The organism is Capnocytophaga sp. oral taxon 863 str. F0517, assembly GCF_000466425.1.
GTDB lineage: Bacteria > Bacteroidota > Bacteroidia > Flavobacteriales > Flavobacteriaceae > Capnocytophaga.
In genome coordinates this window covers 57,358-111,715 of sequence record NZ_KE992155.1, presented here as the reverse complement: position 1 = coordinate 111,715, position 54,358 = coordinate 57,358, and the positions used below count along the sequence as shown (strand labels likewise).

At 38.5% G+C, this 54,358-nt stretch carries 69 protein-coding genes (1 of these 69 cut by a window edge); 53 read left to right on the top strand and 16 right to left on the bottom strand.

Annotated features, from left to right (window positions below):
- The 12 genes from HMPREF1551_RS07530 to lptE all read right to left on the bottom strand — a co-directional run.
- The coding region (locus HMPREF1551_RS07530; protein ID WP_021628495.1) for a tetratricopeptide repeat protein at nt 1-616 on the bottom strand (616 nt) is incomplete at its 3' end.
- A 184-nt stretch (nt 617-800) separates the two neighbouring features.
- Nucleotides 801-2,849 carry a S9 family peptidase gene (locus HMPREF1551_RS07525; protein ID WP_021628493.1) on the bottom strand — a complete coding sequence of 683 codons (2,049 nt, stop codon included), beginning with the start codon at nt 2,847-2,849 and terminating at the stop codon, nt 801-803.
- Between the two features lie 29 nt (nt 2,850-2,878).
- Nucleotides 2,879-5,002 (bottom strand): Tex family protein, encoded by a 2,124-nt coding sequence (locus tag HMPREF1551_RS07520; RefSeq protein WP_021628492.1) that lies wholly within the window; start codon nt 5,000-5,002, stop codon nt 2,879-2,881.
- A 116-nt stretch (nt 5,003-5,118) separates the two neighbouring features.
- Nucleotides 5,119-5,925, bottom strand: coding sequence for a M48 family metallopeptidase (locus tag HMPREF1551_RS07515; protein ID WP_021628491.1), 807 nt, complete (start codon nt 5,923-5,925; stop codon nt 5,119-5,121).
- Between the two features lie 207 nt (nt 5,926-6,132).
- Entirely contained in the window at nt 6,133-8,613 is a 2,481-nt protein-coding gene (locus HMPREF1551_RS07510) for a M1 family metallopeptidase (RefSeq protein WP_021628490.1), read from the bottom strand.
- A gap of 30 nt (nt 8,614-8,643) precedes the next feature.
- Complete coding sequence (gene xerD / locus HMPREF1551_RS07505) at nt 8,644-9,537, bottom strand: site-specific tyrosine recombinase XerD (protein ID WP_021628489.1); 894 nt, start codon at nt 9,535-9,537, stop codon at nt 8,644-8,646.
- A 100-nt stretch (nt 9,538-9,637) separates the two neighbouring features.
- Nucleotides 9,638-11,293: a ribonucleoside-diphosphate reductase subunit alpha gene (locus HMPREF1551_RS07500; RefSeq protein WP_021628488.1), complete on the bottom strand. Its 1,656-nt coding sequence runs from the start codon at nt 11,291-11,293 to the stop codon at nt 9,638-9,640.
- Between the two features lie 245 nt (nt 11,294-11,538).
- Nucleotides 11,539-12,321: a nucleoside triphosphate pyrophosphohydrolase gene (gene mazG, locus HMPREF1551_RS07495; RefSeq protein ID WP_021628487.1), complete on the bottom strand. Its 783-nt coding sequence runs from the start codon at nt 12,319-12,321 to the stop codon at nt 11,539-11,541.
- A gap of 75 nt (nt 12,322-12,396) precedes the next feature.
- Nucleotides 12,397-13,263 (bottom strand): hypothetical protein, encoded by an 867-nt coding sequence (locus tag HMPREF1551_RS07490; protein WP_021628486.1) that lies wholly within the window; start codon nt 13,261-13,263, stop codon nt 12,397-12,399.
- 191 nt (nt 13,264-13,454) lie between these two features.
- Entirely contained in the window at nt 13,455-13,802 is a 348-nt protein-coding gene (secG, locus tag HMPREF1551_RS07485; protein ID WP_021628485.1) for a preprotein translocase subunit SecG, read from the bottom strand.
- 8 nt (nt 13,803-13,810) lie between these two features.
- Entirely contained in the window at nt 13,811-14,665 is an 855-nt protein-coding gene (locus HMPREF1551_RS07480) for a hypothetical protein (protein WP_021628484.1), read from the bottom strand.
- The gene (gene lptE / locus HMPREF1551_RS07475) at nt 14,665-15,159 is read right to left on the bottom strand and encodes an LPS assembly lipoprotein LptE (RefSeq protein WP_034544508.1); all 495 of its coding nucleotides are present in this window, start codon (nt 15,157-15,159) and stop codon (nt 14,665-14,667) included. The genes HMPREF1551_RS07480 and lptE overlap by 1 nt, the downstream gene beginning before the upstream one ends.
- A gap of 82 nt (nt 15,160-15,241) precedes the next feature.
- On the opposite strand from lptE, the gene HMPREF1551_RS07470 reads away from it, so the two are divergent.
- The 5 genes from HMPREF1551_RS07470 to HMPREF1551_RS07450 all read left to right on the top strand — a co-directional run bounded on the left by HMPREF1551_RS07470 (nt 15,242) and on the right by HMPREF1551_RS07450 (nt 20,331).
- Nucleotides 15,242-15,952, top strand: coding sequence for a hypothetical protein (locus HMPREF1551_RS07470; RefSeq protein WP_021628482.1), 711 nt, complete (start codon nt 15,242-15,244; stop codon nt 15,950-15,952).
- A gap of 11 nt (nt 15,953-15,963) precedes the next feature.
- The gene (locus HMPREF1551_RS07465) at nt 15,964-17,211 is read left to right on the top strand and encodes an aromatic amino acid transporter (protein ID WP_034544476.1); all 1,248 of its coding nucleotides are present in this window, start codon (nt 15,964-15,966) and stop codon (nt 17,209-17,211) included.
- 22 nt (nt 17,212-17,233) lie between these two features.
- Nucleotides 17,234-18,481: an aromatic amino acid transporter gene (locus tag HMPREF1551_RS07460; RefSeq protein WP_034544506.1), complete on the top strand. Its 1,248-nt coding sequence runs from the start codon at nt 17,234-17,236 to the stop codon at nt 18,479-18,481.
- A 346-nt stretch (nt 18,482-18,827) separates the two neighbouring features.
- On the top strand, nt 18,828-19,244 hold the full coding sequence (locus HMPREF1551_RS07455; protein ID WP_021628479.1) for a hypothetical protein: 417 nt from the start codon (nt 18,828-18,830) through the stop codon (nt 19,242-19,244).
- Nucleotides 19,245-20,109: 865 nt separating this feature from the next.
- On the top strand, nt 20,110-20,331 hold the full coding sequence (locus HMPREF1551_RS07450) for a hypothetical protein (protein WP_034544475.1): 222 nt from the start codon (nt 20,110-20,112) through the stop codon (nt 20,329-20,331).
- Here HMPREF1551_RS07450 and HMPREF1551_RS07445 read toward each other — a convergent pair.
- The 3 genes from HMPREF1551_RS07445 to HMPREF1551_RS07435 all read right to left on the bottom strand — a co-directional run bounded on the left by HMPREF1551_RS07445 (nt 20,318) and on the right by HMPREF1551_RS07435 (nt 23,327).
- A complete protein-coding gene (locus HMPREF1551_RS07445) occupies nt 20,318-20,752 on the bottom strand; it encodes a hypothetical protein (protein ID WP_021628475.1) in 435 nt (144 codons plus the stop codon). The genes HMPREF1551_RS07450 and HMPREF1551_RS07445 overlap by 14 nt on opposite strands.
- Before the next feature lie 60 nt (nt 20,753-20,812).
- The gene (locus HMPREF1551_RS07440) at nt 20,813-21,547 is read right to left on the bottom strand and encodes a helix-turn-helix transcriptional regulator (RefSeq protein ID WP_231374966.1); all 735 of its coding nucleotides are present in this window, start codon (nt 21,545-21,547) and stop codon (nt 20,813-20,815) included.
- A 295-nt stretch (nt 21,548-21,842) separates the two neighbouring features.
- Entirely contained in the window at nt 21,843-23,327 is a 1,485-nt protein-coding gene (locus HMPREF1551_RS07435; RefSeq protein ID WP_021628473.1) for a hypothetical protein, read from the bottom strand.
- A 174-nt stretch (nt 23,328-23,501) separates the two neighbouring features.
- Between HMPREF1551_RS07435 and HMPREF1551_RS07430 the strand changes: the two genes are divergently transcribed.
- The 29 genes from HMPREF1551_RS07430 to HMPREF1551_RS07290 all read left to right on the top strand — a co-directional run bounded on the left by HMPREF1551_RS07430 (nt 23,502) and on the right by HMPREF1551_RS07290 (nt 39,573).
- Nucleotides 23,502-23,732 carry a hypothetical protein gene (locus tag HMPREF1551_RS07430; protein WP_021628472.1) on the top strand — a complete coding sequence of 77 codons (231 nt, stop codon included), beginning with the start codon at nt 23,502-23,504 and terminating at the stop codon, nt 23,730-23,732.
- 6 nt (nt 23,733-23,738) lie between these two features.
- Nucleotides 23,739-23,975, top strand: a complete 237-nt coding sequence (locus HMPREF1551_RS07425; protein WP_021628471.1) for a hypothetical protein — start codon at nt 23,739-23,741, stop codon at nt 23,973-23,975.
- A 54-nt stretch (nt 23,976-24,029) separates the two neighbouring features.
- On the top strand, nt 24,030-24,245 hold the full coding sequence (locus HMPREF1551_RS07420) for a hypothetical protein (protein WP_034544474.1): 216 nt from the start codon (nt 24,030-24,032) through the stop codon (nt 24,243-24,245).
- Complete coding sequence (locus HMPREF1551_RS07415; RefSeq protein ID WP_021628469.1) at nt 24,242-24,625, top strand: hypothetical protein; 384 nt, start codon at nt 24,242-24,244, stop codon at nt 24,623-24,625. The genes HMPREF1551_RS07420 and HMPREF1551_RS07415 overlap by 4 nt, the downstream gene beginning before the upstream one ends.
- A gap of 2 nt (nt 24,626-24,627) precedes the next feature.
- The gene (locus HMPREF1551_RS07410) at nt 24,628-24,879 is read left to right on the top strand and encodes a hypothetical protein (protein ID WP_034544472.1); all 252 of its coding nucleotides are present in this window, start codon (nt 24,628-24,630) and stop codon (nt 24,877-24,879) included.
- Nucleotides 24,880-24,902: 23 nt separating this feature from the next.
- Nucleotides 24,903-25,793: a DUF1351 domain-containing protein gene (locus tag HMPREF1551_RS07405; RefSeq protein WP_021628467.1), complete on the top strand. Its 891-nt coding sequence runs from the start codon at nt 24,903-24,905 to the stop codon at nt 25,791-25,793.
- Complete coding sequence (locus tag HMPREF1551_RS07400) at nt 25,793-26,653, top strand: recombinase RecT (protein ID WP_021628466.1); 861 nt, start codon at nt 25,793-25,795, stop codon at nt 26,651-26,653. The genes HMPREF1551_RS07405 and HMPREF1551_RS07400 overlap by 1 nt, the downstream gene beginning before the upstream one ends.
- A gap of 2 nt (nt 26,654-26,655) precedes the next feature.
- Nucleotides 26,656-26,874, top strand: coding sequence for a hypothetical protein (locus tag HMPREF1551_RS07395; protein ID WP_021628465.1), 219 nt, complete (start codon nt 26,656-26,658; stop codon nt 26,872-26,874).
- Nucleotides 26,865-27,509 carry an MBL fold metallo-hydrolase gene (locus HMPREF1551_RS07390; RefSeq protein ID WP_021628464.1) on the top strand — a complete coding sequence of 215 codons (645 nt, stop codon included), beginning with the start codon at nt 26,865-26,867 and terminating at the stop codon, nt 27,507-27,509. Before HMPREF1551_RS07395 ends, HMPREF1551_RS07390 begins: the two co-directional genes overlap by 10 nt.
- Before the next feature lie 2 nt (nt 27,510-27,511).
- A complete protein-coding gene (locus HMPREF1551_RS07385) occupies nt 27,512-27,703 on the top strand; it encodes a hypothetical protein (RefSeq protein WP_021628463.1) in 192 nt (63 codons plus the stop codon).
- Nucleotides 27,704-27,708: 5 nt separating this feature from the next.
- A complete protein-coding gene (locus HMPREF1551_RS07380; RefSeq protein ID WP_021628462.1) occupies nt 27,709-28,275 on the top strand; it encodes a hypothetical protein in 567 nt (188 codons plus the stop codon).
- A 187-nt stretch (nt 28,276-28,462) separates the two neighbouring features.
- Nucleotides 28,463-29,245, top strand: coding sequence for an SPFH domain-containing protein (locus HMPREF1551_RS07375; protein WP_021628460.1), 783 nt, complete (start codon nt 28,463-28,465; stop codon nt 29,243-29,245).
- Nucleotides 29,246-29,319: 74 nt separating this feature from the next.
- Complete coding sequence (locus tag HMPREF1551_RS07370; protein ID WP_021628459.1) at nt 29,320-29,856, top strand: hypothetical protein; 537 nt, start codon at nt 29,320-29,322, stop codon at nt 29,854-29,856.
- Nucleotides 29,857-29,858: 2 nt separating this feature from the next.
- A complete protein-coding gene (locus tag HMPREF1551_RS07365; protein WP_021628458.1) occupies nt 29,859-30,287 on the top strand; it encodes a hypothetical protein in 429 nt (142 codons plus the stop codon).
- Between the two features lie 100 nt (nt 30,288-30,387).
- Nucleotides 30,388-31,158, top strand: coding sequence for a hypothetical protein (locus tag HMPREF1551_RS07360; RefSeq protein ID WP_021628457.1), 771 nt, complete (start codon nt 30,388-30,390; stop codon nt 31,156-31,158).
- Between the two features lie 113 nt (nt 31,159-31,271).
- Nucleotides 31,272-31,697 (top strand): YopX family protein, encoded by a 426-nt coding sequence (locus tag HMPREF1551_RS13180; RefSeq protein WP_021628456.1) that lies wholly within the window; start codon nt 31,272-31,274, stop codon nt 31,695-31,697.
- A 69-nt stretch (nt 31,698-31,766) separates the two neighbouring features.
- Complete coding sequence (locus HMPREF1551_RS07350) at nt 31,767-33,065, top strand: hypothetical protein (RefSeq protein ID WP_021628455.1); 1,299 nt, start codon at nt 31,767-31,769, stop codon at nt 33,063-33,065.
- Nucleotides 33,023-33,898, top strand: coding sequence for a DNA-methyltransferase (locus tag HMPREF1551_RS07345; protein WP_021628454.1), 876 nt, complete (start codon nt 33,023-33,025; stop codon nt 33,896-33,898). Before HMPREF1551_RS07350 ends, HMPREF1551_RS07345 begins: the two co-directional genes overlap by 43 nt.
- Nucleotides 33,899-34,006: 108 nt before the next feature.
- On the top strand, nt 34,007-34,849 hold the full coding sequence (locus tag HMPREF1551_RS07340; RefSeq protein ID WP_021628453.1) for a DUF6291 domain-containing protein: 843 nt from the start codon (nt 34,007-34,009) through the stop codon (nt 34,847-34,849).
- On the top strand, nt 34,824-35,573 hold the full coding sequence (locus tag HMPREF1551_RS07335; protein ID WP_021628452.1) for a hypothetical protein: 750 nt from the start codon (nt 34,824-34,826) through the stop codon (nt 35,571-35,573). Before HMPREF1551_RS07340 ends, HMPREF1551_RS07335 begins: the two co-directional genes overlap by 26 nt.
- Nucleotides 35,570-35,908, top strand: a complete 339-nt coding sequence (locus HMPREF1551_RS07330) for a hypothetical protein (protein ID WP_021628451.1) — start codon at nt 35,570-35,572, stop codon at nt 35,906-35,908. The genes HMPREF1551_RS07335 and HMPREF1551_RS07330 overlap by 4 nt, the downstream gene beginning before the upstream one ends.
- 60 nt (nt 35,909-35,968) lie before the next feature.
- Nucleotides 35,969-36,277, top strand: coding sequence for a hypothetical protein (locus HMPREF1551_RS07325; RefSeq protein ID WP_021628450.1), 309 nt, complete (start codon nt 35,969-35,971; stop codon nt 36,275-36,277).
- Nucleotides 36,278-36,289: 12 nt separating this feature from the next.
- Complete coding sequence (locus HMPREF1551_RS07320) at nt 36,290-36,598, top strand: ASCH domain-containing protein (RefSeq protein ID WP_021628449.1); 309 nt, start codon at nt 36,290-36,292, stop codon at nt 36,596-36,598.
- 91 nt (nt 36,599-36,689) lie between these two features.
- The gene (locus HMPREF1551_RS07315; protein ID WP_034544501.1) at nt 36,690-37,106 is read left to right on the top strand and encodes a hypothetical protein; all 417 of its coding nucleotides are present in this window, start codon (nt 36,690-36,692) and stop codon (nt 37,104-37,106) included.
- On the top strand, nt 37,103-37,666 hold the full coding sequence (locus tag HMPREF1551_RS07310; protein ID WP_021628447.1) for a hypothetical protein: 564 nt from the start codon (nt 37,103-37,105) through the stop codon (nt 37,664-37,666). The genes HMPREF1551_RS07315 and HMPREF1551_RS07310 overlap by 4 nt, the downstream gene beginning before the upstream one ends.
- Nucleotides 37,663-37,950: a DUF4406 domain-containing protein gene (locus HMPREF1551_RS07305; RefSeq protein WP_021628446.1), complete on the top strand. Its 288-nt coding sequence runs from the start codon at nt 37,663-37,665 to the stop codon at nt 37,948-37,950. The genes HMPREF1551_RS07310 and HMPREF1551_RS07305 overlap by 4 nt, the downstream gene beginning before the upstream one ends.
- Nucleotides 37,951-38,187: 237 nt before the next feature.
- Complete coding sequence (locus HMPREF1551_RS07300) at nt 38,188-38,940, top strand: phage antirepressor (RefSeq protein ID WP_021628445.1); 753 nt, start codon at nt 38,188-38,190, stop codon at nt 38,938-38,940.
- Nucleotides 38,941-38,969: 29 nt separating this feature from the next.
- Nucleotides 38,970-39,314 (top strand): VRR-NUC domain-containing protein, encoded by a 345-nt coding sequence (locus HMPREF1551_RS07295; RefSeq protein WP_021628444.1) that lies wholly within the window; start codon nt 38,970-38,972, stop codon nt 39,312-39,314.
- A 13-nt stretch (nt 39,315-39,327) separates the two neighbouring features.
- On the top strand, nt 39,328-39,573 hold the full coding sequence (locus HMPREF1551_RS07290) for a hypothetical protein (protein WP_021628443.1): 246 nt from the start codon (nt 39,328-39,330) through the stop codon (nt 39,571-39,573).
- 66 nt (nt 39,574-39,639) lie between these two features.
- On the opposite strand, the gene HMPREF1551_RS07285 is transcribed toward HMPREF1551_RS07290, so the two are convergent.
- Complete coding sequence (locus HMPREF1551_RS07285; RefSeq protein WP_021628442.1) at nt 39,640-39,960, bottom strand: helix-turn-helix domain-containing protein; 321 nt, start codon at nt 39,958-39,960, stop codon at nt 39,640-39,642.
- A gap of 228 nt (nt 39,961-40,188) precedes the next feature.
- Here HMPREF1551_RS07285 and HMPREF1551_RS07280 point away from each other — a divergent pair, with 228 nt between their 5' ends.
- The 19 genes from HMPREF1551_RS07280 to HMPREF1551_RS13170 form a co-directional block, all read left to right on the top strand.
- Nucleotides 40,189-40,473: a hypothetical protein gene (locus HMPREF1551_RS07280; RefSeq protein WP_021628441.1), complete on the top strand. Its 285-nt coding sequence runs from the start codon at nt 40,189-40,191 to the stop codon at nt 40,471-40,473.
- An 11-nt stretch (nt 40,474-40,484) separates the two neighbouring features.
- Nucleotides 40,485-40,937 carry a hypothetical protein gene (locus HMPREF1551_RS07275; protein WP_021628440.1) on the top strand — a complete coding sequence of 151 codons (453 nt, stop codon included), beginning with the start codon at nt 40,485-40,487 and terminating at the stop codon, nt 40,935-40,937.
- A gap of 76 nt (nt 40,938-41,013) precedes the next feature.
- Complete coding sequence (locus HMPREF1551_RS07270; RefSeq protein WP_021628439.1) at nt 41,014-41,313, top strand: LPD29 domain-containing protein; 300 nt, start codon at nt 41,014-41,016, stop codon at nt 41,311-41,313.
- A gap of 69 nt (nt 41,314-41,382) precedes the next feature.
- Nucleotides 41,383-41,787: a hypothetical protein gene (locus tag HMPREF1551_RS14215; RefSeq protein ID WP_021628438.1), complete on the top strand. Its 405-nt coding sequence runs from the start codon at nt 41,383-41,385 to the stop codon at nt 41,785-41,787.
- A gap of 65 nt (nt 41,788-41,852) precedes the next feature.
- A complete protein-coding gene (locus tag HMPREF1551_RS07260) occupies nt 41,853-42,143 on the top strand; it encodes a hypothetical protein (protein WP_021628437.1) in 291 nt (96 codons plus the stop codon).
- A gap of 22 nt (nt 42,144-42,165) precedes the next feature.
- Nucleotides 42,166-42,318 (top strand): hypothetical protein, encoded by a 153-nt coding sequence (locus HMPREF1551_RS13685; protein ID WP_021628436.1) that lies wholly within the window; start codon nt 42,166-42,168, stop codon nt 42,316-42,318.
- A complete protein-coding gene (locus HMPREF1551_RS07255; protein WP_021628435.1) occupies nt 42,315-42,653 on the top strand; it encodes an SH3 beta-barrel fold-containing protein in 339 nt (112 codons plus the stop codon). The genes HMPREF1551_RS13685 and HMPREF1551_RS07255 overlap by 4 nt, the downstream gene beginning before the upstream one ends.
- Before the next feature lie 202 nt (nt 42,654-42,855).
- Nucleotides 42,856-43,269: a hypothetical protein gene (locus tag HMPREF1551_RS07250; RefSeq protein ID WP_021628433.1), complete on the top strand. Its 414-nt coding sequence runs from the start codon at nt 42,856-42,858 to the stop codon at nt 43,267-43,269.
- A 91-nt stretch (nt 43,270-43,360) separates the two neighbouring features.
- Complete coding sequence (locus HMPREF1551_RS14355; protein ID WP_021628432.1) at nt 43,361-43,486, top strand: hypothetical protein; 126 nt, start codon at nt 43,361-43,363, stop codon at nt 43,484-43,486.
- 4 nt (nt 43,487-43,490) lie between these two features.
- Nucleotides 43,491-44,186 (top strand): phosphoadenosine phosphosulfate reductase family protein, encoded by a 696-nt coding sequence (locus HMPREF1551_RS07245; protein ID WP_021628431.1) that lies wholly within the window; start codon nt 43,491-43,493, stop codon nt 44,184-44,186.
- Complete coding sequence (locus HMPREF1551_RS07240; RefSeq protein ID WP_021628430.1) at nt 44,173-44,976, top strand: hypothetical protein; 804 nt, start codon at nt 44,173-44,175, stop codon at nt 44,974-44,976. The genes HMPREF1551_RS07245 and HMPREF1551_RS07240 overlap by 14 nt, the downstream gene beginning before the upstream one ends.
- A 27-nt stretch (nt 44,977-45,003) precedes the next feature.
- The gene (locus HMPREF1551_RS07235) at nt 45,004-45,468 is read left to right on the top strand and encodes a Fis family transcriptional regulator (RefSeq protein ID WP_021628429.1); all 465 of its coding nucleotides are present in this window, start codon (nt 45,004-45,006) and stop codon (nt 45,466-45,468) included.
- The gene (locus HMPREF1551_RS07230) at nt 45,449-46,621 is read left to right on the top strand and encodes a PBSX family phage terminase large subunit (RefSeq protein WP_021628428.1); all 1,173 of its coding nucleotides are present in this window, start codon (nt 45,449-45,451) and stop codon (nt 46,619-46,621) included. Before HMPREF1551_RS07235 ends, HMPREF1551_RS07230 begins: the two co-directional genes overlap by 20 nt.
- Nucleotides 46,622-47,422: a hypothetical protein gene (locus HMPREF1551_RS07225; RefSeq protein WP_021628427.1), complete on the top strand. Its 801-nt coding sequence runs from the start codon at nt 46,622-46,624 to the stop codon at nt 47,420-47,422.
- A gap of 77 nt (nt 47,423-47,499) precedes the next feature.
- Complete coding sequence (locus HMPREF1551_RS13175; protein ID WP_021628426.1) at nt 47,500-51,333, top strand: interleukin-like EMT inducer domain-containing protein; 3,834 nt, start codon at nt 47,500-47,502, stop codon at nt 51,331-51,333.
- A 19-nt stretch (nt 51,334-51,352) separates the two neighbouring features.
- Nucleotides 51,353-51,664 carry a hypothetical protein gene (locus tag HMPREF1551_RS07215; RefSeq protein ID WP_021628425.1) on the top strand — a complete coding sequence of 104 codons (312 nt, stop codon included), beginning with the start codon at nt 51,353-51,355 and terminating at the stop codon, nt 51,662-51,664.
- Nucleotides 51,648-51,968 carry a hypothetical protein gene (locus HMPREF1551_RS07210; protein ID WP_021628424.1) on the top strand — a complete coding sequence of 107 codons (321 nt, stop codon included), beginning with the start codon at nt 51,648-51,650 and terminating at the stop codon, nt 51,966-51,968. The genes HMPREF1551_RS07215 and HMPREF1551_RS07210 overlap by 17 nt, the downstream gene beginning before the upstream one ends.
- A gap of 38 nt (nt 51,969-52,006) precedes the next feature.
- On the top strand, nt 52,007-53,392 hold the full coding sequence (locus tag HMPREF1551_RS07205; RefSeq protein WP_021628423.1) for a phage portal protein: 1,386 nt from the start codon (nt 52,007-52,009) through the stop codon (nt 53,390-53,392).
- A gap of 72 nt (nt 53,393-53,464) precedes the next feature.
- Nucleotides 53,465-54,358 carry the 5' portion of a hypothetical protein gene (locus HMPREF1551_RS13170; RefSeq protein WP_021628422.1) on the top strand. 681 nt of this gene lie beyond the right edge of the window, so 894 of the gene's 1,575 nt are visible here — the first part of the coding sequence; the start codon lies at nt 53,465-53,467; its stop codon lies off the right edge, out of view.

The window sequence follows — 54,358 nt, the reverse complement described above, 5'->3', positions numbered from 1 at the left end:
TATTATCTTTGTTATCCTTATTATCTTTGTTATCTTTATTGTCTTTGTTGTCCTTATTGTCTTTGTTGTCCTTATTGTCTTTATTGTCCTTATTGTCTTTATTGTTTTTGTTATCTTTATTATCGTTTTTCTTCTGTTGATCCAGTTTTTCTTTAGCAACGGCTAAGTTATAACGGGTTTCATCATCAGAGGGCTGATTGCGTAAGGCCTCTTTGTAGTATTGTACTGCTTCTTCATATTTTTTATTTTCCATAGCCAAGTTTCCTAAGTTATGGAAAGCCTTGTGTTTTTCTTCTTTGCTTGCTTTTTTACTCATGGTGACTTCCCTGAAATGATTTGCCGCCTCCTCATAAGCCTTTTGGGAATAGAGTACATCGCCCATATTATACCGAGCGATAGTATTCTCACTATTTTTAGAGATTGCTTTTCGGTAATCCATTTCAGATTCAGAAAGCTTATGTGCCTTATGCGCCTGATACCCCTCATAGGCAAAGAGGCGCGATTGTCTCTCTAATTTCTCTATCTTTGCTTGTTCTTTCTTAGAGAGTTCTTTTTCTTCTTGAGCCAATAGGGATATAGGGAGGAAGAGCCATATCAGTAGGTAGTATCCTTTCATGATAGTAAAATTATTGGTTTTTCTCCTGCAAAAATACGATATTATTCGCATTAAAATTCTTTTTTGTCTTTATTTTAATACTTTTAATAGATATAATCTATACAAATTGCTAAATTATTTTTTCTTTTCTACCAATAGGTACAAAATAAAAAAATCCCCTATAAAAAGAGGATTTTTTAAATACTTATTGCTGTATATGTTCCAAATCAAATAAGAAGGCATATTCGCGTACTATTTCCTTGAGAGACTCATAACGTCCAGAGGCTCCACTATGTCCCGAACTCATATCTGTATAGAATAGCAAGGAGTTATTATCTGTCTTGAGTTCTCTAAGCTTAGCCACCCACTTAGCTGGCTCCCAATACTGTACTTGGGAATCGTGATAACCGGTGAGTACCAACAAGTTAGGATATTCCTGCGCACATACATTATCATAAGGAGAATAACTGAGCATATAGTGGTAATACTCCTTTTGATGAGGATTGCCCCATTCGTCATATTCGCCTGTGGTAAGGGGAATCTCCTCGTCCAACATAGTGGTTACCACATCCACAAAAGGAACATTGGCCACCACACCATGAAAAAGTTCCGGTGCCTGATTGATTACCGCTCCCATGAGTAAGCCTCCTGCAGAACCTCCCATGGCATACAAATGAGCAGCGGAGGTATATTGGTTCGCTATCAGATACTTTGCACAATCTATAAAGTCGGTGAAGGTATTCTTTTTATGGAGTAACTTTCCAGCCTCATACCAAGGACGTCCCAGGTATTCTCCTCCACGAATATGAGCTATTGCAAAGATAAAGCCCCTATCCAATAAGCTAAGGCGTGTGGTAGAGAACGAAGGCTCTATGGTAATCCCATAAGAACCATAGCCATAGAGTAATAAAGGAGAGGAGCCATCTCGCTTTATTCCCTTGCGATAGACTATAGAAATAGGAATTTGAGTACCATCGGCCGCTATTGCCCAAAGCCTTTCGGAGGTATAGTTTTCCTTGTCAAATGTGCCCCCCAATACCTGTTGCTCCTTCATAACCTGTTTCTCTGAGGTGCGCATATTATAATCAATCACCGAGTAAGGGGTCGTCATAGAATTGTAGGTATAACGAAGTATCTCGGTATCAAAATCCAAATTAAGTCCTGTGGAGGCGGTATAAGTCTCATTATCAAAAGGCAAATAATGTTCCCCCTGGCCATCCCAACGTATAATATGTATCTGAGAGAGACCATTATATCGCTGTGTAACGACCAAATACTCCTTGAATATATCTATTTCCTCCAAACGAATGGCCTCCTGATGAGGAATCACTGGTTGCCAATACGCTTTTTCAGTCTTTTCAATAGGTGTTTTGTCCAATTTAAAGTTGGTAGCGCTTTCTGCATTGTTTAGAACATAGAAAAAATCACCATAATGAGCTATATCGTATTCCAATCCTCTTTCACGTGGCTGAAAAATCTTAAATTCCCCTGTAGGAGTAGCCGATTCCAAGAAACGACTCTCTGAAGAAAGGGTACTATCCGACTGAATAATAAGAAATCTCTCTGACTTAGACTTGAATATCCCGGTGTTAAACGTTTCATCCTTTTCATGGAATACCAAGACATCTTCCTTGGTAGAGGTTCCCAACTGATGTCGATAGATTTTATAAGAGCGAAGCGTTTGGGGATCTATCTTAGTATAGAAAATGGTTTGATTATCATTTGCCCAACAGCTTCCTCCATCTGTATTTTTTATCTCCACAGGAAGGATTTCTCCTGTTCGTAAGTTCTTGATAAAGAGCGAATACATACGTCGCCCCCTTGTATCTACTGAAAAGGAAGCCCATTGGTTGTCCCCACTTACCGAAAATTCAGCAAACTGGTAGAACTTATGTCCCTCGGCCATCTCATTTACATCAAAGAGTACCTCCTCTACAGCATTGGGGACATCCTCCCGCCTAAGATAGATGGGATATTCCTTCCCTTGCTGAAAACGAGAATAATACCAATAGCCGTTATATCTGTAAGGTACAGATTCGTCATCTTCCTTAATTCGGCTTCTCATCTCCTCTAAGAGTGTTTTTTGGAAAGCTTCTGTATGCTTCATCTGCTCGGTGAAATAGGCATTCTCTGCTTCCAAATAGGATAATACCTCTGGAGTATCTCGTTCATTAAGCCAAAAATAAGGATCTATACGTTTATCGTTATGTATTTCTAATACCTTTTCTTTTTTAGGTGCTTTGGGTGGCATCATAGTTCTCTTCTTTAGATTGTAAATTCTGATTAGAGTATCATACTCAGCGAGATACGCTTACGAGCGGTATCCACTTCTATAACCTTTACTTGTACTTGTTGGTGGAGCTTGACGACTTCATTGACATCGGATACATAACCTTCCTTGAGTTGGGAGATATGTACCAAGCCGCTTTCCTTGACTCCTATATCCACAAAGCAGCCAAAGGCAGTGATGTTATTGACAATTCCTGGAAGCACCATACCGACACGTACATCGTCAAAGGTCTTTACATTAGGATCAAACTCAAATACCTTTGCCCCTTGGCGCGGATCCAGCCCTGGTTTTTCCAATTCCTTCAGTACATCCTTAAGGTAAAGTTCGCCTACTTCAGGAGTTTGATATTTCTTGATATCAATGGCGGCTATAGCCTGCTTATTTCCTATGAGTTTTTCGACAGAGACCCCTAAGTCCTTAGCCATCTGCTTGATAATAGGATAGGCCTCGGGGTGTACCGCGGAGTTGTCCAAAGGATTATCACTGTGATGTACCCGCAAAAAAGCCACCGCCTGTTGATAAACCTTATCACCCAAGCGAGGTACCTTCTTAAGATCTTCTCGGCAAGAAAAAGCCCCATTGGCCGAGCGATAAGCCACAATATTTTCAGCCATCTTCTCTCCTATCCCTGATACATAGCTGAGCAAAGACTTACTGGCGGTATTGAGGTTCACCCCCACCTTGTTCACACAGCGAATTACAGTAGCATCGAGTTCCTGCTTGAGCAAAGACTGATTCACATCGTGTTGGTACTGCCCCACCCCGATGGATTTGGGCTCTATCTTAACCAATTCAGCTAAGGGATCAGCCAAGCGGCGTCCAATGGAGACCGCCCCACGCACTGTTACATCATAGTCAGGAAATTCATCACGTGCTATCTTGGAGGCCGAATATACCGATGCCCCCGCCTCACTCACTACAAAAATCTGTACCGGATGAGGAAAAGAAATCTGCTTGATAAAGTGCTCCGTTTCTCGTGAAGCTGTACCATTACCTATACTAATAGCTTCTATTTGGTAACGCTCCACCATGGCTCGAATTATCTTAGAGGATAAGGCCGTTTCATACTGGGGGGCATGTGGGTAAATCGTCTCATTGTGAAGCAAATCTCCCTTCTCATCCAAACAAACGACCTTGCAACCGGTACGGAACCCTGGATCTATAGCCAAAATACGTCTTTCTCCTAAGGGAGAAGCCAAAAGTAACTGAGAGAGGTTCTCTGCAAAGACTGAAATAGCCTTGGCATCGGCCTTATCCTTGGCTTCTTGTAGAGTCTCATTGGAGATTGAAGGCTCCAAAAGGCGTTTGTAGCTATCTTTGACCGTCTTTTTAAGAAAATCAGCGACCTCTCCACTGCCTTTTATCACTGTTTCTTCAATAAAAGGAAGCGTTTCTTCGGGTTCTACCTCCACTTTCATTTTGATATAGCCTTCTTTTTCCCCGCGGAGAATTGCCAATACCCGGTGAGAAGGAGCCTTGGTAAGAGGTTCGTTCCAGTCAAAATACTGCGCATATTTCTGTGCCTCTTCCTCATTTTCTTTTCCTTTGGCCACCTCTGCACAGAGCAGTGCTTTGCGGTGGAAGACCCTTCTAAGGGTTCGGCGTACATACATATTTTCATTGATCCACTCGGCTATAATATCCGAAGCCCCTTGTAGTGCCTGTTCCACAGAGGCTACCTTTTCGGACAAATAACGCCCTGCCAGCTGTTCCAAATCAGTTACTCGCTGGCTCATCAGTTGCTTAGCTAAAGGCTCCAGTCCATTTTCTTTGGCTACATCGCCCTTGGTCTTGCGTTTTTTCTTATATGGTAAGTACAAATCCTCCAACTCATTGAGTTCAAATGAATTTTCAATACGACTACGCAATTCCTCCGTTAGCTTACCTTGTTCTTCTATACTGGTAAGGATTGTCTCTTTGCGCTTTACGATATTGTCATACTCATTTTGCGTTTTGGCAATTTTCTCGATAGCCACCTCATCTAAGTTGCCTGTTCTATCCTTTCGATAACGTGCTACAAAGGGGATAGTACAGCCTTCAGAGAGTAGTGCGAGGGTGTTCTCTATCGCTTTTTCGGTCAGTTGTGTTTGATTTTTAATAAATTGGATATTTGTCATATACAGAGAAATAAGGCGCAAAGATAGGGAAAATAAAGTAGAAAGTAAAAGGTGAAGCCTGAAAGATATCCACAAAAAAGGCTATCCTTCTAGGACAGCCTCTTTGTATTCTTAGTCTATTCAAAATGAGTAATTCCGTACTTCTGTGCTTCCGCTTTTACCTTGGGAGCCAATTGTTTGAGATTGGCGATACGAGATTCATTGGAAGGATGCGTACTAAGGAGCGAATTGGAACTTCCCCCTCCTGAGGCAGCACTCATACGTTCCCACAGCTTATATCCCTCTTCGGGATCATAACCCGCCAAGGCCATAATCTGAAGTCCAATGGAATCGGCTTCGGTCTCATGACTTCTACTGAAAGGGAGCATTACCCCTACCTGAGTACCGAGACCATAGGCAGTATTGAACTCGTTGAGGTATTTGCTATTGCTCAACAATACATTACCAGCCAAAGCACCTATCTGCTGAATCGTAGAGGCACTCATACGTTGTGCCCCATGGTCGGCCAAGGCATGAGCCACCTCGTGTCCCATGATCACCGCTACGCCACGTTCATTCTTAGCAATAGGGAGGATACCAGTATAGAAGACAATCTTGCCCCCAGGCATACACCAAGCATTGAGTTCCTTACTCTCCACAAGGTTGTATTCCCAGCGATAATCATTGAGGTACCCTGCATATCCATTTCTATCCAACCATAGTTTGGAGGCCTTAGCGATACGTTCCCCTACCCGCTTAATCATCTCTGCCTCAGGAGTTCCTTTGATTACCTTATTGGTAGTCAAAAACTCATTGTACTGAGAGAAAGAAGTAGGAAATAGAGAACTATTAGACATAAAGTTCAAGGTACTTTTTCCTGTAAAAGGATTGGTCTTACAAGCGGCAAGCACCATTAGTAAGCCTATACATAATATCTTTTTCATCTTTCTATAAAAATAATGGGGCAAAGATACAGCTTTTTTTTAAAAATAACTATTTTGTATTTATAAAATTATAAATATTTGAAAATCAATTATATAAACTCTTTATTTTTGAAAAAGGTCTATAAATCATTAAAAAAGTTATATGTTACTTTCTTTCAAAAAATAGCCCACCCCGAGAGGTAGGCTAAATTTCATGGAAACACAGTATTATTCTTTATCGGCTTGCCAATTGATTTGTTTGAGCAGCTCTATCTGTTCTTTTACAGAGGCAGCATTAGGATTTTTCTTCAGCAAATCCTCTTTGATTATCAAGGCTTCTTCAGCTGCTTTTTTCAATAATTCTTTTTGATCTTCAGTGAACCAACCAAATTTATTTCCATACACTTGGGTTACTTTCTTAGTCAGTTCTGTATTATCTACACTCATCAACCAATCAAATCCTTCCTTGATAGGTGCCTGATAGCTTTCAGGATAAAGTGGGTAATAGATCACCTTATCAAGCAAGGAAGGAAGGTATTTTTCATCTTTACTTTGAAGCATATAAGGGTAAAATACCATAAATTGCTCTGGAGAGAGTACATTAAGGTCAATAGTATCAATATATTGAGCTGCTAAGGATGGATCCAATGCTACTAAGGCAGCAGCAGCAGCTACTTTGATAGATCGAGAAGGGATCTTCACTGCTTTTTCGAATAAAGGCTTGTATTTGTTATCTCTTAGACGAGAGAGCTGGGTAATAGCCGCTGCTTTTACCAAGTTTTCAGGGTCATTTTCAGCCAAATACTCTACTATAGGAATCCAATAGTTCATACCATCTCTTCCAAAGCCTTGAATGGCCTTGATACGCAAACGGAAGAAAGGATCCTCAAGCGCTAAGAGGAGTATATCAGTATAGGTTTTGGCTACCGCTTCTTCTACTGCCTGATTGCGGCTCTTAAAATCTTTCGCATTTTGGTATTGGAAAAGGTATTGCTCGGCAGTCTTGTAAGATTTTTCCTCTCCTACGATAAGACCTCTAGGATCTATATTGATCAGCTGATAGTTGGGCGATACTTTAAAGCGGAATTCATTTTTAGGTTTAGCACTGACCCATACTTGTTTGCGCTCGTACTTACCTGTGTCATAGATATCTACTTCCAAGGGGAATTGGAACACCAACTCACCTGTTTGGGTTATCTCAAGAATGGCTTCTCCTTTGGCGGTATCGTAGGTTACCTTAGGGGTCATCACCACATTTCCAAAGTTAAAATACCATTGGTTAAAGAACCAATTGAGATCACGGCCACTTACCGCCTCGAAAGCCAAGCGCAACTGATGTGCCTCAGCAGTACCAAACTGATTGTCCTTGAGATACTTAGCCATTCCTTCAAAAAAAGCCTTGTCTCCCAAGTAGTTACGTAGCATATGGAGGATACCTGCTCCTTTGTTATAAGATACTGCATCGAACATATCATCGGCAGCATCATAACCAAATCGAACCAAGTGCTTCTTATACGAATCACTATTCATATAGCCCGTTTGGATCTTATTCATATGGTAGTCAGCAAAGTCTTTTCCATATTTGTGCTCAAACCAAAGGTATTCTGAATAGTTGGCAAAGGATTCATTGACGGTAAGGTTAGCCCAGCTTTCGGCTGTTACTAAGTCTCCGAACCAATGGTGGAATAGCTCATGAGCTACTACAGACTCCCATTTGTTTTCATCGTTAAGTGCTTCTGCCGTTTGTTGAGACATAGAGCTGTGAAGGGTAGCAGTGGTATTCTCCATAGCTCCGCTCACATATTCCTGAGCAGTAATCTGATCATACTTAGGCCAAGGATAGTCATATTTTAGCAATTTAGAGAAAAACTCCATCATTTCTCCTGTTTTTCCAAAAATTCTCTTGGCTACGCTGGCGTATTCATGCTCTACATAGTAGTTCAAAGGAACCTTTCCTCTCCAGGGAGTATCTTTTATATGGGCATATTCTCCTGCCCCAAGGAAGAATAAGTAAGGAGCATGCTTTTGCTTGAGTACCCAGTAGTCCGTACGTTGGCCTTTTCCATCCTTTTTTGAAGAGGTAAGCACTCCATTGGAAAGTGTGATAAACTGTTCTGGGACAGTGATATAGATTTCTTGAGAAGATTTTTGATTGGTTTCATCAATAGTAGGAAACCAAACAGAGTTGGATTTTGTCTCTCCCTGTGTCCATATTTCGATAGGTCTATTCTTATCTGCCTTTGTAGGATTGATGAAGTAGAGTCCCTTAGCATCGGTAATGGCTTGTCCGCCTTGTTCGGCTACCTTTTCAGGTTGGGAAGTATATTTGATGTAGACGGTATATTTTTCACCACGATTGTAGGTTTTCCCCAATTGAATGGTGAGCTTATTTTTAGCATATTTGTAAGAAAGCGGACGACCTATCGTGCTTTTGCTATCACTGAGATTGACACTATGAATGAGCATCGCCTGTGCATCCAAGACTAAAGAGTCTGTCGGATAGAAGTAAGGAGCCGCTGTGAGCCATTCCTCTCCGTAGAGTTCTCTTTTTTCTAAGTTAAAAGAAACTCTTAACTTCGTATGATCCAAAGCGTTGTACTTGGTAGCTTCGGGGTGATAAATTTTCTCTCGTCCCGAAGTTTCGGTCTGTGCTATGGCCACCAAAGAGGTGAAGGCCAACATAGCAAGTAATAGATATTTACGTATCATATATCAAAATAAATTAAATATATTTCTTTCTTACCTCCTAGGATGATAAGTATTTATCACCTGAGAGAGATAGCTGTGTTCTACATGAGTATATATCTCAGTAGTGGTAATACTCTCGTGCCCGAGCATAAGCTGTATAGCCCTGAGATTCGCTCCATTTTCTAACAAATGAGTAGCAAAAGAATGTCTAAAAGTATGTGGGCTAATCTGTTTGGTAAGCCCTATAGCCTCGGCTGCTCGCTTTATAATAGTGAATATCATGGCTCGGGTAAGCTGCTTCCCTCGGCGATTAAGAAATACTATATCGGCAAATTCCTTAACTTCTGGAACCTTCTTGCGCTGATGGAGTACATAATTGTTGATCTCTTTTTGGGTATGAGCCCCTATAGGAACCAATCGTTGCTTATTCCCCTTGCCCAATACCCGCACAAATCCTTCTTCAAAGAATAGATCTGATAGGCGCAAACTCACCAACTCCGAGACTCGAAGCCCACATCCATAGAGGGTCTCTATAATAGCCCGGTTGCGATGTCCTTCATCAGTAGAAAGGTCTATACCCGCAATAAGCCTATCTATCTCCTCCACTGAAAGCGTATCTGGAAGCCTCATCCCGAACTTAGGTGTATCCATATACTCCATGGGATAATCCTCCCGATAATTCTCAAGCATAAGATACTTAAAGAAACACTTCAAAGAAGATATCAACCTTGATTGCGAACGCGCTTTAAGCTGTTTACTCTCTTCATAAATAAAAGTACGAAGTGTATCAGCTGTAATAGAGACTGGGGTATCAGTAAGCTGATGGATAGATAGAAAGCGTAGGAGCTTCTCCATATCAAGTAGATAAGAAACTACAGAGTTGGGGGACATCCCTCGCTCTATCTTCAAATAGTACTCAAAATCTTTTAAAACTTGTTGCCACATACCATAAAGCAAAAATACGAATTATTAATCAAAAAGACTAATAATTCGTAATATTTTTTCGAGTGTTAGTAATTAAACTATTGAGACTAACAACTGATAACTAAGATTCGCAAGAGCTACAATTAACGAAGTTCATAATCATTTCTTTAGCTACCGACTGGCTTCTTTGATAGTAAAGACTCTTGACTCCGAGCTTCCATGCCTCTATGATCACCTTATTCACATCTCTAACGGGCATGGTAGGTGGTATATTAAGGTTTAAGCTCTGAGACTGGTCAATATATTGCTGGCGTTGTGCTGCCTGAGAGATAATTTCCATAGGCGAAATCTCTTTGAATGTCTTGAATACATTCTTCTCCTCTTGAGTGAGTTCTTGCAAATGCTGAACGGAACCATCGGAGAGGCGAATACTGCGCCAAATATCCTCGTTATTGATCCCTTTTTCGTCCAAAAGTTGGGTGAGATATTTGTTTTTACGCATAAAATTCCCTTTGGAAAGTCCCACTTTGTAGTAATTACTTGAGAAAGGCTCAATACCAGGAGATACCTGCCCTAAGATAGCCGAACTGGAGGTAGTGGGAGCGATGGCCATCGTGGTGGCATTTCTTCGTCCATATCCCTTGAGTAGTTCTGGTTCTCCATAGATGTGTGCTAATTCTTGGGTCGCTTTTTCTGCTTCAGTTTGTATATGTTGAAAAGCTCTGGCATTGAACTGAGTTGCCTCAAAGCTTTCAAAAGGAATCATATTCTTCTGCAAGTAAGAGTGATATCCCAGTACTCCTAAGCCTACCGCCCTATGACGTATCGCAAAATTACGAGCTGATTGTAGGTAATAGTTATCCTTGGTCTTTTCAATAAACTCAGAAAGCACAGCATCGAGGAAGAATATAGCCAGTTTGACCGCCTTGGTATCCTTCCATTCGTCAAAAAGCTCCAAGTTCATAGAAGAAAGACAACAAATAAAGGATTCTTCTGCACTGGAAGGCAACATAATCTCACTACAGAGGTTGCTGGAGTGGATGAACATATTATGATCCTTATACACCTGAGGTCGCTTACGGTTCACATTATCAGTAAAGAAGATATAAGGCAAGCCTTTCTGCTGACGAGACTCCAAAACCCTTGCCCAAAGTTTTCGCTTATCAGGATCTCCTTCTATCATCTCTTGCATCCAATAATCCGGCACACAGACTCCAAAAAAGAGGTTTTGAATATGATAACCCGTATCCTTAATCAAGAGGAATTCTTCTGCATCAGGATGATCTATATCCAAATAAGCAGCAAAAGCCCCACGGCGTACCCCCCCTTGTGAGACGACATCCATAGCCGAATCGAAGAGCTTCATAAAGCTCACTGCTCCACTGGATTTACCATTATCAGTAACTGCGGAGCCCCTATGGCGCAATTCTCCAAAATAACCAGAGGTACCTCCTCCTATTTTGGTCTGCATAATTACCTCGCCCAGCTTATGGGTGATTCCCTCTATACTATCGGGAATATGTACATTAAAACAAGAAATAGGAAGCCCTCTTTCGGTTCCCATATTAGCCCATATGGGTGAGGAAAAACTAATCCACCCCTTGGTAATCATTTCCTTAAAAGCAGGCTGCAACTCAGGCTTATACAATCGTTTAGCGGCAGCTCCTGTGATGCGATCTATAGCACCCTCTACACTCTCTCCCTTGAGCAAATACCCCCGATTGAGAATCTGTTCTGATTCGTCATTAAGCCACCAAATTTGATTTTCTTGGTTCATTATTTATATCCTTTCTTTTTAATTTATTTGTTATTGTAGTAAAAAAAGCTACCTAATAAATATATATTAGGTAGAGTATCACGAGGTTAAAATGAACTATACTTTTTGAGGGAGCAAAGATATAAAATAAACTTCAAAAGATAGTCATCTCCCAAGAAGATTTAACACAGTCTTTTTATCCCTAAAGGACAATCCAATGTATATCTGAATCATAGGAAAAATTACCATCTAAAATTAACTATTGTTTAAGGAAAGTATTGTTTAGAGGCTTCCCATAGGTGATTCATCTCCTGTAAAGAAAGTTCGGTAATTTCAATTCCTTGTTCCTTAGCTTTGCTTTCTAAGTATTGAAAACGTTGTATGAATTTCTCATTGGTCAGGGATAAAGCATTTTCTGGATTTATTTTTAGAAAACGAGCATAATTAACCAAGCTAAAAAAGACATCTCCCATTTCCTTTTCTGCCAAAGCATGGTTATTCTGTTGTACTTCCTTTTCTAGCTCGGCAACTTCCTCTTTGAATTTTTCCCATACCTCTTCCTTGTATTGCCAATCAAATCCTACTCCTGCTACTTTTTCTTGTATACGATAGGCCTTCACCAGCGAAGGTAGACTCTTAGGCACACCAGAGAGCACCCCTTTACTTCCTTTTTGCAATTTTATCTTTTCCCAATTCTGCTTGACTTGCTCTTCATTGTCCACGGAAATATTTCCATAGATATGAGGATGCCTTTCGATGAGTTTCTCACAGATAGCATCAATTACCTGCTCAATATCAAACAATTGTGTCTCACTTGCTATCTTAGCATAGAAAACAATATGCAAGAGTATATCTCCCAATTCTTTTTTAACTTCCTGGTAGTCCTCCTCAAGAATGGCATCCGTGAGTTCATATAGCTCTTCTATAGTGAGCGGACGAAGGGTTTGCATAGTCTGTTTCCTATCCCAAGGACACTTCTCCCGTAGGTCATCGATAATATCCAAAAGACGACCAAAAGCTTCGAGTTGTTTTTGTCTGCTTGTTTTCATAACTATTCTAAATAGAAAAAGTTATTCTTATGAGATAAGAATAACTTCTAACATATGTCAAATTAAAGTAAATTATTATGGATAATAAGTAATTTCTCTTTCTAAGAAACTTTTGGGGAATTGGTTGATAGATTCTATACGTTCTACCCAGTTTCCGTTATTATCAAATTTATAAGTATAAGATCTTTCTTCTAAGAAGATACCTTTACCATCATAATATTTGATTTCTTTTTCATTTCCCTTATCATCATAAGTAATAACACTACGTCTTGAGAGGGCATTGTTACCACTATAGATTTCTATTTCTGCTATTCTTCCATTCTTGTCATATTTGTATGATGTACAGTTATCTACCTGATTTTCAGAAATAGTATATTGACACATCCTACTTAGCTTACCGAGCTTGTCATATTCATAGGTATATTTGGAACCGAAGGACTTATCTTTCTTAATCCAAATTTCCTCAAGCATACGCCCTTTATCATCATTTTTATAGAGGTAAGAGTCATTCACTTCTCCTGTTGGGCTATAGCTATTATAGGCTGTTTTAGCTCCTTTATTATCATATACATAGAGGAATTTCATTTGCAATTTTCCATAAGAGTTATAGAGATCACGAGAAAGTCGTTTACCCTTATCATCATACTTATAGATTACTTTTTGGGAGAGCTGCCCTACTTTGTTATAAGTATTATTCTCCGCCTTATAGCCTTTTTCATCAAAGACAATAACTACATCACCACGCCAAAAATCTTGTTTTTCCCCTTTAGTGATTTTTCCAAAATAATCTACTAACTTGTAAGGAGTTATCTTAAAAGTTTTTACCTTTCCATAAAGGTTCATTTCCTTTAAGTTATTCTTACTTTCACGTGTATTGCTACCTATTTGAGCAACAGCTTGCATTCCTGTTACTAACAGTAATAGAAGAAATTTTATTCTCATTTTGCTTATAGTTTGTAGTTTTATGTGACTGCAAAAATACACATTTTTTTCTATTTTAAAAAAAACATATTAGAAAAGTTATTAACATAGTTGTTTTTTTATGTTTTCATTTCTATAAATAACTATAAATAAAATAGTTATTCTGACTTTTTAGCTAATCAAGAAATCTTAATGTGTATTTTAAATTGGTTTTATTTTTGAGTGTTCCCCTGAGGTTGTTCCCCAGTAGGAAGCGATCCTACAGGCTTCTCTACAGGTGCAGGTACCTTTACATCATCAAAAATACTGGAGCCTTGTGCTTGAGGCTTTCCACTAAGGATAAGATTACTTATCAAGGATAATACAATAAGAGCCACACCTAAAGTCCAGGTACTATTATTAAGAAAATCTCCTGTTTTCTTAACTCCTCCTACTACTTGTGCGTTCCCTCCAAAAGAAGAAGAGAGCCCACCACTTTTAGGCTGTTGTACCATAATTACTAAGATCAATAGGAAAGATACTAATAAGATGATTCCTAAAACAATGTTGAATGCTAACATAATATAATTTATTTATTTTGTTGTAATTTTCTAATAACAGCAATTTGTTCAGCAAAGTAAGCACTTTTAGCCGGATTCTTAAGCATCAGAACCTGATAGGCCTGAATAGCTTCTGCATATTTTCCTTGTTCTAAATACACTTTTGCTAAAGTTTCAGTCATAAATTGCTGACCTATATTCTTTTTCTCTACTATTTCTATACCACTTGAACCATCATCATAGTCTTTATTCACTTCAATCTTGGGATTGCTCTCCAAGAACTTGTCTATAAGGTCAAATTTCTTCACTCTCTCATCTCCTTCTTCAAAGATATTTTTATCAACAAAAGGAAGCTCAATGGTAGGTGCTTGTGGGGTTCTTCTATCAATAGGCTTATAGCGGGTCACCTCAAGCCAAGTGGCAAATGATTGCTTATCTGAAGGCTGGAAATCAATAGGTTTCCCCATGTGAAGCGCCTCTTTCTCCGTTTGTCCTTGAGTTTCTTGAGAAGGAGTAGGAGTTTGTGGATAAAATTCCTTTTTTTGGAAGGCATCTTCCGTTACATAAGTGGTAAACTCAGTTGGAATTGCCTCATCCACATAAGCCTTGGGCATCTCTTCTTTCTTAGGAGCATTTTTCTTATTTCTGAATGCAGAAGAGGTGATAAAATCAAACAATAAAGTCCTATTACCTATATGAGCTGCTGTTATCTTCAATTCCTTGTTATAGCGATAACTCTCCTCCGCATAGAGCACTCTCAGATAGATGGCCTTTACTACCTGAAAATAAGGATACTGATGTATAATATTCTCTAATTCATACACTTGTGAGAGTGTAATATGATTAGGCTGCTTCAAAATAAGAGATAAGTCTTTTGCTGTCATTACCAATTAGCCAAGGAAGCGTTAAAAATATCTTGTCCTATTCGTTCGAATATAGCCTCAAAAGCACTATTTTTTACAGCACTAAGCTGTGTATTAGCTGGAAAATCATAATAGTGAGAGAATTGTTTTTCAAAATCTTTTTCAGGATCCTTGGCATTAGTAAAGCGCACATTAATAGTTACTGTAAGCCTATTCTGGGCAGCCTGCTGCTGCGCATTGGCCGCCATAGGAGCAATCGTAAAATTGGTGATTTCCCCTTCATATACCAAGTCACCACCTGTAGTGGTTAGGGAAAGATTCGTTTGGTTATTAATCAGATCTTGCAAGTAGAATGTAAAATCTCTATCCATCCCTGGCTCTATCAAGGGTGCTCTATTTTGAAAAAAATTGACCTGAAAAGTCTTTGCACTGCCCGTACTCCCTCCTGTAAAGTTATAAATTCCACAAGAGGAAAGGCTATAGCAAAAACACAAAAATAGAATAATTCTCTTCAACAAAAAATTTTTGGCAAAAGTACGACTATATTTTAAATAAAAAAAATTTTTTTTCATATCTTTGCCGAGAAATTACACTTTTATGGAATCTACCTCACAAATAAATACAGAAACCATTTCTTCTGTAGAACTTAGCCCTGAACTTAAGCGATTGGAAAAAGCTCAAAATCCCTTGCAAATATTCAAAGAAATGAGTCTTTTAGGGATTAGCTCTGGCGTAAAATCTATCAAGAATATTATTCTTCTGATAGTGGTGAATTTTGTCTTTCTTCTAGTAGGTATTTATCTGTTTTTTAGCAGAAGCTTTGCCTATAAAAAGCTTTTTTTCTTGTTACTTGTTGTAGGAATAGGTATTCTTTTCGTTTTTATTGCTATCAAAAAAGTATTCGATCTACTAAAATTAGAATACGCTTCCTACCTTTTCAAGCAGTTTGAGGGTTATATCCATAAGATTTTTGGAGCCATTTTTGAAAAAACTGCACATACTACCGAAAAAATTGTAAGCAGGAAGCAGCTCAATCATATATTCCAAGGCTTTATCCCAAAAGTTCCTAAGGCTTTTCAAAAGCCACTGCTTTTCATTCTATCCTTTACTCCTATGGTTGGTTTTGTAGCTGATATATATGCCACTGATAATCTCAACAGCTATGAGAAACAGAGTGATGCCCTTTATGAAAAAGTACAACTCTACTTGAAGAACAGTGTGAAAGAAGAACGGAGCGGTTATTGGCTGATTTGGGCATTGCTTATCAATGGTCTTCTACAAGGTCTTTTACTCTATTGGTTAAGCTAAAACAAGGGAACATGACAAACAAAAAACATCCCTCCCTACTAGGAGGGGCTATGATTATTGCTGGAACAGCTATAGGGGCAGGGATGCTAGCCAACCCTACTTCCACTGCTGGCATATGGTTTGTAGGGTCTGTAGGGGTATTGCTCTACACTTGGTTCTGTATGACTACCTCTGGGCTAATGCTCTTAGAGGCCAACCTACACTACCCCACTGGCGCCAGTTTTGATACTATTGTTACTGATTTACTTGGCAAAAGATGGAACTTTATCAATGGAATTTCAGTGGCCTTCGTACTCTATATCCTCACCTATGCTTATATCACCTCCGGAGGAAGTATCACTGAGAATGCTATCAATAGCTTGGGAATTATACATATCTCTAAGAGCATTGGGTCTCTGCTTTTCTGCTTAACTCTTGCCCTTTTTGTATGGCTCTCTACCAAAGCCGTAGATAGATTCAGCACCATTCTTATCGGAGGGATGATTATTGCTTTTCTATTTTCCACTATGGGGTTATTGGGGTCGGTAAGTCTCCATACTTTGTTGGATACCCAAAACAAAAGTCATGAGCCATACCTTCCCTACTTGCTTACGGCGCTTCCGGTATGTTTGGTCTCTTTTGGCTTCCATGGCAATGTTCCCAGTTTGGTGAAATACTATGATCGTAATGGACAAAAGGTAATGCAAGCCATCTTTATAGGTACAAGTTTGGCGTTGCTCATCTACATTCTATGGCAATTGGCTGTACAAGGCAACCTCCCTCGCGAAGAATTTGCTCCTGTCATCACTAAAGGTGGGGATGTAGCCGCCCTTTTAGAGGCCTTAAGTAGTCATGTAGTCACTCATTATATAGGTATAGCCCTTAATTTCTTCGCTTATATGGCCATTGCCAGCTCTTTTTTAGGCGTAACCTTGGGACTCTTTGATTATATTGCCGACCTTTTCAAGTTTTCTGACACCCCTTGGGGACGTGCAAAAACTGCTTTGATTACCTTTGCACCTCCTCTGCTGCTGAGTTTACCTTTTCCCTATGGTTTTGTAACTGCTATCAGCTATGCAGGATTGGCTGCTACCCTATGGGCTGCCATAGTACCTGCCTTATTGGTACTTGCCAGTCGAAAGAAATTTCCCCAGACCACTTATAAGGTATATGGAGGAAAAGGAATGATTTATTTTATCATCCTCTTTGGTCTGCTCAACATATTTGCTCAAATAGGAATACAATTGGAATGGATCGCGAGCTTTACAAGTGGAAAATAATTCTATAAACCTTAACAAAAATATGACCCAACAGAAACTGCCTTCTCTTTTGGGAGGCGCTATGATTATTGCAGGCACGGCTATTGGAGCAGGGATGCTGGCCAACCCCACTGCAATGTCGGGGGTATGGTTCATAGGGTCAGTACTCCTATTCCTATTTATTTGGGGAATAACTACCCTATCGGCTTTGATGCTTTTGGAGGCCAACCTACACTTCGAGAAAGGAGCCAATTTTAATACTATCACTACTCAACTGCTAGGAAGAGGTTGGAATATCCTCAATGGTATCTCGGTGGCTTTCACCCTATACATACTCACCTATGCTTATATCACTTCAGGAGGGAGTATCACCGAAAGTCTGTTCCTGAAGTTTGCTCCGCATCTTCCTATTAATCACACCTTTGCCGCCCTACTTTTCTGCTTAGCTTTAGCCCTATTTGTCAGTATCTCCACCAAGGCTGTAGATCGGATGAGTACCATTCTCATAGGAGGAATGGTCGTCGCCTTTTTTCTCTCCACCACAGGGCTCCTCAGCGCTGTCAAAAGCGATATATTACTCAATCAAGTATCAAAAGATGAAACATCCTATCTCCCCTACCTTTTTTCTGCTATTCCTACCTGTTTGGTTTCTTTTGGATATCATATCTGTGTGCCTACCTTAGTCAATTACTATAATAAAAACAGCAAAAAGATTACCTATGCCGTGCTTATAGGTTCACTTTTGGCACTACTAATCTATATTTCTTGGCAAATGGCAGTACAAGGAAACCTTCCAAGGGCAGAATTTGTCCCTATTATAGAAAAAGGAGGAGATGTAGCAACCTTATTGGCTGCACTAAACCGCTATATTCCTACTCAATCTATTGGAATATTACTCGATTTCTTTGCTTATATGGCTATTGCTAGCTCCTTTTTGGGTGTAACCTTAGGACTTTTTGATTACATAGCCGATTTGTTCAAGTTAAGCAACAACCTATGGGGAAGAATAAAAACAGCCTTAATTACCTTCGTCCCTCCACTACTGATGAGCTTGCTTTATCCTTATGGGTTTGTTACCGCTATCGGCTATGCAGGACTTGCTGTAAGTATTTGGATGATTATCATTCCCGCTCTTCTGGTATGTGCCAGTAGGAAGAAATTTGCAAAAAGTAATTATAAAGTCTTTGGTGAGAAATGGTTGATTTACTTGGTTATAGCCTTTGGACTACTCAATATTTTTTGTTATGTAGCAGGACAAATGGGATGGATCCCTATCTTTGAAGGAGAATAATGAATACTTTTATCACTCAGCATCATGGAGGATTATTCTATATATACTTTTTCAGGCTTGGTATTTACCTTTTTTGAAAGTCTTTTCCTAACCCACCTATTCATCAGGAAACACCAATTCATTTGCTTTGCTGTGCTTAACTGGGGTTTGTGTGTGACATTCTCTCGTATTGCCTGGGATGATTTCTATTGGGAGGTATGTCTTGAAAATCCATGGGATTATAGTAGTCGGTTTTATTACTTTGTTGAAGGATTCTATTTTACACCTATGTTCCCTCTGCAACATATCCTATTGTTTATTGCCATAATTTTGATTATCAGGAAGTTGTTTTTAAAACTTTTAAACTATGTTAGAAAAGGCCATACAAATAGCCATTGAGGCACACCAAGGGCAAACCGACAGAGCTGGTACCTCCTACATTCTACACCTTATCCGAGTGATGAATGCAGGTCAAACCAAAAATGAAAAAATCTGTGGCATCTTACATGACTTAGTAGAAGACACACCTTGGACTTTTGAAGCCCTTAGAAAAGAAGGCTTTTCAGAAGAAGTTATCAGTGCCTTAGTGTGTGTAACCAAACAACCTAATGAGACATACACTCACTTTATAGAGCGTATCAAGAAAAACTCTTTAGCCACCAAAGTCAAGCTCAACGATTTGAGAGATAATATGGATATTACACGGCTAACCTTTATCACAGAGGAAGATACACAACGATTAAATAAATATCTCAAGGCTTATCATTCCCTATTAGAAAAATAAAAAAACCACCCTGAAAACCTTGATAATTTCAAGGTGGTTAGTGAGCTTCGGGATACTATACCGCCATTACGCTCTGGTGGGCGCTGCCCTATAGATAATGTTTTTAAAGGTGAAAGCTTGGCTTAACAACTATCACATGCGTATAGTATCGCATTCCCGCTCTCTGGTGGGATACCCCAAAACTTTAAATCCATTATTTGTGTAACAAAAGTACAACTTTATTTCTAAATAGCAAAGATTTTAACCCCCTCCCTATTATAGAAAATCAACTTATTAGATAAATATAAGAGTTTCTGCAACGCTTTAGTATTAATTTTGTCTCTTACCCCTACTTAATAACTAAGAACACTAAGGGGCAATCATCATAAAAATGACTGCCCCAAAGGTATTGCAAATCCGCAGAATTGCAATGCAAAGGTACGAAATATTTTTCTAAGTACCTATAAAAATTATAGGCATACTTGCCGTTTACCATGACGTTTTAGTGAAATTACAAACGAGATTTTAGCCTTAAAATAGTTGTAACACATTGAGTGGAAGAGTGTTACACTTAGTGACCGCGAGAGGCTTCGAACCCCTAACCCTCAGAGCCGAAATCCTAAAGGATAAAATTTTTCGTTTTGTAACTTCTTTAAAATCAGATACTTTTAAATGAACAACTATAGGGAAATAGTGGTCTTCCTTGCTTTTTACCTTGACGGCAATAAACGACGTAGGTGTTTGGTTTATAGTGATTTACAAGGATTTTTTAAATAGGCTTACCTTGCCTTTTTGGTGTATTTCAGAATTTAGTCATATGGTTTTATCCGAGCTTGTTTGCTTGGTTATTTTTTGTAACTTTGTGCCTAATACTAAACACACTACTATGACAAGTAATAATGAAAAAGGCATGTATGACTTAATCAAAGAGCTAATAGATTGCAGAGATGAAAGTATAAAAATATACCGCTTTGTGGTACATGCTACCATTCAACTCAAAAACAGAGAATGGAAAGACCCTTTTATTGAGGGCGATATTCCTGAAGGTTGGTGTTGGGCTCTTAGAGAGGAAATAAAGAAAATCCTTGATGAACTCAAAGAGAAATAGTAACCTCCTTTCTATTGTTTTTAGAATAATCATCTTCCCATAGGATAAAAACAACAGGAGATCTGTTTTCTAACCCATAAAGAAGCGCATAAAAGCTAAAACTATCTCTATTGTTAAGGATAGGGTATGGCAACTTATGCTGCTCGTTTATAGATATTTTATCCTCTTTATCCAATCCGTTCCAATCAATACGAATATTTTTTGCAGGGGAGTATCCTATGTTTGTTATTACAAACGTTCTTTTGCCCTTACCTAAATCACTAACTTCAATTTTTATATCAGCTTTTGAATAGCTGTCTATTTGGTACTTGTTAATAATTTCCTGCTGTTTGTTCAACTTTCTGTTGATACAATAAGACCATACAGCAACAAAAATAGATATTACCAAGCCTCCTAATGCTATGTAATCTGAATAATTCATAATGTTTAAGTTTTAATACGCTATCCGCTCCACGATCGCCGTGGCTACTACTTGTTTGTATTACATTCGCTCTTTCTTTACACTTCCTTTTACAGCATAAAATGCACGTATAATTCTAAGGGGATACTCTCGAGGGTCGTATTTAGGGTTCTCACTTTCTAAAATTACGTGATCATCATCAGACCCTCTGCGAACATATTTTATATTAACGTCCCCATTGTCAAACACTACCACGTAAGGGTGTCCAAAAACCAAGTATAAGAAATCAACATGTTTAATCCCTATTACGTCTCCTGCTTTGTACTTTGGATACATACTATCCCCATATACATTTATAAAGGTAACATCGTCCCCAAAGTTAGGTATATACACGGGGATACGTTGCATTTCATCGTTAAAGTTGGCAATATCAAAGCCTGCTTTAGCATATATCTCAGGGTAGTAGTAGCCCGTAGGTTTCCCTATTGGGTTTCCTATTGCTTCCTCCTGAAAGTATTCCCTTGCTTCATTGACGTATGTTGTTAAAGCATCTCTATATTTTTCAGGCAGCTCGGAAATGCCTTGTTGCGCTTCTTTGAGTACCTTTACAGGTATTTTTGTCTTTTCGTATATGTCTGTCAGGGTAATATCATACCCCTTGCGCTCGTCTCTTAGAAATAATACTAAATCGTCTTCTTCCTCTTCCTCCTCTGGTACAGTTTCTTCTATCTGTGGGATGAGCATGGAGCCTTCTCCAAGTAGTAACCAAGCCTTACTAAGTTCGGGAAAATTAGGAGCAATTTTTTTATCAAACATTTCATTTTTTATCCCTTTACGAATATTATTAACATAACCATTTGATATTCCACATTGTTGCTCAAATTTACTTTGACTTATTCCTTTATATTTTAAGAAATCAAGCAATCTATTTTTTACAGAATTTTGTTCTGTATCCGAATTATCTTTCATACTTTTGTGTTTTAATTAAAAATTTGTTTGTTATCTTGAAATCATCAAAACAAAGACGTTTTGGAATTCGTATCTGGATTGTAACTGAAATTCTTTTTTTAGGAAATATTCTATGATCTGTTATACACCTTTACCGCTAAAATCACTTCTTTAATATATTAACAAACTTGTTATAGACATCAGGATTTTGCAAATCATTCCAATATACTTTTTCATAATTATATCTATCAAAAGAACCTTTCTTTAGATAAATAATTAGACCAAACTTATCACAAAGGATAATCTTTTCACTTTCTAATAAGTTAGCATAGGAACGAGCTTGTTTAAATGCGTCTTCTATTTCCTTATTATTTTTCAGATGATATTTAGCCTCAATAAGTATCTTTGCTTTCTCGTATCCTCTTTTATTGTCGTAATGTAAGGCGTAATCAGGATATATTCTGTTACCTCTACCTGCCTTTATTGGCAATTGTCTTATGAAATCTTTGTTTTCAAAATATCCTATCTGGTTCAGATAATATTCTAACAAATTCACTTCCACATCTCTCTCGTTATGCAATTCAATTCCTTGAGGTGGCTCGGGAGCTTGTAAGGTTGGTAATATAGCTGTATCAAATCCTTTACTTCTTATCAGTTTCAATAAACGTGAATAATCGTCATTAGATATAGCCCAACCGTTTACTCCTTGGAATTTCTTACGTATTAGAGGGTGTTTTGAAAAATATTCATCAGATTCTAATTCTTTCAGTGTTATGTATGGTATTTCAATTCCATCACCTATATAAGAATTGGCGTAATAATAGAAAAAAGGATCAACAACTCCATCTGTTTGTGCTCTCCATATATGAGTAATTGCACTAATAGGGGAAGTTTCATAATGTACTAAAATATCTCCTTTTTTAGTTTCAGGATTTGCTTGCCAAAATTTTACTTCTTCCAATCGTTCTTCCTCTGAGATTAACCCTCCTATGAACCATGCTTGAGTTGGCTTAAATATTTCCGTTTTTTCCTTGTTTACATAGTTAGGAGCAAAATCGTACAAAAAAGCGCATAATTCATTAGGGGTAAGATTGTTTTCTATTCTAAACTTGTAAAACACCTCACAAAGCTCAATGTAATACATACAACGGGCACGATAGTCGCTTTTCTTAGGTAACTTTGGAAGTTCTATGTTAAAGGTATCTGCAATTTTGTTTAAGTCAAAAAATCGGTATGTAAATAGGTATGGGAATGTATACTCATAAGCTATTGCGTAAAAATAGAAAGATATTACTATGTGTAGATTTAGAAAAATCTGGTAGTCTTTTGGATCTATAACATAGCCTTTTTCATCATTATCAAATATAAAATAAATCCCTTCATCCAAACAAGTTTCAAACTCCTTTTTTACTTCTGCAAATGTTTTAAAATCAAAGTTATTAGGATTTCTATCCAGTGAACTGTCGCCTATTTGTTGCATTATGCTTTCATAATCCCTTTTTTCTATCCATTTTCCATAGATAGGATTGTACTTATTGATAACCTTTACATCATTCCAGAAAACATTATGATATTCAAAAAAATCAATAGTTTCTTTCCCTTGCTTACTTTCTTTGTATAAATCCCAAATATATTTAGACAACACCATTTTACAATTATTTAAAAATCAATCACTTATAAACTTTAACACTAATCACAGAGAAATTTTCTGTAAAACATTTTGTTTTTACAGAGAAATGTTCTAATTTTGCACTGTCGAAATGTAACAACAAATGTTCTACATTTTTACGATACAAAGATAATAATAAAAATGTAAACAACAATGAATAAAGTAAAAAAAAGGCACAAAGTTACGGGCAAGCTCTCTGAGGCTATCGCAGAAGAGATACTATCTAATAATAAGTTAAGCCTTCAAATAGCCCTTGAAATGGATAAGACACAGATAGCTGTACAAAATTCTGCAAGGCGTAGAAGTGATACATTACTCAATGTAAGACTAATGCCTTTGTATGAGAGTTATGGATATTCAACAGAAGATGTAAAAGTAGAATAATTAATCATGAATAATACCGAGCTGAAAAGACACCTCAAAAGAAAATTAGAGCGAGTAACATTGCTCAAGTTATCCTTAGAGGGTGCTGTTAGAGATTTGGCAAGCGAGATTATTAGCCTTAACGAAGAACTTGCCCTTGTGGAAGGGGGCAAGTCTTCAATCAAACTGAAAGAACCCGTTGATATATCAGAGTATGCGACACAATTTTACGCTGAATTTGAAAAAGCAAGGCAAAACAGCTAACAAAAAAGCCCCGCTGGCAGGCGAGGCATGTGTATAACAAACAAAATTTTTAACATGGCAAAATTACTACAAAAATTATTCTCTTGCAAGCAAAAGTCAAAAAAAGTGCAAGACACAGAACTACAGGTGATTAATGGCTACTTGTGCTACAAAAAGCGCCGTTACAGTGAGCTAAACTACGAGCAGAAAGAGCAATATAATGACTGCTTGGCACTACACATCTTACAAGAACTCCTTAAAAAATCACAACTTAGATACGTATTAAAATGAGAACAATCAGCCCCTTTGAGTTTGCACGACTTACAAAAGAAGTGTATGGTGATCCTACCTATCAAGGTTATGACTACTTGAATATACATGAAGATAAAGGCCGCTCTTTTGAATGTGAATTTACCACATATACAGAGTATGAGGACGATTGGTATTGCAGTGTGACCTATGATGTTACTCTTGATTATAAGGGTCGCGATTATGAGAGTAACCACGAGGTTACTATCAACAAGGTAGAGGTTAATTTTCAAGAAGTGCAATTGACCACCGAGCAAGAAGCAGCACTAACCAAGGCACTTACAGAGCGTGCTAATGAAGAATACGAGTTTTACGATACAGAGGGTCTGTATCCCGATTATGCAACATCTTATACATGGTAATTATGAAAACAGCAGTAGAAAAGGGCAAATGCTATGAGATAGGCGATTGGCTCGTACAAATTGACAGAATAGATGAACGATTTATATGGGGCTTTGGGGCTGACAGCGATAGGGTGATAGGGTTTTTAGCCCTCCCTATTGATAGCCAAGTAACCCGTGAAGTACCTATTAACGACTACATCAAGCATATAGATGTAGCAAGGCAGAATATAGCTTATGAATTTCGTGAGAGACTAAGCCAGTATGAAGAATAAGTAACAAATAAAATTTATTAAAAATGAATGAGAATTTAATCACAGTACAACAATTGCCAGTGATCGTCTATGAACGATTAGAAAGCGTGGGGCAAGAGATTGACAAGCGTATCGCAGCGCTTGACTTGGATAAGCAACTCGTAACAGAGGGCACCAAAAAAGCCGTTAAGGACACCAGGGCAATGCTCAATAAAGAGTTGGATAACTTTGAAGAGCAGCGCAAACGCATCAAAGAGCAAGTAGTAGCACCTTACGAGGCTTTTGAAAAAGCGTATAATACCTTTATCAAGGTAAAATATGAGAAAGCCGATGGCATTCTTAAGGTGAAAATAGATGAGTTCGATAGGCGTTTGAAGGCCGACAAAGAAGCACGTATCAGGGCTTATTTTACAGAGTTATGCCAGGCGAATAACATTGACTTCCTCCCTTTTGAAAGGCTTTGCTTGAACATAAGATTAAATGATAGTGACAAGAGCTTGAAAGACATCGTAAATACCAATATTGACAATGTGGTTAAAAGCCTTGCAATGATTGAAAGCCTTAATGATCCTGATGAGTATAAGGCGGAGATTCTAACAGACTACAAGCAAACCCTTGATGTAATGACTGCGATAAACAACGCAAAGTATCGCAAACAACAACGAGAAGCTGAACTACAACGCCTTGAAGTACAAAAGGCACGAGCCGAGCAAGCAAGGTTAGCAGCCGAGGCAAGGGCAAAAGAAGTGGCTCCTTTGCAAGCACCTGAAGAGGTGAAAAGTGAAGAACGAATAGTGAAAAATGAAGTGGTGCCAGCTGTTCAAGAAGTAACACCCGACTTGATAGTAACCAGTTTCACCGTACAAGGTACCATGGAGCAACTCAGAGCCTTGAAAGCATATATCCTTAGTAATAACATTAAAATCATAGAATAATGAGTACAGCAGTAACCACCACAGAAAAGGGCTTAACATTAGGTAATTTCCTTAATCAAAAAGCCACAGCCGATTTCCTAACAAAGACATTAGGGTCAAGAAAATCAGAATTTGTATCCAACCTCTTAGCCCTTTCAGATAGCAACAAAGAGCTGTTACAATGTGATAATACAGAGCTGATGAAGTGTGCCATGAATGCCACAGCCCTTAACCTCCCACTTAACAAAAACTTAGGGTATGCGTATGTTATCGCTTACAAGGATTGGAAGACCCAAGAAGTACACCCCCAATTTCAAATGGGATATAAGGGTTTTATTCAGTTAGCTATCCGAAGCGGTCAATACAGAACCATTAACACCTGCGAGGTGCGAGAAGGCGAGATTAAGCGCAACAAGTTCACTGGACACACTGAATTTTTGGGTGAAAACCCTGAAGGCAAAGTTATAGGCTATTTGGCCTATATCGAGTTACAAAATGGGTTTCAACAGTCCTTATATATGAGCCTTGAGCAGGTGCAGGCACACGTAAGTAAGTACTCACAAAGTGGGATAGATAAAAAGACTGGAGAGTTCAAAGGGGTATGGAGAAATGAGTTTGATGCCATGGCAAAGAAAACAGTCCTCAAGCTCCTACTTAATCGCTACGGGGTGTTATCCGTGGAAATGCAGAACGCTATAGAGAGAGACCAAGCAGATAGCGAGGGGCGTTATATAGATAACCCACAAGCAGGTAGGTATGTACAAGATGCTGTTATTATTGAACAAAGTGAACCTACCGAGATTGTTGCTCAAGAAGAGCCAACAGCTCCCGCCCCAGCACCTTCGGAAAGTCCTAAGCAAGTTGATTTTAAAAACCTATAAGTATGATAACAAGTTATTTCACATTAGGACAATCACACGTATATCGTCTTAATGGACAAACCTTAGACCGTGATTGTGTGATTAAGATAACAGCCGAAAATCCAAGAGATGTAATGGTTGAGTATTTTGGCTTAGAGTGGGCTTTTGAATATGATGAACGCCCTGAAATGAGATACTTCCCACGAGGGGTATATAACCTAACAGAAAATAAATGGGAATAGCAAAAGTCATTAGTTCAGGTAGCGAGGGTAACGCCGTGATATACAACAATGCAATAATGGTAGATTGCGGCGTTTCCTTCAAAGCCTTAGAAGCAGTCAAACGTTCTTTGAAAATTGTACTCCTTACCCATAAGCACAGCGATCACTTGAAAATACGCACTTTGCAGCGGTTACAAGCTGAAAGACCAACCTTGCGGGTGGCTTGCGGTGATTTCCTCTTAGAAGAATTACCATGTATCAAGAATATAGATGTATTGCAAGTGGGTAAGATATACGATTATGGAGCGTTCAGGGTGTCACCTGTAAAGCTGTACCACGATGTACCTAATTTTGGTTGGCGGATATTCCTCCCCAACGGACAAAAGATATTCCACGCTACTGATACAGTACATTTGGAAGGTATCAGCGCTAAAGGTTACGACCTCTATGCTATTGAGCATAACTATTGCGAGGAGTACATACAAGAAGCAATAGAGGAAGCACGAGCCAACGGAGAATATACCCACGCTTACGGCAATATCAATACCCACCTTAGCATACAACAGGCAAGGGCGTTTATTGAGGCGAACAGAAAGAAAAGCAGTGAAGTGTTAGAACTGCATAAGAGTAGAAGTTTTTATAGTAAAATTAAATAACAATGAGAAAAACAGAATTAAATAGCTACAAGAGCCTAAAAGAGGAGCTTGAGCAAACCCAAAGATATATCTATGATGAAATAAGATATAGGGAAAGAGACGGGGAAGATACCAGTGAGTTAAGAGAACAAATCGAAGAAATCGAAGATGAGATAGATTATTACACGGATTTGATAAGTGAATTAGAAGATTAAAAATAATGAAAACAGTATTTAGAAAAGGAATGAAGGTCTATGACCAAATATACGAACCAGATGTAAAAGGAGAAGTATTAGATGTGAACTTAGATATATCTCCTCATCCAATCACAGTGAAATTTGGTAGTTGTGTTCGTTATTATACAGCTGAAGGTTGTAGAGGAAGAAATCAGATAAGGACATTATCAACATCTCCCTACAGAATTGAAGGCTTTGAGCAAAAAGCACCTGTACCAACTTTTGAGGAGGCTTTAGATTGGTTAAAAAGCAATAAATATTATAATACTTTAATTAGGGATGATAAAACCTACACTTCTACTGAGATGTATATAGCTCTTGAAGCCCTTAGAAAACTTGTTATCCTTAGAGACTATTACAATGATGGTTGGAAACCTGATTGGAAAGATGATAGTACAACAAAATCTGTAATACTCATAGTAAATGAAGAGATTCGATGCGATGAAAACTATAGTTCTAAAAGGACTTTAGCATTTAAATCAAAAGAAATAAGAAACAGATTCTTTGAAGAACAAAAAGAACTCTTAGAGATGGCAAAACCTTTATTATGATGAGAAAAATAGCGATACGAGCATTAGCATTCATTATTCTGTTAGTGTTATTGACATACGGAATAATGGTATTATTCAGGAGTGAACTCCCTTACTTATGGATTGTAGGGTTACTTGTAGCAATTCTTATACTGATTGCTTTTCCTTACAACAAGTTTTTCAGTAACTAATTTAATTTTTATATCAAATGAAAAAGATGATTTTTCTTTTCAGTGTTATAGCCTCCTTGGTAGGTTGTAACAGACCTGAACCCAACTATGAAGGGGTTCTAATGACAGAGTACGGACGAAATGGTATCAATTCGTTCAAAATCGTAACAGGGGCACAAGGGATGTTAGGCCCAGGTAGTGAGCTGTATCAGGTACCCATGTGGGAGCAAGCAGGCGACCCTGATGTGGTGGAAATCACAGCAAAAGATGCAGGGGTATTCACGGTAGATCCTTCCTACACTTATACGCCTATTCGTGGCAAAGGTGCTGAGATTGTGTTCAACTACAAGAACTACCGAATACAAGACCCTGAAACCTTCTTTGACAATGTAGAAGCGAATGTACTTAACAAGCGCGTTACAGATGCCTATCGTGAGGAAGCGAGGAACTACACTACTGACAGCCTTATGAATAACTTAGGAAAGTTTGAACTATCAGTACAAAAAAGATTGAAAGAGGAGTTTAAAACGAAATTCTTTGACCTTACTACTCTTACATCAGGGCTTAAACCTCCTGCTTCAATGCTGAAAGCCGTAGAAGACAGGAATAAGGCTATACAAGAGGCTAACAGGGTAAAGAATGAGTTAGAGACCTCAAGAATGTTGTTAGAAAAGGCAAAGATAGATGCCGAAACAAACAAAGTCCAATCGGTAGGGCTTACAAAGGAAATCCTAATGCAGCAATATATTGAGATGTTAGGCAAGACTTCTAATAAAGTAATCATCACAGATGGCAGAACGCCCGTAATATTAGGTAATTAGTATAACAAAAAGCAAGTATCAATCGGGATAGTAGCAGGTTCGAGTCCTGCCTTGCTTTCAAAATTAAAGACAAAATGAAGACTTTAGATTTAAAAGAAGTAAGAGATAGGTTTGAGTTATATAAAGTAGCTTTCAATAAAAAACCTTACGTAAATAACCTTGCAAATGAATTAGGTGTAAAAACTACAACACTTATGAAATTCATTGTGAATAACGATAAGCATTTTGTTCTATATCAAAACGATAAAGGCACTTATATTTCTGAAATATATTTAGATTTAAAAGACAAACCTGGAAGTGATGAATTTGTAGAATATAACAAAGAAAAATATAAAAATACTTTATTCCTTGATACTTATTCCTATCCATACAATGAAGATGTCATAGAATTTCATCGCATTATAGAAGATAAAAAAGATGAGGAAAGAAGTAATGAATGGAGAAATACATCAGAAAAAATTAAAACTGTAAAAAAATTCATATCTGATACAAAAGTTTCAATTGGCATGGACATATATAGATATGATGATTTTATACCGAAAGAGAATATAGAATTACTTATATCACAAGGTTGGGAATTTGTAAATTATAATAAAAATAGTGAAGAATAACAATGAAAAAGATAACTATCCCAACTACCGTTAAAGACGGAAAGCTGGTAGGTAACCGAGAAATGGTAACTCGTGCGATTGGCTCCTTTGAGGGCTTGCCTATCAATCTTACTATTGAAAGGCGTAGCAAGAAAAGGAGCAACGAGCAAAATGCCTTCTATTGGGCTTGCTGGATACCACTCATACAAGCCGCTATCTATAACGAGTGGGGGGAGTTATACAATCCTAACGAAGTGCATACGCTATTAAAGACAACTTGTAACTATGAGGAACGTGTCAATCCTGCCACTGGAGAAGTGTTAAAAGTGCCAAAGAGCAGCACCAAACTGACCACTTACGAATGGGAGAAGGAGTTTAAACAGCAAATCAGGCAGCTATGTATGGACTTTTTCGGATTAGATTTGCCTGAACCAATAAGCGATGAGGAATAAGCAATTTTTCCCCCTCGTTAAGCAAGGCAAAAAATCATTCCCAACTGTCTAAAAACCAACGCAAAAAAGTAAATAAGCAAGATTTAAAGTAAAATAAGCAATGAAAGAAACCGTTAATCGTTTTGAGGAGGAGATCCTCACCACCTCCAATCTATCTGAGATGAAGGATAAGTATTTGGCCGAGACGCTCTATAGAAAATGGCCTGAGATCTTTGTAGATGAAAGCACAGGGGAGTTAGTCAATATAGAACGAAAAGAGATAATATTTGACCGTGGTACATTCTTAGACCATCACAACTTAGAGGAGATTAATTTTTTCCTACAAAGTGGGGATATTACCGAGGTAAAAGTCAGTACTATACAAAGACAAGCAACCTTAGTCAATGGATGTGCTGCCACATGGGTAGCTGTAGCAAAGGTAATGGGAAAGAAACAAACCTTCTTCCTATATGCTAATAGTGTAGAAGTAGCTATGCAGATCCTCACGGACTACATAGAACAACATTACCAAGGATATTTTGAAGTGTTATCCCTCAAGGAACAAGAATATTTGTACATAGTAACCTTAACCAAGGATAATGGAGAAGATGAAAAGGTCAATTGTTATATTGCTGAGATGGAGATGAAATATGAGCGCTACACAACTCGTAATAAATTCTTAGTAAAGGCTATCAATGCTGAGGAAACCAAACCTCTATGTATTGCGTTCTTTGACAAGTATATGCAGGATAAGGAAAATCCTGAACCTTATACAATGACACTGTTATCGGCAAAGATAATGAAAGTAGAAGCTGTGATTGACCATCTATTTTGCCATGTCTATATAGACAGAAGCAAGGGAAAAAGAGAGCAAACAGCCGATAACGACTAACAAACCTAACATTGGAATATTATCTATCTCATGTCTAAGACATGGTGACCCCCGATAGGCAAGCACTCACGTTCGAGCTGTGAGCGGGGGCAAAGATTAAAAATATAAAGTAAATGAATATTTATGATAAAAAGAAAAGAACTATAAAGTTCAGAGGTAAAACTCCACAAGGGAAATGGGTATATGGGTATTATCTCATACGAGAAGAAGAAAGTCCAGTTATTGAGACATCAGTACCTTATACAATTCATTACATTGTAGATTATGCTGACTTCAACGGATTGAATGAAAATGAAATATTACCTGAAACATTAGGACAATTTTCTGGAGTATACACTATAGGGAACAAAGAAATTTATGAGGGTGATATTATCAAATTCTGTAATAAAATATGGGAAGTTGTATGTGATTATGAAGATGCCCATTTATTCTATTTAAGAACTATTGGAGACCCTTACATAGCAGAGAATATGAGTAAATTTACAAGAGGAGAAGTAATCGGAAACATTCACGACAACCCCGAATTATTCAAACAATAATTAACAACCGATTTGAAAGGAGATTGAGCGCGCGGCAATCTTTATCAAATCTCTAATTTCAAATCAAAAATGAACGAGTATCAAGAATTTTTAAAACAGAAGCAAAAAGCAAAGGAGCATAAAGGCTTTGCCGCTTTGCCGATGAATGATAAACTGTTTCCTTTTCAGCAGTTCATTGTAGAACGTAACCTCAGCAAGGGCAAACACGCTGTATTTGCAGATTGTGGATTAGGTAAGACTGTAATGGAGCTTGAAACAGCAAGCCAAATCGTAAGGCACACCAATAAGCCCGTGCTTATCCTTGCACCCTTGGTAGTGGTAGCACAGACCCAAAGAGAAGCAGAAAAGTTTGGTTTTGACCTTGACAAGGTAACCATTACCAACTTTGAGAATTTGCACAACATCAATCCGCAGGAGTATGCAGGGCTGATAGTAGATGAAAGTTCAATAATGAAGAATTTTGAAGGCAAAATCAAACAGCAACTTTTTGAGTATTTCCACAATACTCCCTATAAGTTTGCTTTTACAGCTACTCCCTCCCCTAATGATCCTATGGAGTTGGCTAATCACTCTGAGTTTTTGGGCTATCAAAGCAGGTTAGGAATGCTTGCTACCTACTTTATCAATGACCAAGACCACACGAGTAAATGGAGATTAAAAGGGCATGCCGTTGAAAAGTTCTATCAGTTTGTATCAGAATGGGCGATAATGCTTACCAATCCCGCAGATATAGGTTATCCAATGCAAGGGTATGACTTATCAGAGGTGATTTACAAGGAGCACCAAATCATTACTGAAAATGACTTTAGCAACGGTATGTTATTCCCCAATTTGGCTGTATCAGCTACAGACTTCAACAAGGAATTAAGACGAACTAAAGAGCAGCGTATAGCCAAGGCAATAGAGATAGCTAACGCCAATGAGGATCCACATATTGTATGGGTCAAACATAATGACGAGGGGAAAGAAGTTACTGCGGGTATTCATGGAGCAGTGGAAGTGTCAGGGAGCGATAAGCCTGAAGAGAAAGCGCAAAAGCTGTTAGACTTTGTAGATGGAAAGTTCAGGGTATTGGTTACCAAACCTAAGATAGCCCAATACGGATTAAACTTTCAGCACTGCCTAAATCAAACCTTTATGAGCCCTGATTTTTCTTTTGAAGGATTTTACCAAGCAGTAAGACGATCCCACCGCTTCGGAAAGAAAGGAGATGTAACAGTCAATATTGTAACCACTGATACCATGCAGAATGTTATTAGTATCATCAGAGAAAAAGAGAAACAATTTAAACAAATGCAACAATTAATGATTAATAACCAAACACTATGGAACAACCAAAATTCACAGCTATACACGGCGACTGCGTAGAGGAGGTAGCTAAACTCCCTGATAACAGCATTGACTTTTCAATATTTAGCCCTCCCTTTGCTGAATTGTATGTCTATTCAGACGATATACGAGACATGGGTAACTGCCAAGATTATGAGGAGTTCTTTGTACATTTTCAATTCCTTGTAAAAGAGTTAGCAAGGGTAATTAAAAGCGGTCGATTGGTAGCAGTGCATTGTATGGACTTACCCGCAATGAAAGGCAAAGATGGGTATATTGGTCTTAAGGACTTTTCAGGAATGCTTATTCAGTCCTTCCAAAAAGAGGGGTTTATTTACCATGATAGAATAACGATTTGGAAAAGCCCAGTAGTGGAAATGACACGAACCAAATCAATAGGGCTACTACATAAGACCATTAAGAAGGACAGCAGCCTATCACGTACAGGGATCCCTGATTACATCTTAGTCTTTCGCAATGCAGGTGATAACCTTGTGCCAATTACCCACCAAGATAAAGACGAGAACGAAGAGAATTACCTCCCCGTGAATTTGTGGCAAAAGTATGCTGAGCCAGTGTGGTATGACATCAACTACTCCGATACCTTGCAATATACCTCCGCTCGTGAGGAGAAAGACGAGAAGCATATTTGCCCCTTACAACTTGAGACGATCAGGCGTTGCTTGCACCTATGGAGCAACGAGGGAGACACAGTACTCAGCCCCTTTGGTGGGATAGGAAGTGAAGGGTACGAAAGTCTAAGGCTTAATCGCAACTACATAGGGATAGAGCTTAAGGAGTCCTATTACAATCAAATGCAGCGCAATCTCAAGCGTATGATTGCCGATAAAATGCAACCTAAATTATTTTAAATACTCATTCATTCTTTGTCTTACGCCCTCGCTTGTACTTGGCGTGTATGCTCAAGGAGAGGGCTTAGGGCAAAGTTAGTGAGATAACGATCATTTAAATAACAAACCATGGAAAGAGAAAGTTTTGTCTTTTACAGGAGCTTTTATGAAGGGATAAAGGAACTGCCGAGAGATATTCAGGGAGAAGTGCTCACAGCCATAATGGAGTATGGCTTAAACGGAGTAACAACTGAAAATCAGAAGCCGATAACAAAAGCGATGTTTGCCCTTATAAAACCTCAATTAGACGCTAATAATCAAAGGTTTGAGAATGGTAAATTAGGAGCAGAGCACGGTAAAAAAGGAGGAAGACCAAGAAAAGAAAAACCCCAAGAAAACCCCACCTTAACCCCTAAAAAACCCCAAGAAAACCCCAACCTAACCCCTAATGTAAATGATAATGTAAATGTAAATGATAATATTTCTTTTTTAGAAAAAAAGAAACAAAAAAGCGCGAGTGTGGATTTTAGTGAGGAGGAAAAAAACAATCAGCCTTTAAGCGACCAAAAAGAAACCTCCCCCCGAGTTGCGGCCGCCCCCCCTCCTTTCAATTTCAGGCAGGCTATGCTATCGGCAGGATTTGCTGCTGACCTCACGGAGGACTGGCTCAGGATACGCAAGGCAAAGAAAGCTGTCAATAGCGAACGTGCATTCAAGCTATTCATTGAGCAGGTACAGCGTACAGGACAGGACAAAAATACCATCCTCACCTTGGTAGTGCAGAAGCAATGGAAAGGCTTTGAAGCCAGCTGGGTACAGAGTGCCCAACAACCACACAACCCACAAGAACCCGTAATAATTGACCAAAATGGAAACATCATCTCAGGAACTCATACTACAAACACAGCAACCCCCAATGTTGTCGGACGTCAAACCGCTGCCAACATTGCCGCAAATATGCAAGGCTGGTGAATTGCAAGGAGCAGCTTTTGCACGGCAGGTACTGGCATTCACCCCTATCCGAGCGCTTGACCCAATAGAAGCCCGCGGAGGCATTGGCACTATCATCGCCCATCATGCTGCCCTTATCGGATTCAAGGGAGAAATAGACCCTATCAACAAGTCTGATATTTCAGGAATGATTTTAAGCCGCTTTTCTTCACTTTCTTTAGAGGAGCTATATAAAGCTCTTCAAATGGAAAGATACGGAGATTTTGGCATGCGTACAGAGCATTATCAGCTAATCAATGCCCCTTATGTTTGCGAGATATTGAAAAAATACAAGGAATGGCTAAGAAATACCCGACAAGCCAATAACCTTCCTATGAGCCTACCAGCCCCCAAAGAGGAGGAGTTATCAGAGGAGGAAAAAGAACAACGATTTAGGGAGAGTGTACAACATTTTTACAACGATTTCAAGCAGACAGGACAACTCCCATTATTCAACTGCTGGATATATGACGGCCTTAAGCAGCGAGGTATGATAACTGACTTCACCGCAGCGGAAAAGGAATTACTAACCAAGCGCTATAGGGAACGCAAGATCCAGGAGCGAGATAACAAAAGCCTTGTTAGCCGTCTGAAACAGTCCTTTGAAAGCGTGGATGATGATATATCTCTGAAAAAAGAAATAGCACTGGAATATATCTTTGAAAACGACAAGTTACTAATGACAAATAACAACCTTAAAACATGAAATTTATAACAGAACTAAGAGCACGCGGGCTACAAATCACAGAGAAGGAAGCTAAACACCTCATGGAGATTGCCGTTGCTGATTATCGTGAAAGCCAAGTAAAACCAATTCTTAAGCGGGAGAATATGGCTCATTATATGATTATGGCATTATCCTATTGCAAAGCTACCAGTGAATTACTTCACATGATTGATGAAAGCTATCCAAGGTTTAGACTTAAACAGGTATTTATGGAATGCAAGAAGAAAAATAACGAAGTAGTAGAAGAGTTTGAAAAGGCCAATAAGATAGACCCGCAGCTACTCAATGCCTTCGTGCATACGCGAACGATTTAACCGAGATAATGTATTTACACATGGACGACATTAATAAAAAGAAAAAAGAACAAAAAGCAAATGAAAAAACAAACTAACACCCCATTAAGAGCCTTTGATGTAGCCGTAGATAGGCTGCTTATGGAATTTTGTGAGAAACACGATTTAAGCTATGAATTTTCTGTAGGTAATGATAGTGTAGATATGTTCCTAATATCTGACTACTTCTTCAGCCTCTCGGATATATACTTTGACCTCAAGAGTAACCAACCCAAGGGTAAAATCATAGAGTGGTACGATTACCTTCTTGATAATGAAATAGAGATTAGTTATTATGCCTATTGCATGGGCTTGAGAAAGGAGCAACTAAGTAAAAAGCAAAACGATTAAAATTTATAGTAGATGAATTTACACCTTACACTCAAGAAAAACTGGTTTGACCTTATTCTCTCAGGAGAGAAGAAGGAAGAATACCGAGAGATAAAGCCCTATTGGGAAAAGCGGCTTATGGGAAAGACATACGATAAGGTCATCTTTCGTAATGGGTATGCTGCCAACGCCCCACAATTTACAATAAAACTAAAAAGTATCACTCAAGGCACAGGAAAGAGCGAATGGGGTGCAGAAGAAGGAAAAAGATACTTCGTACTTAGTTTAGGAGAAATTATTAACACTAAAAATATTGACAAAAGCGATGCAAATTATAAATAATACAGGAGCCATAATCAAAGAGCAAATTAACTTAGGCGATATTGATAATTTAAATATTGACGATTTATTTAAGAATAACACCAGTAAAAAGATGAAAAATTACGAATACCCCAATTGGCTCGTCTCTTTGGAGATAGCCAAAGAACTCAAAGAAATAGGGTTTAAAGAAAAGTGTCTTTGCTATTGGCATGAGTACTTTCATCGAATAGAATGCTCTACGGACGATGAGGATAGGCTTTGTCCTGAATATTACGATTACAATACTGATGAAAGCACTACATCACTCCCCACTTGGGAACAAGTCTTTGAGTGGTTCAGAAGCAAAGGTTATCACGGCGTTATAGCCGTAGGTGATGAAAGCGGAGAATTAAATGAATACTCCTATTGCATTGACTACCTCAATGAGTTGAGTAGTGACTTTGAGCAAGACAGCCACCTCACCTATGAAGAAGCCCGTGAAGCCCTCGTAAAAGCCCTTATACAAACCTATAAAAGTGAACAACTATGAATAAGAAACTCATTGTACTATCAGGAAAGAAAAGAGTAGGTAAGGACACCGTGGCAAACCTATTCAACGATTACACCCAACGCAAATACGAACTCAGAGCCTTTGCCGAGCCAGTCAAAGAGATAGTGTCCCAAGTAGTAGGAACAAACTCATACAGATTAGAGCTTTTCAAGGAAAGCCGATTAGTAGATGTCAATGGCATAGAGAGCAACCTAACCATAAGGGAGCTATACCGAAAGACAGCGGACTTTTACAAGGAACTACTTGGGGAGGATATATTCGCTAAGCTAATGTTTCGACGATTGGCGTATGAGAATTACGAGTTTCCAAGGGTGATTGTCACTGACATGCGATTTAAGGTAGAATATGAGCAGATGAAACTGCTTGATCCTATCTTTATCCGTGTGAAATGCAGAATGGGCAATATGGATACCCATCCTTCCGAAATAGACCTCGACGATGTGCCTGATAGTGATTTTCACTTTATCATAGATAATACATGCACACGTACCCAACTCAAGGAGCAAATACAAGCAATAGTCAAAAAGTTGAGAATATGAAAATCTATCTATCAGGAAAAATCAGCGGGACAGACCTCTCTCATACTCGTAAGAGGTTCAGTGATGTAGCTGACAAGCTCCAATCATTAGGACATGAGGTTATCAATCCTCTTTGTAATGGATTATCTGAAACAGACCCATGGGAGGAGCATATAGCCAAAGACATCATCAACCTTATAGATTGCGAGGGGATCTATATGCTACAAGGTTGGGAGGATAGCCAAGGGGCAAGAATTGAGCATGCCGTAGCTAAAGAAATAGGGCTAAAAGTGATGTATGAATAAATCATTAGCGACCAGCGCATTCCTTGTAATCACTGGTCGCTAATCCTTAAATTAACAAAATGAAATATATTTATACCTACATTTGAAAGTATAAATGTAAGTATAAATGTAACTATAAATCGTGTGACAAATGTCACACGCATTCAATGAATTATGTTGAAAACTTGCATGGATAATTCAAATATATTTTGTACCTTTGCACTTTAATTAATATTAACAAACTAAATACACTACTAAATGAATAATAATTTACAGATATTCAGAAACTCTGAATTTGGACAAGTCCGAATTATTGTTAATGATGCAAACGATCCTATATTTTGTCTTACGGATCTTTGTGTTATATTATCACTCAATGCAGGAGATGTAAGAAAACGATTAGATGATGAGGTGGTTTCAATCCACCCCATCCCTGATAGTATTGGCAGAACTCAATTTACTAATTTTGTGAATGAGGAGGGATTTTATGACATAGTGCTTGGCAGCCGTAAAGAAAATGTAAGAACTTTCAAAAAATGGGTAACGAGTGAAGTGCTTCCTACTATTCGCAAGACGGGGCAATATTCAATCCAAAAGAAGATCCCTAACAACTTTGCAGAAGCTCTCAAACTGGCCTATGAGCAGCAATTGAAGTTAGACCAACAAGAACTCCTATTAGCAGAAGCAAAGCCAAAAGTAGAGTATTACGACAAAATACTTTCCTCAAAAGACAGCTTAACCGTAACACAAATAGCCAAAGATTACGGATTAAGCGCTCAACAGCTAAATATTATCCTTAAAGAAGAAAAAGTACAATATAAGCAATCAGGACAGTGGTTGCCTTATAAGGAATATGCTCAAGAGGGATACACCAAAAGTGAAACCATAAACTTCACTCATAAAGACGGCACAGAGGGAACAAAACTCAATACCAAATGGACACAAAAAGGGCGTTTGTTCATTCATGAACTGCTAAAAAAGAAGAATATAAAACCCGTAATGGATAGATAAAATCCGACAATATATAAAATCACCTAACCATGTACCAAGAAAGCCAACTACAACAAATGTGCGTGCGCTATTTCCGATACAAATACCCTCAGTACCTTATCTATGCCGTCCCTAATGGTGGATTGCGAAATTCTTTAGAAGCCAAACGCCTCAAAGAAGAAGGTGTCCTGGCGGGAGTGGCTGACTTAGTAGTAATGCTCCCCCAAGGTAAAAGCCTCTATATAGAGATGAAAATCAAGGGGAACAAACAGACAGAGCATCAAAAAGCCTTTCAACAAAAAGCCGAAGCACTCGGATATAAATACTATGTATGCTACAGCTTTGACCAGTTCAAGGCGATCATAGAAGAGGAACTAACCACCACTGACAACTAACAACAGATATACCATGCTTGAAAAGATAAAAACAGCCATAGAAGACACCACCACGGAAGCTATAGCAAGTCGTACGATATACCTCAAACTATTTTGTGGCTTGGCGTGTAAGCACTCCCTATCCTCGCAAAAGGATATAGCCGCTTTTTTGGGTATTTCCCCCGCAAGCGTGGGCTATTACCGCAAAGAACATGGTAGCATGCTCATGGTTACCGAGTACCAAAAGCTATACCAAGCCGTGGAAAAGAAGATATTATAACGTTTTTCATTCATATTTTTGATGTGTTATTCATTGGCACCACTCCTAAATCAGGGGTGGTGTTTTTTATTCCTCTTTCTTGTCTTGCTCGTACTGCTCCTTTTGTTGCAAAGCATCTGCTTCCTTATCCTGATAAGGGTACTTCCTGACAATCCCTAACCAGCGCCCCTGCTCATCGTAGAAGTGGGTGAAGCCTTCAGGAGGAGTAAGTAGTTCCAAAGCATTACACTGCAAATACTCCGCTATCTTTTCCAATGTCGCAAAGGTAGGGGTTCTATCTCCTGTATGGTAGTATGCTATCATTTGAGGGGACATACCTAAGTTATTAGCAATATCTACATTTTTGACCTCTTTTTTTTGCTGAACTTCTTTTATACGTAGTTTCATTTGTCATTTATTTAGTGGTGCAAAGATACAAAAATACTTTTATATTAAATACATTATTTATTAAATAAAAAGTTTAACATTTTGTTTTGCGCTTAAAATTAATCACTTACAAAAAACATTTCTCAATCTCAAAAAATAATGATTAAATTATTAATTTAATTAAATTATTTGTTTTACCTTTGCGCTGTCAAAATGAAACAAGAATATTAATCATTAAATAATACGAATATGAAAGCATTAGAATTAAAAGACCTTAAAGCAGGTAAGATTTACAAAAGAGTAGAAGATGATGATACATTAATATATGTACAAGTTCTTTCAGAAGGTAGTTTAGCAATTTGTAATTATGTGTATATACTTTTAGATTTTGATAGGTCTAATATATGTATATCTGAGATAAGAAAAAACTGCTACTTAACAGTTGCGCAAGGGTATAAAAGTACATTTATACCTTGTACTGAAAAAGAGTTCAAAGCAGCAATAAAAATGATAAAAGACAGTCTAACATTTTAAACAGTACGAATATGAAAGTTACAAGTCAATCTTACGAAAAATCAAACAAAATAGAGACAGTTAAATACAGCCGTCTCTCAAAAACAGAGTATAAAGCTCTATTAAACGCCTCTGATATGTACTTAGATAGACAGCGGGCAGGGCAAAAACTATTAAACTATCTTTGTGATAAATACGGTATTTCGCAAATACCACTAATCGTAACAGATACCCCGCAAAAAGGTAATGGTAAATCTAAAATATTAGGTTTTTACAGACATTTACTAAATGCCAAAAAAGGGCAAAGCATTACCATATACAACCTGACAGCCGTTAAAAAGAAAGTAGTATCAATTAAAGTGTTTATTGATACCTTACTACACGAGTTCATACACCACTACGACACTGAATATTTAAAAATTGAAAGCGCACACACAGCAGGTTTTTACAAAAGAATATCAGACCTAAAAAATAAACTATCATAATAAACACCTTCAAAGACCTGAGCAAGTCTTTAAACTGCTTTTAAACTCAATTTAATAACCTTTTAATCAAATTATTATGTATACTTATATACCGACAACTGAAAGAGCTAAAAACATCAGACAAGAATTAAAACAATTAGGCTACAACAATAAAAAAGTATCTGTAAGGTGCGATAGAGGTAGTATTAATGTAATACTTAAATTCATACCTAATACAGAACAAGTAAAAGAGGTGAAAAAAGTTGCTGAAAAGTTTGAAAAAATACACTATGATGAAGCAACTGGTGAAATACTAAGCGGCGGTAATACTTTTGTATTTGTAGAATATCCTCGAAACGAAGAAGAACTAAAAAGACAATCACGCTACATTTACTAACCCCCACGCCCTGAGCAAGGCGCAAAAAGGCTCAATTTTTCAATCAGTAACACCTAAATCAATCAACCTATGATACCTACTATAATACCTCAATTAAACCTAACAGACCATATAGCTAATAAGTACTATATCAGTACTATGTATGATTGTGATGGCAAATGCTATAAGACCGCTGTAACAGATATAACAAGCTCTGATACTCTATTCGAGCAAACCACCACCAGCTATAGAATGGCACAAGGTAACCATCAGAGAGCAGTAGAAACCTACGTTAATAAAGCAAGCCAAATAGGGGCGCAAATCGTCTATCAGTACTCTTATGGCTGTTATGCTGTACGTACTACTTTGCCACTGAAAGGGCGTGGCATTACCAAATCAGAGCAAACAGAGGGGCTGTATTATGCCACTGAAAAAGCCCTTGAAAAGCTAAAAACAAAATATAAATGCACCCCTAATATAGATCACTCAATATAACCAAGTAACACTTAAAGCCTTGAGCAAGACTCAAAAATTTAATAACAATATAAATACATCATATAATGCTAACATTAGAACAAATTCAAAATTATCAATCAGAAATACAAAAAATAGAACTTTCTGAAAATAACTTTAAAAGAGTAAGAAAAATAGCTAAAGCTATCAATTATGGTCTTACATTCACTGAACTTATAAAATATATCTTAGAGCACGAAAAAGCTATTTTAAATAATGACTTTCGAAAAGCATTATTTATTGAAACATTATTTGAAGATATAAACTATCATAGAGAATTACAATATTTAAGAAAATGCGATTATGAAAATGTCGCAAATGTTTATTTAAACTGTTAAACAATTAAAAACACCTACCAAAATGAAAAATATATTACCTACTTGTTACGATTACAAGAAGTTTCTGAATGAAGCTGTTTTAAAATTCGATATTTCAATTAATGAGGCAAGAAAAAAATATGGTCTCTACTCTTATGGTCAATGGCAAGAACTCTTAAAAAATAATTCAAAATGAAAAATACAGATAAAAAAACAGTCTTTTGCCTTGCATGGCAATTCTTCAAGCAAACAGGTTACACCTTTTCAGAGTGCCTTAAAAAAGCGTGGGCAAATATCAAGCTCAAGGCTAAAATGAAAAGCCAAATCGTGCGCTTTTACTTTCAAAAAGTAGATGGTACTATCAGAGAGGCTTGGGGTACGATTTGCCCTGATATAGTACCCCCTACAGAGCACACCACCAACCGCAAAGCTAATGACACCGTGCAGGTATATTATGACCTCGAAAAGAAAGAATATCGCTCTTTTAAGAAATTCAACCTCGTATGTATCGAAGGTTACCCATGGCTTTAAAAAAAAGCCCCTCGCTTTTGAGGGGTTTTTGATTTTTTTTGTACCTTTGCAAGGTATCAGAACAAAAAAAACACAAAGAAAATACAAAGAAAAAACAAACGAGTATAGCAGCCCTTTGCAAGCCATGTCGTACCTTTGCCCTATATACCAAAGGTATATAAGGGTCTTTGAAATAATATTGCAACTTAATACAAGGTAATAAATGAAAATACTAACATTACAGATCACAGGTGATAATTTTGAAGCTATCTTAAAAGGGGTTCAAAAAATTGAAACGAGGCGTATATTACCAACAACTATAGGCAAATATTTTACAAATCCAAACACAGAAGATATGGATTTTATAAAATACGATGCTTTGCGCCTTATTAATGGTAGAACTGCACCTATACCTGAAATCCTTATAAAGGTCAAAGAAGTAGGTATTATTGACGAGGTAGACGACAAAGGTAATGAAATCACCTATATAGACGATAAAACGGGTGAAGAGTGTGTATCGTGTTTTATAGCATATACTTTAGGTGATATAATAGAAAGTAAAAACACTGACAAATTCTTTGACCCAAACAGACCACCTCTAACAGATAATTTCGTAAAAGAAGAGGATCTTATTTAAAAACCAGTTAAAAACCTACAGAGGTTGCAAGTAGTTTAAAAAACGCTTGCAACCTCTTTTTATTAATATATTAATTTAAAAATCAACGATTATGTTTAAAAGAATTAGAAACGCTGCTCGTAACATAGCATCAAAAGTCAAGGGTGCTGTTCGTAGAGTGTTTGGCAAAAAGAAAAAAGACAAAGACGTAGCAACCGCTAAAGGAGGGCGAGGATAACATTATGTCTAAATTCGCACAAACACAAGCAATAATACAGTCTATCCGCACCCAAACGGATACGGCTGTATTATTCTATTCAGCAGGGGGCAAAGACAGCATCGCACTGCTTGATATGCTCGCCCCTCGCTTTAAAAAGGTAATATGCTATTTTATGTACCTTGTCAAAGACTTAGAGCATATACAGATATACATAGACTGGGCAATAAAGAAATACCCCAACGTAGAAGTTCGTCAAATTCCACATCTGATGTTAGATGTTATCAAGAAAAACGGCTTTTTCTGTGATGAAGAACCTGATACAAAAGTACGTAAAATAGGTGAGATTGAACAATCTGTAATGCAAGAATGCAACTCACAATATGCCTTTTCAGGAATGAAAGGTGTAGATGGTTTTATGAAACGCATGCGCCTTAAAATGTGGGCGCCTACTTTTACATCTCCTAAAGGTATGGTATATCCATTAGCATTATGGACAAACAAAGAAGTATTACAGTACATAGCTAATCGTAATCTTATCAAACCGATGATATATGTAGCTAAGTCTGTAAGTCAAGGGGTAGGGTTAGATTATGAGACTTTATCATTCCTTCAAAAGTACTACCCTAATGACCTAAAAAAGATACTCCAAGAGTTTCCTTATGCTGAAGTAGCCCTACATCAAGAACCTCAAAAAACACAAACCAATGAAAGAGTTTAAGCAATCAGAAACACAAACCATAAACAGATCACAAATACACTTTGCTCCATATAACCCAAAGAAGCACACAGACGAGCAGGTAAAAGCAATCTTAAAAGACCTTAAAAAGAATGGTTTCTATGGTGGCATTGTTTGGAATAAAGTAACAGGTAATCTTATTGATGGACACAAGCGGGTAATGGCACATGACCTATATCACAAGTATAATGGCACTCCTGAAACAGATTATCCTATCAAAGTGGAAGTTGCCGAGTTTGACCTTAAAACAGAAAAAGCTCGTAATATATGGCACACCAAAAGCCAAACACCCTTAGATGATGACCTGATGCGTGCTTTAGTTCCTGATCTTGATAACTACCAAGAAGCAGGATTAACTGATTTTGATGTTTCTATGTATAGTGTAAGTGTAGATGATTATTCGTCTTATTCCTTTGATGACACTTCCACAACTCAACAATGGTCAAAAAACACAGAAGACGATGAAGCACTACAAGCTATTGACGAGGCTACCAAAGAGAGTGAGGAAAATCGCAATATTGACCGCTCTGTAAATTTCTATGAGGATACTCCTGAGAACCAAATCGCACGACACAACGAAATACAGAAAGTAAAAGACCGTATCAGTAACACCAATAATTCAGACAAAGATGGAGGCATGCTATCTTATGTAGTGGTCAAGTTTCAAAACCCTAAACACAAAGAGGCTTTTATGATACGTATGGGTTATGATCCTTACGAAAAAATGATTATAGGAGAGGAATTTTCTAATAGTATAGAGCGAATAGACTGAACCTAATGATTTATATAAATTAATATAATGGCAAAGGAAAAAACATATACAGATGAACAATTAAAGAAAGCCCTTATCAAAGCCAATGGACAACCTACCAAAGCGGCTGAGATACTTGGCGTTACATACGTGTCTGTATATAGTCGTATTCGCAAAAATCCTGAACTATTAGAGGTACAAAAGGCACATAGAGCGAGGGTATTTAATGAGGTATCCAATACAATGACCCTTATCGCTATGGCAGGAATTATCAAAGAGCCTATAACAGACGAAGAAGGCACTGTAATACAAGGAAAATTCCGAGAAGTGCCTGTTGATTATCGCACTCGTATGACTGCCATGCAAACAATTCTATCCACTTTCCGTGTTGAAGATGGAGTAATTGACAAACTGGACATCACCACCGCTGGCAGCCCGCTATCTCAAGGGATCACCATTGAAGTAATAGACAAGCGAGAACAAGTACGAACCGATGATAATACAGACAACTAACATATATACCAAGGTTGATAAAGCCATTTCGCAAGGATATACCACAGTATCGGCTCAAGGGAGTAGCCGTAGTTCCAAGACGTACAATATCCTGATTTGGCTTATCATCTATTGCTTATCGCACCCTAAGACACGCCTTTCTATCGTTCGTGCTACATTGCCTGCTCTCAAGGGGTCTGTATTCATTGACTTCAAGGAGATATTGTATAAGATGAAGGTCTTTGACGAAAACAGCCTTAACAAGTCTGAAATGATATATACCTTTCCTAATGGCTCCTGGGTAGAGTTTTTCTCCACAGACAGCGAGCAGAAGCTCCGAGGTAGGAAGCGGGATATATTATATGTAAATGAAGCCAACGAACTCAAATTTATAGAGTTTCAGCAGCTGAAAATGCGTACTACCAAATTTGCTATTGTGGATTATAACCCGTCCTTTTCAGACGATCACTGGCTTTGCGAGCTTAATAAAGACCCTCGTACGTATCACTTTATATCCACCTATAAGGATAACCCGTTCTTAGAACAAACGATTATTGACGAGATAGAGAGCTTACAGCACAAAAATCGCTCCTTGTGGCAGGTATATGGATTAGGACAACAGGCAATGATAGAGGGGCTTATCTTTGAAAAGGTTACCATTGTGGAGGATATACCTATTTGGGCAAAGAAACGATACTTAGGTCTTGACTTTGGTTTTACTCACGACCCTACCGCTATCGTGGAGGTAGCTTTTTTGGATAACAAGGTATATCTAAACGAAATATGCTATCAAACGCAAATGCTCACCAGCGATATTATCCAAGCCCTTCGGCAGCACCGCTCCTATAAGATTATATCCGAGAGTGCCGACCCGCGCTTGGTAAAGGAAATAAAGAATGCAGGCTATAACATCACCGCAGTAACCAAAGGGCAAGGCTCGGTTATGGAAGGGCTTACCAAGATGTTAGAGTATGAAATATGTATCACTCAAAGGAGTGAGAACATCATCAAAGAGTTCAAGAATTACACCTATGCACAGGATAAAAGTGGTGCTTTCCTCAATGTACCTATTGACGCATTTAACCACGCTATCGATGCTGCAAGGTACGTATTTTTAGAGGAAGTACTGGGACGTAATCGCAAACCAAAGGATTTAACAGGTATATTTTACTAAATGAAAATCAATAATACAGACATACAGACCTTACATGCTAAGTTGGTAGAGGGTTCGTTAGCGAGCTTGCTGTCCTATCCTGCCTTGAAGTCTTTGAACAAAAATGACTGGGCAGAGGAAAGTGGCTCGGAATATGACCTTTCAGCCCCGCAGCTATCTGCTAAGGAAATCACCATACAGCTGTTATTGCCTGAAAGTCTATATCCCAATTTGGTAACGCTCCTTTCAGTTCGTGCCTATGCTGATTATACCTTTGACTTTATCAATCTAACCTACCGCTTGCGCTTGGTTGGTCTTAGCAAAGCTCAAGTCAGTGGAGGTTATGTAACAGCTGATATTCGTCTTTCTGATGATTTTCCCTTACAAGGATATACCTACCAAGCCCCGAACTTAGAAGGATATGTACGAGTAATCCAAAACATATACATTGATAACGTGTCCCTTTCCAAGTATGGTGTGGCTGTCTTAGAGGGGACAGACCAAGAGATTATCACAGCAGGCAACGCCAAAACACCTTATACGGCTCAAAATAGCACTATGAGTGGTATTATAGCTGCTGATGTGCCTATATACTTTCAGGAACGCACCACAACTCTCAAATGCTTTATGTATTTGCCTATTGCGGACTTTCTAAAGGGTTATTATACCTTGTTGCACGACCTTACACAGCCCAATGAACGCACCCTAATCTATCAAGGGAAATCCTACAAGTGTATCTATAAAGACGGTAAAATTACCGAACTCTATATTGATGACCCTCTTATATGGGTCAAGTTTGATTTACAACTAACAATTATCTAAATACCATGCAACTACACTTTAACAGCACCTATATAGATATCCTCCCTACCGATGAGAGCTACAGATACCGCTCCATTATGGGGGAGCATACCCTTAACCTATACTTTGCCTTACCTACTTACACTGAAATACCTACTGGGGCATGGTGTGAGTTCCAAGGAGAGCGTTACACCCTCAATCAACCTGCTAAAGTAGTGAAGCATAACAGCAGACATTTTGAGTACACCCTTACCATGGACAGCGAAGGGGCAAACCTGAAGAATTACAAGTTTCGTAACCCCAACGATAAGACCCTCAAGTTTCCTTTTACAGCTTCCCCTCGCTACCATATTCAGATATTGGTAGATTGTCTCAATATGACAGACAGCGGCTGGCAGGTAGGCACCACGATTGAAGCTAATGAAAAACTCATCAGCTATAACCATAACAACTGCTTAGAAGCCTTGGACATGATCGCTAAGGCTTTTGAGACAGAATACGAGGTTATAGGTAAAACGATACACCTCCGTAAGGTAGAATATTTCAAAGACAATCCCCTGCCGCTCCAATATGGCAAGGGCAAAGGCTTTAAGACAGGGGTAAGTCGTACTACCGAGCAAAGCCGTATTACACGCCTCTATGTACAAGGAGGGGAACGCAATATTGATCGCTCTAAGTACGGCAACAAAGAATTATTACTACCCAAATCACAAGAATACGTATATGAAGGGGTAACCTTTGTTTCAGACGACAAAGGACTATCAATAGCTATCAAGAACACACAGAACAACGGCTTTATCAATGAGCAAAGCCTTGACCTTTCCCATATATACCCAAGTCGCAAAGGTACGGTGTCAGCTGTCTTTGAAGTCGATAAAGCCAAACATTTCTACGACTTTGCCGACACCTCCATTCCTGAAGCCCTCAATTTTGCAGAACTCCAAATCAAAGGGGAAAAGATGGTGATATACTTTGAAAGTGGTATGTTATCAGGGCGTGAGTTTGAGATTAGTCGTTACGAGCATAGCAGCGGATACAATCACAGCGCACGCCGCTTTGAGATAGTCCCTAAGGAAGAGGATGGCGCCACCATGCCTAATGATATATTTAAACCTGCCGTAGGAGACCAATATTCTGTGTATAACATGCACTTACCTTCAGCTTACATCTGTGATAATGCGACAAAGTCAGGAGCCAGCTGGGAAATGATGAAGGAAGCGTGCAAGTATCTGTATGAAAACCGAGCAGACCTATTCACTTTCACTGGTGATTTGGACGGAATATGGGCAAAAAAGAATTGGGCAAATGTAGGAGGTCGTCTAAAAATGGGGGCTTATATCCACTTTTCAGATAACGAGTTTCAACGTACCCCCGTGGCTATTCGTATTGTAGGACTTAAAGAGTACGTTAATAATCCTTACAGTCCTCAGATAGAGCTATCCAACAAGGTACAAGGGCAATCCTTTTCCTCTGAAATACGCAAACTCCAAAACCAAGAGGTATATTTTGGAGAGATGAACAAGAAAGCTATATCCGAGACTAAAAGAAGTTGGCGCAATGCCTTAGAGACCATCAAGCAGGTAGAAGAAGCCTTTCCTGAATACACCAAGAGTATCATTCCTGCCACTGTACAAACAATGATGGCCTTGGTGGGTAATAAGGCAGGACAATTTGCCTTTGTGGCCAATAAGACCAACCCTATCACCGTACCTCATACCTTGTACTTTGATAGGAACAACAAGCAAATCAATGTAGGTAGCGGGTGGATTAAGCATTACACCCTTGGCACTACTGACATCAAGCCAAGCCATTCCGCAGCTGATTATAAGTATTGGTATGTTTCCTCCTTTGTATCTGGCAGGTTGGACGATAAGTCTAAAACCTATTACCTCTACATCAAGGCCAATAAGGCCATAGAGACAGCCGAGTTTGTCCTATCCGAAACCAAGATAGACATGGAGCAAGAAGCGGGCTTTTATCACTTTCTATATGCCACAGTCAATTCAGAGTACGATGGAGAGCGAGGAATAGCCCAATTCAATGGCTTTACTGAGATTACAGGCGGGCAAATGGTAACCAATAAAATCAGCTCAGGAAATGGAGAACAGTTTATCCAGCTATTAGACAAAGAAATCATCATCAAAGCCAACCTACGTATCACTGATGAAAACAAGTTAGAGTTTAAACAGCTCGTTAATCCTGATTTGCAGTCATTGGAGAGTAGGTTAAAACAGTACTCTAATGAAAATAATGCAAAAGGAGAGATATACCTAAGAGGTACAGGATTAAACAGACACGCTGCACCTATTATTCAGATTAATGGACAAAATATAGTTCCTGACAATTATAGAGGACTATATCTCGCTGTTATTCGACGTTCAGATTTGCAAGTAATATTCCAGCAAAGTTATGATACTTATGGGGCTATTTATGGAGATGGAGATTATAACAATAGTTTGGCTAACAAATTGAACGAACTCAATAATGATGTATTAGTTACATTAGTCTCAAGAGATAGTGCTTTTGCTGAACCAAATTTAAAAAATCTAAACTTAGAAAACGCTCTCATTCGTTGTGGGGCTAATGATGACAACTCAAAATACGTTTCAAGAATGCCATACGCCTTTTTAGGTATTCCAAATATTGGCAAGGGTAATGGTATAGAAGTCTATACTGCTGCTGACAGTACAGCTCCTTACGCTGAAATAGCTACTAAAATCATCAATGGCACGCCACAAGGAATGAATAGTGTTTTTAATGGTATGTTACAAACTGCTAAAACCGCTACCGAAGCATACGCACGAGCACAAGCAGAACTTACCAAAGCACAAGCTATTGCGAATGCCGACGGCAAAATCACAGTGGCAGAGCAAAGGCAAATACAACAACTCCAACAGAAACTACAAGAAGCTAAAAATTTTGCACAACAAAAAGTGAATGAGTTAAATATTGGTGGTCGTAACCTTGTATTAAATTCAAAGGACAAACGGACTATGAATGGTTATATAGGTACGTTTTATTTACTTGCTGAGCCAACTAAGGCTAATGTACAATATATATTTTCCTGCCTTGCTAATATAAAAGGAGTTACACATATTTATTTTTCAGACGAATTAGGAGGTATACCAAGACAATATATAAAAGTAGATTTACAAAATGGAAAGACTACTAATTTAATAGTACCTAATAAAGAATGGAGAGGTATTACTATTTATCACGAAGTTGCAGGCATTATACCCGTTCCTACATCATCTATTGAACTTGTAAAACTCGAACGTGGCAACAAAGCCACCGATTGGTCGCCCGCTCCTGAAGATGTGGAAAACCAAATCGCTAATATCAATTCCGATTTAGAGGTTATCAGAAGAAACGCTAAACGAATAGAAGACTTAGAAAATCAGAACAAGGCTAAAACTGATGAGCGTATTGGCAAACTTGACCAAAAAACTGCCTTCCTTGACGATACACAGATAGCAGGCAATGTGGTAGCCACTGGTACGATGATTGTAGGTAACACCACAGGCACACAAGCGGGTATCACTGGGGTAGGAAATGCTACTAACGAAGTTCGATTATGGTCGGGTAGTGAGTTTGCTGGTAGGTATGCCGCCCCTTTTAGAGTGCTACAAGACGGAACCGTATATGCTACTAAGGCGAATATATCAGGAGAGGTTAATGCCACAAGTGGGAAGATAGGAAATATTAGTGTAAATTCAGACAGTATAGGTTCTTTTTTGACAGATATACATAATGGTAGTTCGTTCAATTTAACACATGATGGTTTAAAGTTTTTTTCAGTATATTCGGAAAAAATAGGAAATAGAGTGTATACTCAAACTATAAAAGAATTAGAAATATCAGCAAGTGGAATAACGATTAAATTAATCAGAGATGGTAATATTATAAGACAAAAAACATATGATTTAACATAACTCTAAAACTTTATATATCATGCAAATCATTCAACAAACAACGCGTATCAATGCGCAAGAAGAAGTACAAGGCACAATCGTGATGTACTCCTACGAATTTGAGAAAGGACAAAACCCTTACGTGATAACATTCACAGCCTCTCGTAAGGGCGTGGATAATCCTTATGGTGCTCCCATTCAAGGGACTGTAACCGAGAGTAGTTTTAACATAAACAACTCCAACTCTCAACACTCGGATATTGAGCTGTACAGACATATTTATGATGTTTGTTTAGGCCTTATCAAAGGAGAAAGCAACGAAAAACCAAAAGCCAATGGTAAGGAAAAATAGGTTTCTCGTGCCAAAAGGGTATAGGGCAATCACCCTATATCCTTTCATCTTCGTTCGCAATGAAAGTGATAAGTACGATAAAGAGCTTATCAATCACGAACGTATACACTTGCGACAACAAAAGGAACTACTGGCACTCTTTTTCTATATCTGGTATTTTCTTGATTTTCTTTTCAAGTATTTACGTTATCGCAATTGGGATAAGGCTTACCGCAATATCATCTTTGAAAGGGAAGCCTACAACAACCAAAGCAACCTTGACTACCTCAAGGTAAGGGGTATATGGTGGTTTTGGGGACAATAACCAACGACTAATGACTAACAACTAACCGTTAATTAGCAATGACACTACAAGAACTAAACGCCCTTCCTGAAAGTGAGCGTATCACCCAGCTCAAGAAATACCCAGCCAAGCGCCCCGATACACAATCGCTTATCAAGGATTGGGATTATACCCAGCACGATGTTTTTGATGAGGAATTACGCCCCAAGCGAAGGGTGCTCGTGAAAGAACAAGAAGAAAACAAAGATGGTACTATCAAGTCTCCCGCTCAATTCAGGTGGGAGGATGTCAATCGTATGGCTTTACCCTTAGAGCAGGACATTGTCAATATACATACCGCATTCACAGTAGGCACACCTCCTAAGATCACAGCCAATGCTACCGAAGCTTCCGAACAAGAGCTTATGGAGTTGCTCGACGGCATTCATCAAAAAAACAAACTCCCTTATGACAACAAGCGCTTGGTGCGTTCGTGGTTTGCAGAGTGTGAGGTAGCCGAATATTGGTATGTAAAACCTGCCAAGGAGGACGATCCTAACCCTACCTATAGGCTTAAGTCTATGATTTGGTCTCCTTTCCGTGGGGATACACTCTATCCTTACTATGATGAGTATGGCGATCTGATTGCTTTCTCTCGTGAGTACAACAAAACTGATACCAAAGGCATACAATCCACTCGTCTTATGGTGGTGGATAATCAAAATGTAACCATCTATAGCAATGGTGCTCAAATAGAGCAGTACCCACACGGATTTTCCAAGATCCCTGTTATCTATATGAAGCGAGAACGTCCGCTGTGTGATAAGATACGCACCCTCCGCAGTCGCTTGGAAGTACTGCTATCCAACTTTGCCGATTGCCTTGATTATAATTTCTATCCGAAAATGGTTGCTTCGGGTGAAGTTGTAGGCGTACGCAATAAGGGAATGACAAGTGAGATAATCCAACTCGAAAACGATGCCCAAGTATCCTACCTCACTTGGCAGCAGTCCCCTGACATGGCTAAGTTAGAGTTTGATAACCTCACCTCTCGTTGTTATGCCCTTACTAACACCCCTCAAATCACCTTTGAAGCCTTGCAGGGCCTCGGCAATACCTTGAGTGGGAAGGCCTTTAAGTTTATGTTTATGGGGACACACATGGCAGTAAGCAACCATGCCGAAACCATAGAAGAGTTTTTACAGCGCCGTATTAATTTCCTCCTATCAGCCATTGGCAGTCTTATCCCTAAGTATGCTCCAGTGGCCAAGCGGCTACAAGTCAATATAGAGATTGTCCCTTATATGATAGACAGCCTTACCGAGCGTATAGCCGATGCTGTTAGTGCTGTACAAGGAGGAGTAGCCTCGCTCAAGGAGGGAATAATATTGGCAGGTATCACCGACAAGGTAGATGAAGAACTCGCCCAAATAGAGAAAGAAAAAGGAAAAGAATTATTTAATTAGCTAATAAGCCAATTTGTCAATGAGATAATTAATTGACACATTGGCAAATTAGCATATTGGTAAATTAGCATTATGGACTTAGAACAGTGGAATGAATACCACCAAAACCAAACCGAGAAAGATGTATCCAAGCTCCTACAGCTATTGGACGAGGTGCTGAAAATGGCCGTGCTGTATTATGGCATGCAGGCTCTGAACAAAGGGAGTGATTTATTCACCTTTGCCCTCTATCCCGCACTTAATAAAAAGATAAACAGTCTTTTTGAGCGCTTCCAAAGTGCCTTTTCTCGCAAGATGAATTTCTATGTAGATAAGCACTACAACATCTCTCATAATAAGTTCAAGGATGTTTTTGGAGAGGCGCTAAAATCAGGCAAAGTGGCTACATATACCTCTGCCAGTGTAAAGAAGCATTTACCCATGGAGGGCATTCGCTCGGCCCGTGTATGGAACCTATCTAAGCAGTATCGTACAGAGATAGAAATGGCATTGGATATAGCTATTTCAGAGGGCACACCAGCCAACGAATTAGCCTCCACCCTCAAGAAGTATTTGCGCAATCCTGACAGTCTGTTTCGTCGTTATCGTGATAAAAATGGGGTGTTACAGCTATCTAAGAAAGCCAAGGAATACCACAGCGGGCAAGGGGTGTATCGCTCTGCTTATAAGAATGCCGAGCGCCTGGCACGTACTGAAATCAATATCGCCTATCGCAAGGCTGATATAGAGCGCTGGCAGTCTATGGACATGATAGCAGGGTACGAAATCAAGCGGAGCCGACACCCCTACGGTTGTGAGATTTGCGACATGATGAAAGGGGTCTATCCCAATAGCTTCGTATGGGTAGGCAATCATCCTAATTGCCGTTGCTATATGACCCCTATTTTCAAGGCTGACCTAAAGGGAAAAGAGCTTACATTAAACCCTAAATTGACAAACTGGATAGCCTCCCACAAGGAGAAAATC

Bases quoted from the DNA above. Each gene is read 5' to 3' on its own strand.
- HMPREF1551_RS07525 (WP_021628493.1), bottom strand. From the start codon at position 2,849: ATGATGCCACCCAAAGCACCTAAAAAAGAAAAGGTATTAGAAATACAT.
- HMPREF1551_RS07520 (WP_021628492.1), bottom strand. From the start codon at position 5,002: ATGACAAATATCCAATTTATTAAAAATCAAACACAACTGACCGAAAAA.
- HMPREF1551_RS07515 (WP_021628491.1), bottom strand. From the start codon at position 5,925: ATGAAAAAGATATTATGTATAGGCTTACTAATGGTGCTTGCCGCTTGT.
- HMPREF1551_RS07510 (WP_021628490.1), bottom strand. From the start codon at position 8,613: ATGATACGTAAATATCTATTACTTGCTATGTTGGCCTTCACCTCTTTG.
- xerD (WP_021628489.1), bottom strand. From the start codon at position 9,537: ATGTGGCAACAAGTTTTAAAAGATTTTGAGTACTATTTGAAGATAGAG.
- HMPREF1551_RS07500 (WP_021628488.1), bottom strand. From the start codon at position 11,293: ATGAACCAAGAAAATCAAATTTGGTGGCTTAATGACGAATCAGAACAG.
- mazG (WP_021628487.1), bottom strand. From the start codon at position 12,321: ATGAAAACAAGCAGACAAAAACAACTCGAAGCTTTTGGTCGTCTTTTG.
- HMPREF1551_RS07490 (WP_021628486.1), bottom strand. From the start codon at position 13,263: ATGAGAATAAAATTTCTTCTATTACTGTTAGTAACAGGAATGCAAGCT.
- secG (WP_021628485.1), bottom strand. From the start codon at position 13,802: ATGTTAGCATTCAACATTGTTTTAGGAATCATCTTATTAGTATCTTTC.
- HMPREF1551_RS07480 (WP_021628484.1), bottom strand. From the start codon at position 14,665: ATGACAGCAAAAGACTTATCTCTTATTTTGAAGCAGCCTAATCATATT.
- HMPREF1551_RS07470 (WP_021628482.1), top strand. From the start codon at position 15,242: ATGGAATCTACCTCACAAATAAATACAGAAACCATTTCTTCTGTAGAA.
- HMPREF1551_RS07465 (WP_034544476.1), top strand. From the start codon at position 15,964: ATGACAAACAAAAAACATCCCTCCCTACTAGGAGGGGCTATGATTATT.
- HMPREF1551_RS07460 (WP_034544506.1), top strand. From the start codon at position 17,234: ATGACCCAACAGAAACTGCCTTCTCTTTTGGGAGGCGCTATGATTATT.
- HMPREF1551_RS07455 (WP_021628479.1), top strand. From the start codon at position 18,828: ATGTTAGAAAAGGCCATACAAATAGCCATTGAGGCACACCAAGGGCAA.
- HMPREF1551_RS07450 (WP_034544475.1), top strand. From the start codon at position 20,110: ATGACAAGTAATAATGAAAAAGGCATGTATGACTTAATCAAAGAGCTA.
- HMPREF1551_RS07445 (WP_021628475.1), bottom strand. From the start codon at position 20,752: ATGAATTATTCAGATTACATAGCATTAGGAGGCTTGGTAATATCTATT.
- HMPREF1551_RS07440 (WP_231374966.1), bottom strand. From the start codon at position 21,547: ATGTTTGATAAAAAAATTGCTCCTAATTTTCCCGAACTTAGTAAGGCT.
- HMPREF1551_RS07435 (WP_021628473.1), bottom strand. From the start codon at position 23,327: ATGGTGTTGTCTAAATATATTTGGGATTTATACAAAGAAAGTAAGCAA.
- HMPREF1551_RS07430 (WP_021628472.1), top strand. From the start codon at position 23,502: ATGAATAAAGTAAAAAAAAGGCACAAAGTTACGGGCAAGCTCTCTGAG.
- HMPREF1551_RS07425 (WP_021628471.1), top strand. From the start codon at position 23,739: ATGAATAATACCGAGCTGAAAAGACACCTCAAAAGAAAATTAGAGCGA.
- HMPREF1551_RS07420 (WP_034544474.1), top strand. From the start codon at position 24,030: ATGGCAAAATTACTACAAAAATTATTCTCTTGCAAGCAAAAGTCAAAA.
- HMPREF1551_RS07415 (WP_021628469.1), top strand. From the start codon at position 24,242: ATGAGAACAATCAGCCCCTTTGAGTTTGCACGACTTACAAAAGAAGTG.
- HMPREF1551_RS07410 (WP_034544472.1), top strand. From the start codon at position 24,628: ATGAAAACAGCAGTAGAAAAGGGCAAATGCTATGAGATAGGCGATTGG.
- HMPREF1551_RS07405 (WP_021628467.1), top strand. From the start codon at position 24,903: ATGAATGAGAATTTAATCACAGTACAACAATTGCCAGTGATCGTCTAT.
- HMPREF1551_RS07400 (WP_021628466.1), top strand. From the start codon at position 25,793: ATGAGTACAGCAGTAACCACCACAGAAAAGGGCTTAACATTAGGTAAT.
- HMPREF1551_RS07395 (WP_021628465.1), top strand. From the start codon at position 26,656: ATGATAACAAGTTATTTCACATTAGGACAATCACACGTATATCGTCTT.
- HMPREF1551_RS07390 (WP_021628464.1), top strand. From the start codon at position 26,865: ATGGGAATAGCAAAAGTCATTAGTTCAGGTAGCGAGGGTAACGCCGTG.
- HMPREF1551_RS07385 (WP_021628463.1), top strand. From the start codon at position 27,512: ATGAGAAAAACAGAATTAAATAGCTACAAGAGCCTAAAAGAGGAGCTT.
- HMPREF1551_RS07380 (WP_021628462.1), top strand. From the start codon at position 27,709: ATGAAAACAGTATTTAGAAAAGGAATGAAGGTCTATGACCAAATATAC.
- HMPREF1551_RS07375 (WP_021628460.1), top strand. From the start codon at position 28,463: ATGAAAAAGATGATTTTTCTTTTCAGTGTTATAGCCTCCTTGGTAGGT.
- HMPREF1551_RS07370 (WP_021628459.1), top strand. From the start codon at position 29,320: ATGAAGACTTTAGATTTAAAAGAAGTAAGAGATAGGTTTGAGTTATAT.
- HMPREF1551_RS07365 (WP_021628458.1), top strand. From the start codon at position 29,859: ATGAAAAAGATAACTATCCCAACTACCGTTAAAGACGGAAAGCTGGTA.
- HMPREF1551_RS07360 (WP_021628457.1), top strand. From the start codon at position 30,388: ATGAAAGAAACCGTTAATCGTTTTGAGGAGGAGATCCTCACCACCTCC.
- HMPREF1551_RS13180 (WP_021628456.1), top strand. From the start codon at position 31,272: ATGAATATTTATGATAAAAAGAAAAGAACTATAAAGTTCAGAGGTAAA.
- HMPREF1551_RS07350 (WP_021628455.1), top strand. From the start codon at position 31,767: ATGAACGAGTATCAAGAATTTTTAAAACAGAAGCAAAAAGCAAAGGAG.
- HMPREF1551_RS07345 (WP_021628454.1), top strand. From the start codon at position 33,023: ATGGAACAACCAAAATTCACAGCTATACACGGCGACTGCGTAGAGGAG.
- HMPREF1551_RS07340 (WP_021628453.1), top strand. From the start codon at position 34,007: ATGGAAAGAGAAAGTTTTGTCTTTTACAGGAGCTTTTATGAAGGGATA.
- HMPREF1551_RS07330 (WP_021628451.1), top strand. From the start codon at position 35,570: ATGAAATTTATAACAGAACTAAGAGCACGCGGGCTACAAATCACAGAG.
- HMPREF1551_RS07325 (WP_021628450.1), top strand. From the start codon at position 35,969: ATGAAAAAACAAACTAACACCCCATTAAGAGCCTTTGATGTAGCCGTA.
- HMPREF1551_RS07320 (WP_021628449.1), top strand. From the start codon at position 36,290: ATGAATTTACACCTTACACTCAAGAAAAACTGGTTTGACCTTATTCTC.
- HMPREF1551_RS07315 (WP_034544501.1), top strand. From the start codon at position 36,690: ATGAAAAATTACGAATACCCCAATTGGCTCGTCTCTTTGGAGATAGCC.
- HMPREF1551_RS07310 (WP_021628447.1), top strand. From the start codon at position 37,103: ATGAATAAGAAACTCATTGTACTATCAGGAAAGAAAAGAGTAGGTAAG.
- HMPREF1551_RS07305 (WP_021628446.1), top strand. From the start codon at position 37,663: ATGAAAATCTATCTATCAGGAAAAATCAGCGGGACAGACCTCTCTCAT.
- HMPREF1551_RS07300 (WP_021628445.1), top strand. From the start codon at position 38,188: ATGAATAATAATTTACAGATATTCAGAAACTCTGAATTTGGACAAGTC.
- HMPREF1551_RS07295 (WP_021628444.1), top strand. From the start codon at position 38,970: ATGTACCAAGAAAGCCAACTACAACAAATGTGCGTGCGCTATTTCCGA.
- HMPREF1551_RS07290 (WP_021628443.1), top strand. From the start codon at position 39,328: ATGCTTGAAAAGATAAAAACAGCCATAGAAGACACCACCACGGAAGCT.
- HMPREF1551_RS07285 (WP_021628442.1), bottom strand. From the start codon at position 39,960: ATGAAACTACGTATAAAAGAAGTTCAGCAAAAAAAAGAGGTCAAAAAT.
- HMPREF1551_RS07280 (WP_021628441.1), top strand. From the start codon at position 40,189: ATGAAAGCATTAGAATTAAAAGACCTTAAAGCAGGTAAGATTTACAAA.
- HMPREF1551_RS07275 (WP_021628440.1), top strand. From the start codon at position 40,485: ATGAAAGTTACAAGTCAATCTTACGAAAAATCAAACAAAATAGAGACA.
- HMPREF1551_RS07270 (WP_021628439.1), top strand. From the start codon at position 41,014: ATGTATACTTATATACCGACAACTGAAAGAGCTAAAAACATCAGACAA.
- HMPREF1551_RS14215 (WP_021628438.1), top strand. From the start codon at position 41,383: ATGATACCTACTATAATACCTCAATTAAACCTAACAGACCATATAGCT.
- HMPREF1551_RS07260 (WP_021628437.1), top strand. From the start codon at position 41,853: ATGCTAACATTAGAACAAATTCAAAATTATCAATCAGAAATACAAAAA.
- HMPREF1551_RS13685 (WP_021628436.1), top strand. From the start codon at position 42,166: ATGAAAAATATATTACCTACTTGTTACGATTACAAGAAGTTTCTGAAT.
- HMPREF1551_RS07255 (WP_021628435.1), top strand. From the start codon at position 42,315: ATGAAAAATACAGATAAAAAAACAGTCTTTTGCCTTGCATGGCAATTC.
- HMPREF1551_RS07250 (WP_021628433.1), top strand. From the start codon at position 42,856: ATGAAAATACTAACATTACAGATCACAGGTGATAATTTTGAAGCTATC.
- HMPREF1551_RS14355 (WP_021628432.1), top strand. From the start codon at position 43,361: ATGTTTAAAAGAATTAGAAACGCTGCTCGTAACATAGCATCAAAAGTC.
- HMPREF1551_RS07245 (WP_021628431.1), top strand. From the start codon at position 43,491: ATGTCTAAATTCGCACAAACACAAGCAATAATACAGTCTATCCGCACC.
- HMPREF1551_RS07240 (WP_021628430.1), top strand. From the start codon at position 44,173: ATGAAAGAGTTTAAGCAATCAGAAACACAAACCATAAACAGATCACAA.
- HMPREF1551_RS07235 (WP_021628429.1), top strand. From the start codon at position 45,004: ATGGCAAAGGAAAAAACATATACAGATGAACAATTAAAGAAAGCCCTT.
- HMPREF1551_RS07230 (WP_021628428.1), top strand. From the start codon at position 45,449: ATGATAATACAGACAACTAACATATATACCAAGGTTGATAAAGCCATT.
- HMPREF1551_RS07225 (WP_021628427.1), top strand. From the start codon at position 46,622: ATGAAAATCAATAATACAGACATACAGACCTTACATGCTAAGTTGGTA.
- HMPREF1551_RS13175 (WP_021628426.1), top strand. From the start codon at position 47,500: ATGGGGGAGCATACCCTTAACCTATACTTTGCCTTACCTACTTACACT.
- HMPREF1551_RS07215 (WP_021628425.1), top strand. From the start codon at position 51,353: ATGCAAATCATTCAACAAACAACGCGTATCAATGCGCAAGAAGAAGTA.
- HMPREF1551_RS07210 (WP_021628424.1), top strand. From the start codon at position 51,648: ATGGTAAGGAAAAATAGGTTTCTCGTGCCAAAAGGGTATAGGGCAATC.
- HMPREF1551_RS07205 (WP_021628423.1), top strand. From the start codon at position 52,007: ATGACACTACAAGAACTAAACGCCCTTCCTGAAAGTGAGCGTATCACC.